Here is a 57,671-nt window from a genome sequence, read left to right as displayed (position 1 = left end):
GCTTATTCAATTAAACCAGTAAATTGGGTAGACCAGATGGTATCTACAAATATAATGATTAAGTTATATATCAGCTGTGCTGTAAATTTTATTTTGAATTTTCTTCTACCAATTCATTTTGCTGACGGATTTCTTCATATTCCGCTTCTTGGGCGTGAACTGAACCTTCAGGAGCCTCTGATGTTTCTCCCTCTTCCCAAGGGGCAATATCTGGCACTTCTTCAATATGAATAGTACTTAATGAATAATCAGGTTGATAATATAAATCGTATTTTGCCGCTTTAATTGTTGAAAGCATAATTAATGACATTATCACTAATAGTGGTGCACCCGCAAAAATAGAGGCTGTTTGTAAGGTACTTAAATCGCCGATAAGCATTAAGGTTGCTGGCATAAAGCACAACGTGAATGCCCAAAATAGTCTATTCCAACGTTTTGGCTCATCATCAACTTCGTGTTGTACAACAGATGCTAAAATGTAAGAAATACTATCAAAAGTGGTGGCAGTAAAGATAATGGCTAAAATAGTAAATACGGCAATGGCGACTTTAGCTATTGGTAAGGTATGTAAAATAGCAAAGATAGTTGCTGTTGCTCCTTGAGTATTTAGCACATTAATAACATCTAATTCTCCAGAAAGATGCATATATAAACCATAGTTACCTAAAACCATAAAGAATACAGAACAACCAAGGGAACCGAAAAAGATTGAACCAATTGCCATTTGACGGATAGTACGACCTCTTGAAATTTTGGCAATAAATAGCCCAATAGTTGGTGCAAATACTAACCACCACGCCCAGTAGAACACTGTCCAATCACCAGGGAAGTTGGTATCTTTAAAACCTAATTCTGTAAATTCTCCAAAAGCTTCTGTCCAAGTCATCATTGAAATAATATTGGTTAATGAGCGACCTAATGCCTCTAAACCAGTGTCAAACATAAAGACTGTTGGTCCTACGCAGAATACAAAAATTAAGAAACCAATGGCTAAATAGAAATTGATATTAGAAAGGAATTGAATTCCACCTTTTAATCCTTGATAGGCACTGTAGGCAAAAATGAGGGTGGTGACTAATAATACGACCAGTTGCATTGTTGTATTATTTGGTGTGTTAAAGAGTTCGTGTAAACCTTGAGTTATCATAGGAGATGCAAGACCTAGTGACGTTGCTCCACCACCAATCATACCAAAAATAAAGAATACATCGACTAAACGTCCCCAATTACTTTTAGCAAATTTTTCTCCTAATAATGGCATTAAACTTTGGCTTACTTTTAAAATAGGGGAATTTCGTACGTGAGCAAAATAAGCAATAGAAACAGCTGGAACTAAATAAATTGCCCAAGCCACAGGTCCCCAGTGGAATAATCCATAAGTACTTGCCCATTTAATCGCATCAGGGGTTGCCGCTTCAATACCAAATGGAGGTCCTTGATAATAGTATGTCCATTCTAGAATACCCCAATAAAGGATACCAGCACCAATACCTCCACAGAACATCATTGCAGCCCAAGAACTCGTTTTAAACTCAATGTCATCTTCTGGTTTACCTAACTTAATGTTACCAATATCTGAGAAAGAAATATAAATAACAAAAATAACAGCAAGTACACCAAACATTAAGTAAGCACCACCGAGTTTATCTGTTACAAAACCTTTGATTTCATCAACCCAATAAGCACCTTGCTCAGGGAAGAAAATTAACGGAAGAGTAACAGAAAATAAGATGACTAATACGCCAAAGAACGTAAATTTATCAATTCGAGTATCAAATTGTTCTACTTTAGGCTCTGAGGTTGTGTCTGAATTAAAACTACCAATAGATTGGTTAGTTTTTTGTGAATTTTTGTTGAGTGAGTCGTTCATAATTATTTATCTCCATTGTTAGATAAAATACATTCAATATTTTCTAATGGTCGTCCTAATTTTGTACCAAATTCTGTTTGTACAATTGGGCGGTTTATTAAGACTGGATTTTCTACCATTGCTTGAATAAGTTGTTGTTCTGACAGTTTTTTATCTGCAAGATTAAGTGTTTTATAAGGTTCTTCATTAGTGCGTAGTAAATCACGAGCAGACATTCCCATTTCAGTTAAAAGTTGTGAAAGTGTATCTGTGTTTGGAGGAGTATCTAAATAGAGAATGACCTCAGTATTAAAACCTCTTTCTTCAAGTATCGCTAATGCACCACGAGACTTACTGCATTTGGGGTTGTGATAAATAGTTGCTTTTTTCATTATTTTTTCCTAATTTAAAATATGTAAAAAATGAAAATAATCTCACCGCTTTAAAATATAGTTTAATATCTAAGCGGTTAGATATCATCAAAAATTTGCAAATTTATTTACTTTTTGGTGGTAAACTCCCTGCTTTAAAATAAGGCACTTCTGCACGTGGTAATGGTTCAATGCCACGAATATGATCGGCAATTTTTTCTGCCATCATAATGGTTGGCGCATTTAGGTTACCTGTGGTAATAATCGGCATAATTGAGGCATCAATTACACGCAAACTTTCTACGCCGTGTACGCATCCAAAATTATCAACAACGGCATCTTCGCCTGAACCCATTTTATTACTACAAGATGGATGGAAGGCGGTTTCTGCGTGTTCACGGATAAAGTCATCTAATTGTTCATCACTTTGGCATTCAATTCCTGGTGATAACTCTTTGCCTACATAAGGTTTTAGTGCATCTTGGGTAAAGATATCACGAGTGATACGAATGGCGGATCTAAACTCTTCCCAGTCTTGCTCTGTTGCCATATAGTTGAACAGAATACTTGGATATTCGTGTGGATCTTTTGATTTAATTCTAATTCTTCCACGACTAGGAGAACGCATTGAGCCCACGTGAGCTTGGAAACCGTGACTTTCAATCGCATTAGAACCGTCATAGTTTACGGCGATCGGTAAGAAGTGATATTGTAAATTTGGCCATTCAAAGCGTTCATCAGAACGGATAAATCCGCCTGCTTCAAACTGGTTACTTGCCCCTAAGCCGGTGCCTTTAAACATCCATTCAGCACCTATCATTGCTTGGTTGTGTAATTTTAAACTTGGTGCAATACTTACAGGTTTGATACATTCAAACTGAACATAAAGCTCTAAGTGGTCTTGTAAGTTTTCGCCCACCCCTTTTAATTCGTGAACAACAGGAATATCTAACTCTTTTAATAACTCGGCATTACCAATACCTGAACGTTGTAAAATAGTCGGTGAGGCAATTGCACCAGAGCAAAGTAATACTTCTTTTTTCGCAGACGCTTTAATTGATTGATCGGCTTTTAAATAGCAGACACCAACCGCTTTTTTACCTTCAAATAAAATACGATCGGTGGTTGCTTTTGTGACAATTACTAAATTTTCTCTTGCTCTGACTTCATCAGATAAATAACCACGAGCAGTACTACAACGGCGACCATTTGGGCTGACGGTACGATCCATAGGACCAAAACCTTCTTGTTGATAGCCATTTAAGTCTTCCGTTTTTGGATAGCCTGCTTGCACACCCGCTTCCACCATTGCGTGGAATAACTCATTATTGCCAGTCTTTGGTGTTGTTACGTGTAAAGGACCTGAATCGCCGTGATAGTCATTACCGCCAATATCACGAGTTTCTGCTTTTTTGAAATAAGGTAAACAATCCTGATATGTCCAGTTAGCTAATAACGGATCTTGCTCAGCCCAATTATCGTAATCCATTGCATTACCACGAATATAGCACATACCATTGATCAACGATGAGCCACCCAGCCCTTTACCACGTCCGCATTGCATACGACGGTTATTCATAAATGGTTCAGGATCGGTTTCATAACCCCAGTTATACTGTTTAGTTTGAATAGGAAACGCTAAGGCTGCTGGCATTTGTGTACGCCAGTCTAAGCGATAATCTGGACCTCCCGCTTCTAATAATAAAACATTAGTTTCTTTATCTTCGGTTAAGCGAGCCGCTAATACACCACCTGCTGAACCTGCACCGATAATAATATAATCAAATTCTCTCATTGTGTTCTCCTTTTTCTTTAAGATTAGAATACAGATTCAAATCTGCCTAATTCAACTTGGATTGATTTTGTCTGGGTATAATGTTTTAAGGTTTCGATCCCATTTTCACGCCCAATACCCGATTGTTTATAACCCCCGACAGGCATTTTAGCGTCAGATTCGCCCCAAGTGTTGATCCAACAAATACCTGCTTCAAGCTGATGAATAATGCGGTGTGCTTTGTTTAAGTCTTTGGTTACCACACCAGCTGCTAAACCATATTCCGTATTATTTGCTCGTTCAATGACTTCTTGTTCTGTTTCATAGCTTAAAATACTCATCACAGGACCAAAAATTTCTTCTTTGGTAATGGTCATTTCATCGGTACAATTAGTAAATACAGTTGGTTGTACATAGTAGCCTTGTGGCAAACTCATCTCACGTTCGCCACCAATTAAGCATTTTGCCCCTTCTTTTTTACCAAGCTCAATATAATTTAATACTCGGTTCATATGCGGTTCGCTAACCAATGGACCAAAGTTTGTTTCAGGATTTTGAGGATCGCCTATTTTAAAACGTTGTACACGCTCTAATACTTTTTGCTCAAATTCAGCTTTAAGTTTCGCTGGAACAAAAACACGAGTACCATTCGTGCAAACCTGACCTGAGCTATAAAAGTTCGCCATCACGGCAATATCGGCTGCTAAATCTAAATCGGCATCATCACAAATGACCACAGGCGATTTTCCGCCTAATTCCATCGTCACTTCTTTTAAGTTAGAGGTAATCGCACTGGCACACACTTTCTTACCCGTAGCAGATCCACCAGTGAAAGAGACTTTGTCAATATGTGGATGTTGGGTTAAGAAATCGCCAATATCAGCTCCCGTTCCGTTTACCACATTAAAGACACCATCTGGCACACCGGCTTCGGTTAAAATTTCTGCTAATTTTAAGGTGGTTAAAGGGGTTACCTCACTTGGTTTAAAGACAACAGCATTCCCTGCGGCTAAGGCTGGGGCTAACTTCCACATTGCGATTTGGATCGGATAATTCCACGCACCAATGCTTGCAATTACGCCCAATGGCTCACGGCGAGTGTAAATAAAACTGTCTTCACGAAGCGGAATTTGCGTTCCTTCAATAGATGTGGCTAAGCCTGCATAATATTCAATCACATCAGCCCCAGTTACAATATCGACATACATTGTTTCACTGACAGGCTTACCTGTGTCTAAGGTTTCTAAAAGTGCTAACTCATCATTACGTTCACGTAAAATAGCTACCGCTTTATTTAAAATTCTTGCACGCTCTACGGCGGTTAATGCTGCCCATTTTTTTTGAGCTTTAACGGCACAATCTACCGCAAAATCAATATCCTCTTTTGAAGCAACTTGAATTTCTGCTAGGGTTTCGCCTGTGGCTGGATTGATTGTGGTAAAGGTTCGCCCACTTGTAGCCTTGTGGTATTTACCATTGATATAAAGTTGTTGAGTGGGAAATTTCATTGTTCCTCCAATAATTTGTTTAGAAATTGTTTTGCGATAAATCGAGCCTGATAATGATCAAACTCCTCGCTACGTAAACTACCATGTAGCCATAAGCCATCAATTAAGGCGGCTAATCCTCGTGCAGCATTTTTTGCTTGTTGATTTGGTAATAATTTTTTGAAATGAAATAATAAATTTGAATGTAAGCGACTGTCATTGATTTTTTGTAAACGATTCAGATCATCTTGGTGCATACTCATCGACCAAAATGAAAGCCATACTTTCATTCTGGCAGAGTCAGTATCGGGGTCAAAATTACAATCAATAATAATTTCAATGGCTTGATAGGGTGTTAAATTAGTTTCGGACTTACTTTTTTCAGTGATGGTGACACGTAATTCTCTCATTAAATCACGCATTGTTTCATACAATAATCCCATTTTTCCGCCAAAATAATGGCTAATTATTCCAGAAGATAAACCTGCGTGTTGTGCGATTTGAACAATAGTTGTATCTGCCACTCCATATCTTTCAACACAAACTAATGTTGCTTCAATAAGTTGTTGTCGCCTAATTGCTAACATACCAACTTTAGGCATAAAAAGATCCTTTAATTGACGGTAATTAAGATTATGTTATTTTAATTTATTTTGATTGAACGTTCAATTAAAATAAAGAGCAGTTAAAAAACAAGCGGTAACTTGTATGAAAAAATTTGCAAATTTTTCTTACAATGTAACCGCTTATTTTTGACTATTTATTTCATATTTTCTAGCTTATCAATTAGTTCATTTGCAGGAATACGTTGAATTTTTCGCATTTGGTAAACAAATAATCCTGCAACAATCAATAATGAAACACAGAACATCATCCAAAAACCTTTTGCTCCAAGAGGTTCAACAATCCAATTAGTACGAGAAAGAATATACCCAAATGGCATTCCAATTCCCCAATAACAAAATATGGTTATGTAAGTGATAGAGCGAGTATGTTTATAGCCTCTTAAAATACCATTACATACAGCCTGTACAGCATCAGGAAGTTGGTAAATTGCAGCAAAAATAAGTAAGTAAGATGCCATTGCAACCGACACTTCATTTTGGGTAAAGAGATAAGGGATCCAGTGACTGAATAAAATAATAATAACTGCCGTAATACTTGCTAAGATAAGTGCTGTACCGATGGCGTAGTAGCTTAAATATTTTGCTTCTTCCACATCTTTTCTACCTAAAGCTTGCCCAACCATAATACTGACTCCGATACCAAATGAAAATGGGATCATAAAGAACAGAGAGCTTGTTTGTAAGGCAACCTGATGGCTGGCAACCACTTGAGCACCAAGGGGAGAAAGCAATAATGCAGAGGCAGAAAATAGCATTACTTCCGTAAATGTTGCAAAGGCGATAGGTAAGCCTAAACGTATGATTTTACATAAAATAGCTCTATTTGGGCGTTCAAACCATTTATCAAATAAGTGAATATCTTTTTGACTTGGTGTGGTGTAGCAATAGTGTAATAGGAGTAAAAACATAACCCAGTTTACAATGGTCGTCGCCACGCCACAGCCAACCGCACCCATTTCTGGAAAACCAAATTTTCCAAAAATAAGAATGTAATTTAATATGATATTTACTAATAATCCAATAAAGGTAATAAACATTGCAGGTTTAGTTGTGGAAAGTCCATCGTTTAAACAACGTAAATTCACCATTAGCAATGCAGGAATAACGCCAATTGCCATAATAGTAAGGTAGTGTTGTGATTTTATAGAAAAGTCAGGTGGTGTTTCCATAAAATCTAAAATCCAGTGACTATGGGTAAAAATAATAATAAGAGGAATACTTAATGTAAAAACAATCCAATAACCTTGGCGAATTTGTTGTGCAATAAGTTCACTTTGTCCTGAGCCGTTCAGATATGAAACAATTGGTGTAATTGCATAAATTACGCCAATTACAAAAAGAAAAAGAGGGAAGTAGATGGAGTTACTCACCGCCAGTGCGGAAACATCATTATCACTCACTAATCCTGCCATAATAATATCAGACAATCCCATTCCAGACATTGAAAGCTGGGCTATAAAAATGGGGGTGGATAGTTTAAATAGTTTTTGGATATTTTCTAAATAATGTTGGCGGTTGAATTTCATCTCTATGTTCCTTAAATTTGACGACGCATTATACTCCTAAGCGGTCAGTTTAACTAAACATTTTGCAAAATTTTTACTTGTGAAAAAAGAAATAATCCGTATAATATCTCCTTCAGTCACACTTTTATTTTTTTATCCTTGCTTTCGAAAGCGTTGTGACTGAGCTATCTCGAAGGCTGATTAACCCGTAAGGATCAATATGCGTCACTACGAAATCGTTTTTATGGTTCATCCGGACCAAAGCGAACAAGTACCAGGTATGATCGAACGTTATACTACTTCTGTTAAAGAAGCAAATGGTCAAGTTCATCGCTTAGAAGATTGGGGTCGCCGTCAATTAGCGTACCCAATTAATAAACTACACAAAGCACACTATGTGTTAATGAATGTAGAAGCGCCTCAAGCAGTAATCGACGAGCTAGAAACAAACTTCCGTTTTAATGATGCCGTTATTCGTAACGTTATCATTCGTACTAAGCACGCCGTAACAGAAGCATCTCCAATGGCTAAAGCAAAAGATGAGCGTAAAGCTTCTGATGCTAAACCAGAAGGTGCGGGCGAGTAAGTTGTTTATTGAGAATTGTTTAACACTTACTGGCAATATTGTTACAGGAGTTAAACAAAACTTAAGTCCAGCTAAAATACCGACTTATAGTTTTTATTTAGAACATCGTTCTAATCGAACAGAAGTTAATTTACAACGCCAAGTGTGGTGTAAAATAAAGGTAGTATTGGCAGGAGAACAATTTAGTACACAAACAAAACATATTACGGTCGGTTGTAAAGTGAGAATTAAAGGTTTTATTCATACTCACAAAGACTATAACGGTTTAAACCAGTTAGTTTTACATACCGAGCAAATTGAATTTATAGATTAGGAGAAGCCACTATGGCACGTTATTTCCGTCGTCGTAAGTTCTGCCGTTTTACAGCGGAAAATGTTGTTGAAATCGATTACAAAGATATCGCTACATTAAAGAACTACATTTCAGAAAGCAGCAAAATTGTACCAAGCCGCATCACTGGTACTCGTGCGAAGTATCAACGTCAATTAGCACGTGCAATCAAACGCGCTCGTTACCTTGCGTTGTTACCATACACTGACAATCATCAGTAAGAAGAGGAATCAGTAAATGCAAGTTATTTTATTAGACAAAATTGCTCACCTAGGTAGTGTGGGCGATCAAGTAGATGTTAAATCAGGTTTTGCTCGTAACTACTTAATCCCACAGGGTAAAGCAGTTATGGCAACGAAAGCAAACATTGAACACTTTGAAGCACGTCGTGCAGAATTAGAAGCAAAAGCAGCAGCAGTATTAGCAGCAGCACAAGCTCGAGCAGATCAAATGAATGCACTAGAAGCAATTACCGTTGCATCTAATGCTGGTGAAGATGGTCGTTTATTCGGTTCAATTGGTGCGCGTGATATTGCTGATGCAGTATCTAAAGCTGGTGTTGAATTAGCGAAAAGTGAAGTTCGTTTAGGCGAAGGTCCACTTCGTGCATTGGGCGAATATACTGTTAAAGTTCAACTTCACGCAGAAGTTGCATCTGAAGTGACTATCGTTGTTGTTGCAGAGTAATCTTTAACAATAAACAAAATGCTTTAAGAACTGTCTAAGTTTAGAATAGATGGTTTTAAGGTTTCTGATAAAGGTCTAGATAAACATCTAGACCTTTTTATTTAATAAGTATCAAAAAATATACTTATTTATCTTTATCTTATAGGTTAAACGGCTAAATCCGCTTCATCACCTCGACGTTGTAACCACTGCTTACGATCTTCTGAGCGTTTTTTGGCTAATAGCATATCCATTATCTCAAAAGTATTTGGTTCATCTTCAATTTCACTTACTATGTCAAGTGCTTGTGCTGTTTCATCAAAAGTAAGCTGTACTAAACGGCGTGTACTTGGATCCATTGTGGTTTCACGTAATTGACTTGGATTCATCTCACCTAATCCTTTAAAGCGTTGTACATTAGGTTTGCCTCGTTTGTTCGCCAGACGTGTTAAAATTGCTTCTTTTTCCACTTCATCTAAAGCATAATGTACTTCGTTTTTGCCGATATCAATACGATAAAGAGGGGGCATTGCCACATAAACGTGTCCTTGTTTAACCAATTTTGGAAAATGGCGTAAAAATAAGGCACAAAGTAGAGTAGCGATATGTAAACCATCAGAATCTGCATCAGCAAGAATACACACTTTGCCATAACGTAGTTGAGTTAAATCATCATTATCAGGATCTATGCCTAATGCTACTGCAATGTCGTGTACTTCATTGGATGCCAATACCTGCTCTGGTGATACTTCCCAAGTATTTAATATTTTACCTCGTAGCGGTAAAATGGCTTGAAATTCTTTATCACGGGCTTGTTTTGCTGAACCTCCTGCAGAATCTCCTTCTACAAGGAAAAGTTCGGTGCGAGTTAAATCTTGAGCGGTACAATCAGCGAGTTTACCCGGTAGAGCAGGACCACTGACCAATTTTTTACGTACTACTTTTTTTGAGGCACGTAAACGGCGTTGTGCTGAACTAATGGCTAATTCTGCAATTTGTTGCGCTGCTTGTACATTTTGATTAAGCCATAAACTAAAGGCATCTTTTACAATATTTGAAACATAACTCGCCGCTTGACGAGAAGATAAACGCTCTTTGGTTTGCCCTGCAAATTGAGGATCTTGCATTTTGAGAGAAAGTACATAACTACAACGATTCCAAACATCATCCGCTGTTAATTTTACTCCTCGTGGTAAAAGATTACGGAAGTCACAGAATTCTGCCATTGCATTTAATAATCCTTGACGCAACCCATTAACGTGTGTACCACCTTGCAATGTTGGAATTAAGTTTACATAACTTTCTGCAATCAATTCACCATTTTCAGGCAACCAACTTAATGCCCAACTTAATGCATCCGTTTCTTCTATAATATCTCCCGTAAAAGGTATTTTTGGCAATGTTTCATATTCATTGAGGGCATCGGTTAAATAATCGGATAAGCCATCTTCATAATACCAAGTTTCTTGGGTATCATTAGTATGATCCGTAAAATTAACGGTTAGCTTAGGGCAAAGTACTGCTTTCGCACGTAATAGATGACGTAATCGGCTAACAGAGAATTTGGCAGAATCAAAATATTTTGGATTTGGATAAAAACGAACGGCTGTTCCAGTATCACGTTTTAAACATTTTTTAATAACCTGTAATTCTTCAATTTTTGCACCGTTTGAAAATGCAATAGTATGCACTTTACCATCACGCTTGATTGTTACTTCAACACGTTCTGAAAGGGCATTTACCACTGAAATTCCTACACCGTGTAAACCACCTGAAAAAGTGTAATTTTTATTGGAGAACTTACCGCCTGCGTGAAGTTTGGTTAGAATTAATTCCACACCTGAAATTTTTTCAGAGGAATGAATATCCACAGGCATACCACGTCCGTCATCAATGACTTCTAGAGAATTATCTTTATGTAGAATAACATCAATCTGGGTTGCAAATCCTGCTAATGCTTCATCGACACTATTATCAATTACTTCTTGTCCTAAATGGTTGGGACGAGTAGTATCAGTGTACATTCCTGGACGAAGCTGAACAGGTTCAAGATCTTTAAGAACGGTTATCTCATCTGCATCGTAACGTTTTTCTGCCATAAAAAATTTTCTCTGATTTTTGTATTATTGAAAGTAGAACGAGATTTTAACGAATTGCGACAAAAGTCACAATCATTAGTTGCTAATGATTAATTATTAAATTTTATTTTTTGTAATAAACTTATTTTTTGTGACTATAGCGGGTAGATAAATGTAAGAATTTGCAAAAAATAATGAATATCTTACCGCTATCTTATTATTTATTGATACAAAGAACCCCAAAATAATATTTAAATTTTGGGGTTGTGATAATACTATTAAATTTCAATAAATAATTATTTTTTAATTAGCCACCGAAATCATCAAGTAGGATGTTTTCATCTTCAACACCTAGATCTTTTAGCATACCAATTACAGCTGCATTCATCATTGGAGGTCCACACATATAGTATTTACAATCTTCTGGTGCTTCGTGATCTTTTAAGTAGTTTTCATAAAGCACATTGTGAATAAAGCCCGTGTAACCAGTCCAATTATAATCAGGTTGTGGATCTGAAAGTGCTACGTGCCATTCAAAGTTTTCATTCTCTTTTGCAAGCGTATCAAAATCATTTACATAGAACATTTCACGTTTTGATCTTGCACCATACCAGAATGACATTTTACGTTTTGATTTCAAACGTTTTAGTTGGTCAAAGATATGTGAACGCATTGGTGCCATACCCGCACCACCACCGATAAATACCATTTCAGCATCGGTGTCTTTCGCAAAGAATTCACCAAATGGACCTGAAATTGTGACTTTATCACCTGCTTTAAGTGACCAAATGTATGATGACATTTGACCCGGTGGAACATCTGGGTTACGAGGAGGAGGCGTTGCAATACGTACGTTTAGCATAATAATGCCTCTCTCTTCTGGGTATGAAGCCATTGAGTAAGCACGTACGATAGGCTCATCAACCTTAGATACATAACGCCATAAATCAAATTTGTCCCAATCTTCGTGGTACTCTTTTGGAATATCAAAATCTTTATAAGCCACAGTATGTGGTTCAGCTTCGATTTGAATGTAACCACCCGCGCGGAATGGCACATCTTCACCATCAGGAATTGCCAACTTAAGCTCTTTGATAAAGGTTGCCTCATTATCGTTAGAAATAACGGTACATTCCCATTTTTTTACACCAAAGATCTCTTCTGGTAACTCAACATCCATATTGCTTTTTACACTAACTTGACAAGATAAGCGATAACCCTCTTGTGCTTCACGTTTAGTAATATGCGAAAGCTCAGTTGGTAGGATTTCACCTCCACCACTTTTTACTTTAACCACACATTGACCACAAGAGCCACCGCCCCCACAAGCTGAAGAAACAAAAATACCTTTGCTACCTAGTGCATTTAGTAGTTTTCCTCCAGCAGGTAATGTAATTGCTTTTTCAGGATCATCATTGATTGAAATGGTAATATCGCCTGAATCTACTAATTTTGATTTAGCCACTAAAATAAGTGCGGCTAATGCAAATACGATTGCAGTAAATACGATAATACCGAAAATAAAATTACTCATTCGATATGCTCCTTATAGTTGAATACCTGAAAATGACATAAATCCTAATGCCATTAAACCAGCGGTAATAAAGGTAATTCCTAAACCACGAAGTCCTGCTGGAATATCCGCATATTTTAACTTCTCTGTGATCCCTGCAAGAGCAACGATGGCTAACATCCAACCTGTACCAGCGCCAATACCGTAAACCACTGATTCTGCAAAATTATATTCACGTTGTACCATAAATGATACACCACCAAAAATTGCACAGTTTACAGTGATTAGTGGTAAGAAAATACCTAATGCATTATAAAGTGCTGGTACAAACTTATCTAAAAACATTTCTAGAATTTGTACTAATGCAGCGATAACACCGATAAAGGTAATAAAGTTAAGGAAGGTTAAATCAACCCCTTCAACAAGTGCATTTTCTTTTAGTACGTGAACATAAACTAATTGGTTTACAGGTACGGAAATACCTAAAACCACAATTACTGCGATTCCTAAACCAAAAGCCGTTGATACTTTTTTAGATACCGCAAGAAATGTACACATACCAAGGAAGAAAGACAGTGCCATATTTTCAATAAATACAGATTTTACAAATAGACTAATATAATGTTCCATTATTATTTCTCCACTTGTTCAGGTTTGAGAGTACTAAGCCCCCAAATTAAAAAACCGATGATAAAGAACGCACTTGGAGCAAGTAAGAACAAGCCATTTGTTTGATACCAACCACCATCTTGAATGGTTTGGAAAACAGTCATTCCAAATAATTTTCCTGAACCAATTAGCTCACGAATAAAGGCAACAGTCACAAGAATTGCACCATAACCTAAACCATTTCCGATACCATCCACAAAACTTTCTAATGGGGCAGATTTCATTGCAAAGGCTTCTGCACGTCCCATTACGATACAGTTTGTAATAATCAAACCAACGAATACCGAAAGCTGTTTAGACAAACCATAAGCATAAGCACGTAATATTTGGTCAACCAAAATTACTAATGATGCAATAATTGCCATTTGCACAATAATACGCACACTATTAGGAATATAGTTACGGATAATTGAAATAAACAAGTTTGAGAATGCTGTTACAAAAATTACCGCAAATGTCATTACCACTGCAGTTTCTAATTTTGTCGTTACTGCTAACGCAGAACAGATACCCAAAATTTGCAATGCAATTGGGTTATTATCCATTACGGGTGATAACAATAACTTTTTCATATTTGATTTATCTGCCATTAGTTAGCTCCTGCTTTGAGTTTTGCTAAATATGGACCGAAGCCATTTTTACTAAACCAGTATTTAAATGTACCATCAACTCCACGAGACGTTAAGGTTGCACCTGATAATGCATCAATTCCGTGCTCTTTGTCTGATGAACCACCTTTTGCGATAGTGATAGCAGACTCACCTTGTTCATTCAGTAATTTTTTACCTTTAAACTGAGCTTGCCATTTTGGATTTTCAATCTCACCACCTAATCCTGGTGTTTCACCTTGCTCATAGTATGTAATACCATTGATAGTATTTCCATCTGGTTGAATAGAAATAAAACCATACATCACAGACCATAAGCCTGTTCCATAAATAGGAACAATAACTTGGCTTAATTGATTATCTTCACCTTTTACAAGATATACTTCTGCATATTTTGCACGAGTGCGAATGCTGGCTTTATCATCATTAGGTAAAATTTTAACATTTTGAGCAGGATCTTTTGCTGCCACTTTTGCATCAAAGTTTTTAATACCTTCAACATAGTCCCCTGTTGCCAAATCTACAATTCGAGGTTCAATGTTTTTAGTATAAATTTGCTTCACTTCTTTTTTAGTTACATCACCCTTTAATAAACCTGCCACATTTAAAATGTTTTTTTGTTTATCCAATGCTTTTTGTTCTTCTTGTGCTGATTTTAATAATACTGCCGATCCAGCTACAATAATTGAACAAACTAAACTTAACAGAACAACAATTGAAATTGTTCCGCCAATGCTATCTTTATTCTTAAACATTACGAGCTCTCCGACGTTTGATATTAGCTTGAACAACAACATAGTCAAATAATGGTGCAAACAAGTTAGCGAATAAAATGGCTAACATCATACCTTCTGGGTATGCTGGGTTTGCTACACGAATAATGACACACATTGTACCGATTAATGCTCCATACCACCATTTGCCTTTATTGGTAAATGATGCAGACACAGGGTCAGTTGCCATAAAGAACATACCAAGTGCAAAACCACCTAATACTAAATGCCAATACCAAGGCATTGCAAACATTGAGTTAGTTTCTGAGCCAATAAAATTGAATAATGTCGATGTTGCAATCATACCGATCATTACACCTGCAATAATTCGCCAAGAAGCAATACGTGTAAAGACAATGATTGCGGCACCAATTATAAGCATTAAGGTTGAGACTTCACCCATAGAACCTGGAATGTTGCCTAAGAATGCATCCATCCAAGTAATGGATTGACCTGTTACTGAATGCGTTAATGCACCTTGACCACCAGCTGCCCATTGGGAAAGAGCAGTTGCACCAGAAAAACCATCTGCAGCAGTCCAAACCATATCCCCTGAAATTTGAGCAGGATAAGCAAAGAATAAAAATGCACGACCCGCTAATGCAGGGTTCATAAAGTTTTTACCCACACCACCAAATATTTCTTTAGCTACAACTACCCCAAAACTTGCCGCTAATGCTGCTTGCCATAATGGTAATGTTGGTGGAACAATCAATGCGAGTAGAATAGAAGTAACGAAGAAACCTTCATTAATTTCGTGACCACGCACCATTGCAAATACGACTTCCCAGAAACCACCCACTAAGAAAATGGTTAAATAAATAGGAAGAAAATAGGTTGCGCCTAAGAGCATTTTACTAAATATACCAGCATCATTGCTTAAGGTTGCCCCTAACATATCTGATAAACCGTAGTGCCAGTTATTTACAAGACTATCTGCTAATGATCCTAAATGATGTGTAGCTGCAATGGCTTGTTCACCCACATTGAACATTCCATAAAACATTGCTGGAAACAAAGCTAACCAAACAATAATCATCATTCGTTTTGAATCTATAGCATCACGAACGTGAGAGTCTTTTTTGGTTACTGTTCCTTGCGTATAAAAAATGGTATAAGCTGCTTCAAATAAAGTATAGAATTTTTCATACTTTCCACCTTTATGAAAGGCAGGTTCCATTTTTTCAAAAAGATTGTTTAATCCCATCTTAACCTTCCTTCTCAATTTTTTCTAACGCTTGACGCAAGAGAGGACCGTACTCATTTTTACCCGGACAAACAAAGGTACAAAGTGCTAAATCTTCTTCATCCAACTCTAAGCAGCCTAAATTCTGTGCAGAATCAGTATCGCCAGCAGCCAAATCACGTAATAATAATGTTGGAATGATATCTAATGGCATCACACGTTCATATGCACCAATTGGCACCATTGCACGATCACCACCGTGTACAGCAGTTGTAAAATTAAATAAATTTTTACTAAAGTAACCTAAAGTGGTGCGTGTAATTGAGAATTTGTCTTTCCCTGGCATAATCCAACCAAATAATTCTTTTTGACGTCCTTCAGCTAGCACTGAAACTTGTAACGCATAACGCCCTAAATAATCAACAGGACCTTCTGCTTTTGCTCCGCTTAATACAGAACCTGAAATCACACGATTATCCCCTTCTTTTAACTCATTTTGAGTCAATTGAGAAAGGTTTGCGCCTACACAAGTTTTCACTAAACGAGGTTCTTTTACTTGAGGTCCAGCTAAAGAAATTATACGTTCAGCACATAATTCACCGCTTGTGAATAAACGACCGATAGAAATTACATCCTGATAATTAATATACCAAACTGATTTAGAAATACTGACAGGATCAATAAAGTGAATATGTGTACCACTTAACCCTGCTGGGTGTGGACCTTCAAATTCGTGAATTTTTAAATTGGGTAAATCGACGGTTGGAATATTACTTCCACCTGCTTTACAAAGATGGATAGGGCTCTCATCTAAATGACCTAATACAGTTAAACCATTGATAAAATCTTGCCAATGTGCTTTTAAGATCACTTCAGGATTTGCGGCTAATGGATTAGTATCCATTGCATTCACAAAAATTGAGGAAGGTTTACTGTCAATTGCAGGAATTTTACTAAATGGACGACTACGAAATGCTGTCCACATACCTGAATTTACTAAATTTTGTTTCACTTGATCTGCGTTCAACGTATCAAGTTCTGATACATCATAACGAGAAAAAGTAATCTGCTCCGAACCCTCAACGCTAATTACAACTGATTGAAGAACACGTTTTTCACCACGATTAATCGCTGTGATTGTACCGCTTGCTGGAGCTGTAAAAACAACGCCTAAATTCTTCTTATCTTCAAAAAGAACTTGACCTTTTTTTACAACATCGCCCACTCGAACTTTCATCGAAGGACGCATTCCCACATACTCTTCACCCAGTATCGCAACTTCATTCACGGTATTACCGTCTTGGATTACCTGTGCTGGTTTTCCATTAATAGGAAGATCCAAGCCTTGTTTAATTGTAATCATCATTATTTGCACTACTTTTTGTTGGGTTAATACAATGATTGCAAAATTGCAATCCCACTATTGAGCCAAAGTTAAAAATAAGAATAAACATTTCCCCACTTACTCTTAAATCACCCTGTTAATTTCTCAAACTCTGATTTTTTATCTTACTATTTATATTCCTGATAAAATCATAAAATAAAAATAAACACGCTATTCTACCTAAAAAAGCCCTTAGAGTTCCACTTAAAAAGTCACTTTTTTCTCTTTTTTAATGAAAAATTTTAACAATGCGTAACAATATATCAACAAAAATACTTAAAATTTGATACTGGTCAAATTTAATATTCACAGGTAGAATGATATATCTTTTAAAATAATGATGGAATTTAAATGAATATTAATATCTCGGAAGCCGCACAAAATCATTTTAAAAAATTATTAGCACAGCAAGAAGAGGGAACAAACATTCGTATTTTTGTTGTCAACCCAGGGACACCACGTGCAGAATGCGGGGTTTCTTATTGTCCAGCTGATGCTGTTGAAAAATCTGATACAGAAGTAAAATTTGCACCTTTTTCTGCTTTTATTGATGAAATCAGTATTAATTTTCTAGACGATGCAGAAATTGATTATGTGACTGATGAACTTGGTGCTCAGCTTACAATGAAAGCCCCTAATGCCAAAATGCCCAAAGTATCAGATGATGCACCACTTATCGAACGTATTGATTATGTTCTTCAAACTCAAATTAATCCACAACTTGCCAATCACGGTGGAATGGCAACGTTAGTCAAGCTGACAGATGATGGAATTGTTATATTACAATTTGGCGGTGGTTGTAACGGTTGTTCAATGATTGATGTGACCTTAAAAGAAGGCATTGAAAAACAGCTAATTAGTCTCTTTGGTGATGAAATCAAAGGTGTACAAGATGCGACTGAACATCAAGCGGGTGAGCATTCTTATTACTAATTTTTCAGAATAAACAAGCGGTCACATTTGAATAAAAATTTGCAAATTTTTGATTAAATGTCACCGCTTAATCGATCTCAATACTAAACACAATACTAAATATATGCTAAACAACAACTATCGTGGACGTTTTTCTGTTGCACCAATGCTTGATTGGACAACTTCCCATTGTCGCTATTTTCATCGACAATTTACTCAACACGCTTTACTTTATAGCGAGATGATCACAGCTCCCGCTATTTTAAACGCAAAATACGATTTACTGGCGTTTGATCCTGCAGAAAACCCTGTTGCATTACAACTTGGGGGAAGTGCTCCACAACAACTCGCACAATGTGCTAAATTAGTTGAGCAGCGTGGTTATACTGAAATTAACCTTAATGTTGGCTGCCCTTCAGATCGTGTTCAAAATGGAATGTTTGGCGCTTGTTTAATGGCAAACGCTAAATTGGTAGCACAATGTATTGAAGCAATGAAAAATGAAGTTGCTATCCCTGTTACCGTTAAACACCGTATTGGTATTGATGAATTAGATAGTTATGAATTTTTGTGTGATTTTATTGAAAAAGTAGAGTCTGTTTGTGATGATTTTATTGTTCACGCACGTAAGGCTTGGCTTTCTGGGTTAAGCCCAAAACAAAACCGTGAAGTGCCTCCTTTAGATTATGAGCGAGTCTATCAACTCAAAAAAGCATTTCCTCATTTGAATATTAGTATCAATGGAGGAATTAAAACCATTGAAGAAATTAAACACCATTTACAATTTGTCGATGGTGTAATGGTAGGGAGAGAAGCGTTTCAAAATCCCACTTTGTTAGGTTATATTGATCAAGCTATTTTTGATGAAACCGCCTCAATTGTCACACCAATGGAAGCGGTAGAAAAAATGTTTCCTTATATCGAACAACAACTGTCTAAAGGGGTTTTCTTAAATCATATGATTCGACCAATGCTAAATGCCTTTCAAAGTTGTCGAGGAGCAAAACAGTGGCGACGTCACCTCAGTGAAAATGCTCATAAACAGGGAGCGGGAATAGAAGTGGTTGAAACTGCATTAAATTTTGTGAAATAAAAGTAAATAATTGCTTATTGGTGAAGATCTTACTATTATAATTTTATACTATATGTTTGATAGTTCTCTATGTTGTGAAATATCAAACGTATAGATATTGTTATCTTCTTTTAAATTACCTATACTTTTTACTCGTCAATTTATCCAAATAACAAATCCATTTTTTCAATTAATTTTTTACTTGGTTTATCAAAAAATACCCCATTTTGTGATGAACCCTCCATTGCGCGTAAGAATAAATATCCAACACCACCAAAATCTTTCTCATAATCATAATTTTCTATACGAGATCTTAAATAGCGATGTACGGCCAAAGTGTAAAGTAAATATTGCAAATCATAACGATATTGCCCCATTACTTTCTCTAAATTTTGAATAGAATAATCTTCAGCAAAATTGCCTAAAAAATTAGATTTATAATCCAAAATATAAAATTTTCCATCCACTTTAACAATACAATCAATAAATCCTCGTACAAAACCATTGAGTTTGGGTAGAGATAATGAGGGTAACTCTTTTAATTTTGCGTGTTTTTTTATCAATTCATTTAGTTTTGGTAAGGCATTACTATTTTTTAAGTTTAAGTAAAATTGTAATTCATTTAAGCGTTGTGAATTTGGAATATCTTTTAGGCAAAACTCGTTTTCAATAATTGGCGTCGTTAAAACTTGTTCAAACCATTGTGTTGTTGGTTCAATCCAATTTTCCTCTAAATGTAATTGCTCACAGAGTATCGCCACTTTTTCATTGTTAATCGGTTGAGTAAAATCACAATGCTCAAAAAAACTGTGTAAAATTGTTCCTACTTTGGTGCTATGTGGAAAAGTAAAAGGTGAATAAAGGCTTTGTATCTCTTCATTCGGTGTTATTGCAGCATTTTGATAATCATAATCTTGCACTAATTCAGAATGCTTTTCTTCTTGCCATTGATGATAGGAGTGCAATGCACTAAAACTCGTGAGTTGACCATCACGTTTAATTTTTTGAGTAAAGGTTTTGGCACACAAATTTTGATAGTTTTCTTCACTTGGCGACCAATCACAAGCGGTAGGATTTTTATCTAAATTTACAATTTTTCCAGTAAGTTGTTTTTTCTCTAATAACGTTTTTGTGGGTAATAATTCTAAATTGCTCGTTGTCTCACCAATTTCGCCATTACTTAATAAATATGCCATTGCATTCCAACTATTTGTAGCTTTAAATTGTTGCGGCAAAATAAAGTTTATTTGAAAAACAGCACGCGTAATAGCGACATAAATTAAACGTAAATCTTCTGCAAATTCTTCTTTGGCAATAGCATTTTTGATTTCATCAGAATAATCACCAAACACCCATTGTTGTTGATTATTTTGATCCCGATATACCTGCCCAAGTTTGAAATTAGTTGTTTTACCCACAAAAGGCAGCCAAACAATGGGATATTCCAACCCTTTTGAACCGTGAAAAGTAATAATTTTAATCAATTTTTGCTCTGTTTCTAAACGCAGCACTTGTTCTTCTTGATTATCCTCTGCATTGTCTAATTGCATTTCATACCAACGCACTAAAGCAGTTTCATTTTCTAAACTTGGCATTGCATTTTGTAACAATTCCGCCAAATGTAATAAATTGGTAATTTTGCGATCACCATTGTCTGAGTTTCTTAATTTGGCAATTAAATTTTCACTAATAAAAATATGGTGTAACATAGGTAACACACCTTGCTTTAACCATATTTCATTGTAGTGAGCAAATTTTTCTAACCATCTATCCCATTTTATTTCATTATTTTTAAGTTCAAAAATTTCACTGGCATTCAGTTGCCATAATGAGGTACCCAATGAGGTCAAAATGGCTTTTTGATTATTAAAATGTAAACAAGCATTTAGTAGCCATAATACTTGCTGTGCTTCTTCAGAATTATAAACACTGTGTTTTTCTGATAAAAATACAGATTGAATATTACGCTCTTTTAATGCTTCTTGAATAAGTTTTGCTTCTTTACCATTTCTCACTAAAATAGCAATATCTTGTGGTTTAAGCGGTAACTTATTTTGTTCTTTTTGCAAAAAAAGTTCACCTTGTTGTGCCAGTTTTAATTGTTGCTGAATTTCACTTGCACAATGTTCAGCACTGGCTTGAGCATACAAAGTATCAAATCTCTCTTTTCCTTTTCTTTGACTTTCTACAAATTTATTATCGAGTAAAAAATAATGAATACTATCTTGTCCAATAACCTGCTGTTTTTTATCATCAAATTCAACAGATTGAAATAAAATATCTTGATAGATAAAAGGGGAGAGTTCATTTTTCAAATCAAACAGCTGATTAGTTTCACAGACAATAGTCGGTTGTGATCGCCAATTTTTATTTAATGTTGCTTGCTCTTGTGCTTGTTTCGATGCTTTAAGATAAGTAAAAATATCTGCTCCACGAAATTTATAAATAGATTGTTTGGGATCACCAATCATTATAAAACCTTGATTTTCACTTTTTTGATCTATAAAAATGGCATTAAATACTTGATATTGGGCAAGGTTGGTATCTTGGAATTCATCAATCATCGCAAAAGGATAACGCTGACGAATTTGAGTGGCTAATTTTTGTCCTTTTTCACTTTGCAAAGCAAGATTTAATTCATTCGTAAAATCGCTGAAATTTCGTTCTTTATGGGTACGTTTATACTCTGCTAATTTTTGACGTAAGGCGAGTAAAAATTTTAATTCTAAAATAATTTTCTGTTGTTGAATTAATCGTTCAAATTCTTGTTGATAAGCGGTTAGATATTTATCATTTTTTACAAAAATTTCACTATAAAGTGGATCTTTTCCTTTTGCTGTTTTTTCATTGATATAATTTTGACAAAAACGATTAAAACATTCAGGAATGTTTATTTGACTGGTATTCGCCCACTGTTCCAGCTCTGTTATCCAAGAATTAACATAACGTACTTGATAAGAGCGTCCATTTAATGATTTTTTTGTACCTTTATCCAAATCATTATAAATTAACTGAGTAACTTCCTGTTTATTCTCACGCCAATACTGTTTCACTTCATTTAAAAAAGAGTGATGTTTTAATAATGTATTCCCAAAATCAGTCGTTAAACTCGCTTGTTGTGACTCGCTCAATTCAGGTAAATCTTTGTATAATTGCGAGCGAATTTTTTTTAAAATATCTTGTGGCGAATATAAATTTTTTAGAATAAAATCAGCCTCAAGTTCCGAACAAGAATAAAACAGCTCACGCCATACCTCTTCACTTAAACCTGTTAATAATTCTGTTTCATCGGGCTGTAATTCAATATCAAATCGCATTCCAGAATCAAAGGCAAAACTGGATAACATTTTTTGACAAAAACTATCAATGGTAAAAATGCTCGCTACATCAATCTCTTGTTCTGCAATACGTAAACGTAACAATGCTACAGCTAACTGGTGTTCAATATTTTGGTAAATTTCCCATAAAAAATCATCGCTTGTTAGTGCTTCACACTTTCCTTTTTCGCTATATTCCTGAAAATACTTTGACACTTCCGCCACTTTGACACGAATACGATCTCGCAATTCTTGAGTCGCTGCACGAGTAAAAGTTACCACCAAAATTTGCTCAACATTCAAAGGCGAACAGCCCACACCGAGCAATAATCGGAGGTAAAGATTTACCATTGTATAGGTTTTACCCGTACCAGCAGATGCCTCAATTAAGGCAACTTTATTTAAAGGAAGTGAGATAGGATCAAGCGTTTTCATAAGTAACCATTTTTATTCAATAAGCGGTATCATTTTATAGAAAATTTGCGGATTTTTATATAAAAATGGTTGTTAAATATGAAGTTTATTCTATTTATCATTATAGGAAATTATCTAAAATATTTTAGATTATCATCATACCCCACTCTTTTTGTTTTTCCCTAACATCATGAACTATTTCTAATAAATTTTTTAATAATTCTTCTAGCTCTTGTATTCCCTCTTTTTCAACCAAATATTTTACTTGGCTTGCTATTTCTCCTAAATGGAATAAATTACCTTTAGCCATTTCTGGGTATTTTTTTACTTCATCTATTAAGGTTTCATCAACTATAATAAAATTTTCGAGAGCTAAAAATAATTTAAATGATATTTTCAGACTACAATTACTTAATCCGTCAGTATCTATATTTATCATAAAATCTTTAATTAACTTCTGAATCTCTTGACTAGAAATATAGTACAAATTTATCAAAAAAACTTTTGCTAATTGTATTTGTGATTTCGCCTCAAGTTTATCTAGTTCATTGAGAAGTGTTGTAATCAGTTCTATATTATTGTATGAAATTTTTTTATTATTTAAATGCTTAAATGGGCTCCAAAAATGATTATTTTCTGTAATTTGATAGTGCCAATCATTTCCTTTGTTACAAATAAGTTTATCTATCATCATCTCTACAATATCAATTAAATCATTCGGACTCATATTTTCTTGACTATCTATAAATTGGTTGATTTGTCTATAAATATCTAAATCTATTTTTCTACTTACAATTAAATGCTTTATTTCTTTTAGCATAGTACTTGCTTGTTTTTCAGTTAGTGAGCATTTACTACAAATAAACAATACATTTTTTAATTCATTAGAAAAATGAGGATATATACTTTCATTTTCAAAATACAATTTAACAATGTTTGGGAAAGCATTTATGGTAAGATCATTTAAAACTTTTGTTTCAAGTTTTAGTTCAAAATCGTCGAATTCATCTATCAATTCAATTAAAGCCCTATTTTCTATATATTTAATTACAACAAAAATTTCTAATTTATCTAATGTAAAATATGAATTCTGTATTTGTCTTATAAAGCTAATTTTAATTAATTTTTTATTTATTGCTCTGAATTCATAACTTCGCTCTATCATTACATAATTATTTAATACAAAATGAATAAGATTTTTATGTTTAGAATAATTTCTTGTTACATTAGTCTCAAAAGTCATACTACTATTAGTTTTCATAGCTTTTTTTTGTTTAATTTTTTTATCTAATTCATTATCAATTGTAAAAGCGAAACTATATAAGTAGTCATAACTTACGAAATGCTTTATTTCATATAAAGTCTTTTGAACAGTTTTAGGAAGCTCATAAAATTTTTCATCAAGATCATACGATTTAATATTATATTGCCAAGCATCACTCGCAGTTTTATATTCTTTATTTTCTCCAATATTATCAAGATACCCTTTTAATTGATTTAATAGTATATTTTGATTAAACATAGCTAAAAACAACTGTATATAATTTTTCTGTTTAATACACAGTTTAATAATATGTTCATTTAATCGATACGCTTTTAAAAACGCATATGTTTGATAATAAAAAAAAGCTTTTTTCATTAACCCATTAATATCATTTTTATTTGTTTCAAAATCATCTAACTTAAAATTAAACAATGATTCTTCTGTATCATTTATATTTTTAAGTATTGAATACTCTTCAAAATATCCTATTTCTTTATTTGAATAAATTTCATCATCTGTCTTGATATAACCATCTATATTAGCTTTAGAAAATATAGATATTATAGAATTGATTTTTTCTTTAAGTTCTATTGAATAACCATCATTATAATTATTTAATATTTCTCGAAATTTATTATTTATTTTTCTTATATTTTTATTTATATCGTAAGTTAATAAAGAATTATAAAATTCTATAAATATTAACTTAGTCATTTTTCTAGTTGTTTCATTAAAAAACTGCTGATAGACAAATCCACAATTAGTTATTGTTGACTCTACTTGGCTTAATAAAATTGCATTTAATTCATCTAATGGTTTTAATTTATTGTAAATATAATCCACGATCTCTAAATCTGACATATTATCAATATGGTAATATTGTTCATAATGTAGATCATATAAAAATGTAGCTAATTTATTTGAATATGAATCCAATCCGAAACGTTTATCTTCTTTCTCTATAAGTATTGTTTTTATACCAAAGTTTTTTAAATACTGTCTTTGATTTTTATCTTCTTTAAAAACAACTAAAAACATTGGCGGGATTGATTTAGAATTATTTTGTATCCATTTTGAGATTTGTTTTAAATTTATATCATTATAAGAATATCCAATAAATAAGATTGTATTTGTAGATAAAATACTTTTGATAAAATTTTCAATTAATGGGAAGTTTTTTTGATAGTTAATATAATCATCTTCTTTAAAAACAATATTATTATCTCTAAAATCTCCGTGCATTTTTATAATATGATTTTCTAATTCAGATTGAACCAAATGTTCATCTTTTGATATAACATCATAAATATACCCATTATCTCTTGCTGTTTTTTCTAATAGAGAGTCCCAATTTGTCGTTATAATATTTGCAGGTTTTAGTTCAAAAATTAATTTTTGAATTATTGTAGGCTCTATATGTTCTGGAAAAAATTCTTTTATCCTTTGATAATAAGATGTTTCTCCACATGAGAGATAATATAGTTGTGCTATTTTCAAATAATCTGTTTCATTATCATTTATTGATAACTCTGATTTTATCATTTGAACCAAGTCTTGCCATAATGGTAAACCTGAGCTTTTTGATACACCAGCCCCCACAAATATAGTTAGTTTGTTATTACCATTAGATCTCTTTAATATATTTAATTCATGACTAAACATATAAATTCCTCTTATTGCTCACTCTTATCTTGCATTTTTTTATTTTTCTCAACACGAGAAACCATAGTAACAGCACAGATAATCAATAATGCACCAATCCATAATTCTCCCGGTGGAAGATAACCAAACACTAACCAACCAGCTAATACATTAAATGGTAGTTTTAAATGATCAAAAGGTTGTACAAAAGAGGCATCAGCAAGATTATAGGATTTCGCAATAGCAAATTGAGCCATTGCAGTTACAGCACCTAATAAAATCAAAATTCCCCAAGTTGATAAATCACTCGGCATTAAAATATGAGAATAACCAAATAGGTAATTTACTGGTAGTAATAACACCAATAAATAAGCCACTATAGTAATAGGGTTATCATCTTTTGAGGTATATTTAGTAATAAGTGAAGCAAATGACCAAAAAACTGCCGCAGCAACAGGTAAGAACGCATAAATATTAAAGTCATCAGACCAAGGGGAAAGAATAATAAAGCCACCTAATAAACCAATTAAGGTTGCAATATAGCGGATTTTACTCACATTTTCTTTTAGGAATAAACCAGAACCAATAGTAGTAAAAAGAGGTGAAAGCATTACTAACGCAATAGCTTGCCAAATTGGTACATAAGCCAGTCCATAAGTCCAAAGTTGCACCCCAAATACAGAAAATGCCACTCGTACAAAATGCAATAGTCGATGTTTGGAGTTTATCGCTTTTTTACTCCCTCTTATACCTAGAAAAGGAATAATAAAAATAAAGGCTAACGCATATTGGAAAAAAGCGATAGCAGAGGGATCAATGGTTGCACTTAAATATTGCACACTGGTATTGGTAATCGCAAACAGAATGCCTGCTAAAACCATAAATAGCCCGCCGAGTAGAGGATTATTGCTTTTCATAATTATTCCTTATATAAAAATGTAAATTTTAATTTAGTTGGTTTATGGGCGAGGGATAGCAGATACCATTCTTCTTCGCTTTTACCCATTGCTTTATAAAAACAATGGATAAAAGTTAAGAAAAATAAAAATGCCCTGAAATCTTAAGATTTCAGGGCATCAGAAAGCATACAGAAAAACACTTGAGAATACTCAAGTGAATTAATTTCTATTTGTTTTTCTTCTTCCATCCAGACTTTAACTGTCGGTATAAGAATTTCACTTATTCCTGCATTCGCTTTCGCTTCCGCTCGTGGACTATAACCACCGATCGGGAATTTCACCCTGCCCTGAAGATTAAATATGCACTAATTTTGGAAGTATTTTGTTAAAAAGTCAATAATTATGTTGTTAATATATCAAGATAGAATGTGTTATTTATATTTGTTATTATGACAGTAATACACAGCTCAATAATTAATACACAAGGATGAAATAATGAAAGCATTACAAAATTTAATTGAATTACTAACACTAAAGCAGCTTGATACTCATCAATTTCAAGGTGAAGTAGAAGATTTAGGATTACCAAAAGTGTTTGGTGGGCAAATAATGGCTCAAGGATTATCTGCAGCGATGCAACAAGTCGAATTAGAGAGAGTGTTGCACTCTTTTCATTGTTATTTCATCAATGCAGGAGATATCCATTCACCAATTATTTATGAAACAGAAATATTGCGAGAAGGGAAGAGCTTTACTTCTGTGAGTGTATTAGCGAAACAGCAGAATACTTTGCTTTGTCGAATGACGGCTTCATTTCAGCTTAAAGAACAAGGTTTTGATCATCAAAGTGTAATGCCAGAAGTAACTGAACCGACGAGTTATTATTCAGAGAACGAATTAATTAAATCAATGGCATCACTTTTACCCTCTCACTTAAAAGAAAAATTTCAAGCAGAGCGTCCTTTTGAAGTTAGGATTAAATATGCAAATGATCCTTTTAATGGCGTAAAACTTCCACCTAAGCAATTTGTTTGGTGTCCTGTCCGCACTACGGACAGCCTTATCTTTAACGACAGTTGAGTAATTTTTGATCTAAATCTGCCTGTTTTTTTATAAATTAAGCAGGCAATTTTTTTATTTCTAGCAAATTTTTTTAGATTTTAATCACTGATTTTTAAAAGTTACTTTAAAAACCTAAATTTTAACCACCGTTAGCTTCTGTTCTCTGCGGACAGTTAAAAGTTGCAAATTTTTATTTAAATCATACCGCTTATTTATGCCTGTATTTGTTATTTTGATACCAAACGTCATTCGGTGTTTTTCCCTTTAAATTTTGATGTGTTCTGTGGTTGTTATACCAAAATTTAAACTGAGTTAAAAAGCTGTTTAACGTAAAATAATTTTCAATATAATGCGTTTTAATCATCGGTTTAAGTGTTCCAAATAATCTCTCTATTCTGCCATTACACCACGGTGAAGCAACTGGGGTAGTTTGTTTTTTGATATTTACGAGTTTTAAAAATTTTTTAAACACAAAACTATTAAAAATAATTTCATTATCTGTGCGTAACTTTTTTGGTTTGCCATATTTTGCAATAGTTAAGCATAGATAACCGAGTAACATCCAACTGGATTTGTTTTTGATGGGTTGCAAATAAAGTAATTTACGAGATCCGTGATCGAGAATGCCGAGTAACATTTGAGAAGAATAAAAACTTAAATCCATTGCCCAAGTATGGTTAATTGCCACTTCTAGAGGTAATTGTTTTTTTATTTTATAACGTTGTTGTTGAATTTTATATTGATGTTTTTGAATTGTGTTGGCAACAAAAGTTTTACCGACAGTTTCAGAGTTATGTAAGCGGTTAAAAGTATTTGCTATTTTTCTACAACCTGCTTGTTTTCCCATTGTCGCTTTAAGATAAATGATTTTATCAATAACCCATTGAGGTTTAGGATGATTTTTATGGGTATTGGGTTTAGTGGGGTTGGGTTTTGTGTAATAAGATTTTTGTGGTTTTGCGTGGTGGTATTGAATGAATAGTAGCAGGATAAAAAGGGAGATGAGTAACATGTTTTTAATACTTATTTTTTTATTGGAGTTTTAATAAAAATAGAATAACAAGTTTTTAGTACAAATTAATTAAGAGAATATTTTTATTTGTCTATTTTTATGGTGTAATAGTAAACGCCTTGATACACATAGAAAGGAACACATTATGAACAAGCATTGTTACAGAGTGATTTTTAGTAAAACGTTAAATCAGTTAGTGATGATGTTTGAGCTTAGCCAGTCGGAGGGCAGGCATTTTGGAGGTAGTTCAAAATTTGCAAATTTTTTTATTAGTTTTGCAAGAGCTTTAGGGTAAGCTATCATCTAACATTATTATAAGTAGAAAATAATTAATCTATTTAATTTTTATGAACGTATATATTATTAAGGAAAAAGAATGACACAATTACAAACCCCTTACTATTTAATTGATAAATCAAAATTACTACGCAATATGGAAAAAATTGCCTATGTGCAACAAAAATCAGGGGCAAAAGCCTTATTAGCATTGAAATGTTTTGCAACGTGGTCAGTGTTTGATTTTATGTCGCAATATATGGCAGGGACAACTTCGTCATCACTTTATGAAGTGAAATTAGGTAAAGAGAAATTTGGCGGTGAAACCCACGCTTATAGTGTTGCTTATTCACCAGATGAAATTGATGAAGTTGTTGAGAATGCTGATAAGATTATTTTTAATTCAATTAATCAATTAAAACGTTATAAAGATCACGCTAAAAATATTCAACGAGGTTTACGGGTAAATCCTCGTGTTAGTACTTCAAGTTTTTTACTGGCGGATCCCGCTCGTCCTTATAGTCGTTTGGGGGAGTGGGATTTGCAAAAAATCAAAGAAATCTTACCGCTTATTAATGGTTTTATGTTTCATAATAACTGTGAAAATCCAAGTTTTGAAAAATTTGATGAAATGTTAACTCATATTGAAAACCATTTTGGTGAATTATTACATCAAGTGGATTGGGTCAGTTTAGGTGGTGGTATTCATTTTACAGGAAAAGATTATCCCATCGACCAATTTGCAGATCGTTTAAAGCAATTTTCTGAAAAATTTGAGGTTCAGGTTTATTTAGAACCGGGTGAAGCCTCTATTACTTTGAGCTGTAGCTTTGAAACCACCATTTTAGATGTGGGTAATAATGAAAAAGATTATGTGATTGTGGATAGTTCTATTGAGGCACATTTATTAGATTTATTGATTTATCGCTCAGAAGCACGTTTAACCGAAGATGAGTTTTATGGTCAAGGGGATTATCAATATCTTGTTTGTGGAAAATCCTGTTTAGCAGGAGATATTTTTGGTGAATATAAATTTGAAAAACCATTACAAATTGGTGATCGTATTTCATTTTGTGATACAGCAGGGTATTCAATGGTTAAGAAAAATTGGTTTAATGGTGTGAATATGCCCTCTATTGCCATTAAAGAACTTGATGGAACGGTTAAATTAGTTAAACAGTTTGGGTATCAGGATTATGTGGAGAGTTTATCTTGATTTTGAATAAATATTTAATTATTTTTAGTACTCCGACCACATTGTAAAAATAATAAAAAAAGAGATTACCATACTTTAGTGATATAGAATATTTTAGTTTTTAATAACTTACAGAAAATTCTTATGAAAATAAAGAAATCTATACTATCACTATTATGTTTATCTAGTTCTCTCTCTTTTGCTCAAGATGTTGTCGTATTTGGAGACAGTTTGAGTGATACAGGGCAAAAGAATTGGAATAATAAAGCCTCTTATCTAAAAGGGGAGGGTAACTATCATTTACTTTACAATGAATACTTTACACAAGCACTCGGTGGAAAACTAGTCGCTTCAACAAAAGGTGGGTCAAATTATGCTTATAGTAGTGGCGTGATTGTTGGTAAAAATAGTTTTAGTATTGTTATCCAACCTAATTTAGCGATAGCAAATCAAATTAATGATTATCTAAAAACCCCTATAAAAAAAGACTCACTTCATATCCTTTGGGCTGGTGGTAATGATATGGCCATGGTTTTAGCCACCGCAGCAACAAAAAAGACAGAGGAAGAAAAGAAGACCTACTTATTTCAAAGTATCCAAGAAATGTCACAAACAATGGCAGAGCAATGGGGGAAACTAAAACAGGCAGGTGTTAAAAAAATTATCATACCTACAGTACCGAATGTCATTTATTCACCTTTGTTTTTCAATCAAATTGGAAAAATGGCAGGTAATCAAATATCAAAAAAATCCCAAGGAGCGATATCAACCAATGATTTTATGACTATTTTTAACAATGTAGTAGAAAAATTATCTGTTCAACCTACTCAAAACCTTGAAGATTTAGAAACATATCGTCAGCAAGTGTTTAAAACTGTCGCAAGTAATTTTGGTATCCGTTCTAAAGATATTGAACAAGCATTAAATCAGGCATATAAAGAGACTGTTACAGCCGCAAAATTAACGACTACAATACTCAATCAACAAATCACAGCAGCACTCAATCAAGTGGGTGGTAATATCGTACGAGTTGATGCCGATGCTTTGATGAATGATATACTAAGTCGTCCAAATGAATATGGTATAAATAATACCATTGCTGTTGCTTGTAAAGGAAGCACTGCCGATCGTTTTCAACCTGTTTGTAACCCTACAGATAAAAATGTGGCGGACAAGCGTCTCTTTGCTGATGACTTTCACCCTGGTCCAAAAACCCATAAAGCAATGGCAGACTATATTCTAAATGTGTTACAAACACCTAAAGATATGGCTGTTTTAACCCCAATGCTACAACAACAAAATGAGTTAGCCTTTGACTTTACTCGTACTCAAAGTAATCTTAATCGCCAACATAGACAAACCGCAAATACAGTAAGTCCTGTCGTCGCCTATCAAAATCAAAAAGGTGGTAATAGCCTACATCTTGGTGCAAAAATACAATTTGACCCAAACTGGCAATTGAGTGTTTTAGCACATACTCAAAAACAAAACCTGCAAAGTGGTTTAGTTAATATTGATACTCGAAATCGTGTATTGAGTACCGCCCTTCGCTATGATGCTGATCGCTGGTATTTAGGTTCAAGCTTGCAACTTAATCTTACAAAATTAAATACTCAACGTACCGCGTATATTGGAGAATCTGTGCATAAACAATCTGCCAGTACCAATGCTAATAGTTTAGGGGTCTCTCTTTTTGGTGGTTATGAGTGGAAAATTAAAGCAGTAAACTTCTCTTTGATTGCCGATATTCATAAAACAAAAACAGAAATTAAAGCACTTAGTGAGCGTAATAAAGGTATTACTCAAATGCAATTTACACCAAATGTTGATCATAGTTTAAAAACAGGTGTTGGCTTTGATTTACGTTATCAAGCCACCAATTGGCAACCTTATCTTACAACACGTTGGATAAGAGAATGGCATAGTGACACAACAACAATTAATGCAACTTTAAATGGTAGCACATTTAAAACCCTTATCCCTTTAGATACAAGCTGGATAAATATGGTGGCTGGATTACGCTTTAAACCAACCAATAACAATTGGTATGCCAATGTTGGAGTTAGTCGTGATATTGGACGTAAAGACAACTTCTCTAAAACATCATTTCAGGCAGAAATTGGCTTAGAGTTTTAATATACTTTATGCTCTAAAATCATACCACTACTTACTTTCTATTTTTAATCAAAAACCAACCCATTATGTCGTTTATTAAAAATAACGTTGGGTTGGTTTTAAAGGTTTTTCTAATTTTTCATAAATCACGAGAGCTGATTTCAATACTCTATTCTAAGGTCTGTTCACCACCACCATTTACAAAAATGGTTTGTCCACTAACCCACTCTGAAATAGGGGAAACAAAATATAATATTGCTCCTGCAATATCATTTGCTGTTCCTAGCCTTTTTATAGGTGTATGTTTAAGCATTGTTTTTTCAATTTCAGGGGTTAATACACTTTCTAAAGCTGCTGTTCTAGTGGCTCCTGGTCCTACAGCATTAATTCGAACAGGTCCAAAGTCATGTGCCAAATTTGCTACTGTATGATTTACCGCAGCTTTAGAACCCGCATATCCACTCATATTAGGACTTTTATTAATGCTAGCCATCGATGTTGTAAATACTATCGAGCCGTAGCCCGCTTTTTTCATATATGGCACTGTTAACTGACAAAGTCTCCAGCCACTAAAAACATTCAGTTCAAAATCTCTTTTTATATCATCAACAGAAATCTTAAATGGATTTTCACGTCCACCACCGCCACCACCAGCATTATTAATAAGAATGTGAATACTACCAAACTCTTTTACAGTGGTTTCAACTAAATTAACTAAGTCTTTATCTTCTAAAACATTACAGTGAATCGCAATTGCCTTTACCCCTTCTTTTTCTACTTCTTTTGCTGTCTTTTGAGCTTCTTCTAAATTAAAGTCACCAATTACGATATTTGCACCGTGTTTTGCTAACATTAAGGCAGTTGCCTTACCAATTCCATTTGCTCCACCAGTAACGATTGCTATTTTCCCTTTTAAATCAAATAATTTATTTATATTCATATAGTTGTCCTTATATTGTATTAAGTATGTTCATTACTGCTCACGATTAGAAAGACGTTGTTTTAAATATAGTTTTTCCTTCTTTAATAGTTTCTACAACTTTAATTTCTTTAATTTTTTTAGGCTCTTCCTTAATAGGATTTTTGTCCAAAATAACTAAATCAGCAAGTTTACCCACTTTTAGTGATCCTTTGATTTTTTCATCAAAATGTTCATAAGCCGCATTAATTGTGATCGCTTTTAAAGCTTGGTAAGGCGTTGCTCTTTCAGATTCACCAACAATCACACCTGAGCGTGTTTCTCTATTTACTGCAGACCAAATTCCCATTAATGGATTTAAAGGGGTAACCGTTGCATCAGAGTGGTTGGTATATTTTAATCCTAATTTATCAGCAGTTACTATCGGGCTTAAAAATGCTGCTCTCTCTTTTCCTAAGTTTTCCAAATGGACATCACCCCAAAAGAAAGCATGATTTGTAAAGAATGATGGTGCTATTTTATATTTTACAAAAGTTTTAAGTTGATCTGGTCTAACAAATTGAGAGTGAATAACTATGGTTCTACGATCTTTATCTAATGGCAGTTTCAATTGTTTACAAGCATTCTCGTGGGCTTTAATAATCATATCTATTGAAGCGTCCCCATTACTATGAACAAATAGCTGATTATCTTTTTCATAAGCGGTCACAAATATTTTATTTAATTTTTCTTGAGTGACACTAGGTAAACCTTTGCAGTCTTTTTCACAACCATCAACCTTTGTTAAGTATGGTTTTGTAAAAAACGCCGTTTTACCTTGTGGAGAGCCATCACCAATCACTTTTGTACCTTGCAACTTAAAATGATTATTATAAGTTTTAAATATCATTGATTTGTCATTGAGATTTTTGTCTAAATCAGGGGCACCTGCTAAAACATTGATATCAATTTTTAATGCATTATTTTTAGCTTTTTCTTGATAAAATTTAATTTTATTTCTATCAGCCATACCGTCTTGTGCAGTAGTAAAACCATTTTTAGCATAAAAATCTTGCGTAGATATAAAATAATCTGATGCTTTACCACTTAAAATTTGCAACATATTCCCAACAAAAGGATACATAGCGGTCTCTTGCATTAATCCATTTGGTTCATTACTATCTGGATATCGCCCGATATTTCCTCCTGCAGGATCTTTTGTATTAGCATCAATTTTCATTAGTTTTAATGCCTTACTATTCGCAACCCCCATATGACCACTCGTATGATCTAAATAAACAGGATTATTCGGTAATACACTATCTATTTCTTTACGAGTTGGATGACGCTTTTCGCTTAACTGACTATCGTCATACCCAGTAGCAAAAATCCATTCGCCATCAGGGATTTTATTATCTTCCTTATACTTTTTGATTTTTTCCAATATCTGTGTAATGGTTGTTGTCTCACCAACAGGTGGTGGACTTAAATTTACTTGCCCCATTGCATTTGAAAGATTTGCAAAATGACTATGTGGGTCAATAAACCCTGGTAACAACGTTTTTCCTTCTAGATCTACTTTAATTATATTTTTAAATTTCTTCTCAGCTTCTTTTAATTTACCAACAAAAGCAATTTTACTACCATTAACAACAAGTGCTTCTGCATACTGAGGTTTTTGCGTTTCCATTGTAATGATATCACCATTGAAATAGACTTTTCCAGAAGTTTCATCAGCGGATGCTGTTAGACAACTTAAAAGTGACGTAGACACTGCAAATAATTTTGCTAATATGTTAATTTTTTTCATACTTTATTTTACCTTTAAGATATTGATAATTATTTTTTAAATAAGAATAAGCATTGTAAAGTAAAAATTGTATATATTCAAAAACACCATAAAAAATAATTGTAAATTGTTTAATTAATATACCCGCTATTATTTTATTTAAGGTTTTTACATAACTCATTGATATATAAGTATATTGTAGAGGCAAGACATACCTTGTCTCTTGTATCTACGTGAGAGATTAAATTTGTTAACTTTTATTCAAATCAGTTAATCTTTATTGCTATTCCTAATATGAGTAACCGTTTTGCCCCCAATCGCATAATTATCCGTTGCAACTTCGTCAATAATCACCACACAACTTTCAGCACCTCGCCCATTAAATACTTTAGCAAAAACTTCTGTAAAACCTTTAGCTAACGCTTCTTTTTGCTGTTTGGTTGCACCACCCTCTTCACTGGTCATTGTGACCTTTATCACTGGCATTGCTCTTCTCCTCGTTTAATTCCATAAATCTAATTGTTTCGTTTCTTTTTGTTCAGGAACCTGAACATTAATACCAATAAGGCGAATTTTTTGTTTCCCTCGCCTTTTCCAAATTTGATGTAATAATTCAAAAAAATAGTCTTTTGTTACTCCTTCAGTGGTTTTCTCTAAGGTTGTTTGCGTAAAATCATCAAATTTTAATTTTATTCCTAATTTTTTAAAATCGGTTAAAGGCTTATTTCCAAAATTACGTTCAATTCTAAATTGCAGTTTTTCAAATAATTCATTTAACATTATTTCAGCCGATTGAATATCATCAATATCTGTAATCAATGTATTTTCAACGCCAATCGATTTACGAACACGGTTCACTTCAATTTTTCGATTATCAATAGCGTGACTAAAATCCCATAAACGATGCCCAAACTTACCAAAATTTTGCAAAATTGTTTGTTGATCTGACCGCTTAATATCCGCACAAGTTTTAAAACCTAAATCTAATAATTTCTGATAGGTCACTTTCCCTACCCCTGGTATTTTTTTCAAATCTAATTGATGAATAAAATCGGTAACCTCTTCAGGCGGAATAACAAACTGCCCATTGGGTTTATTTAAATCTGAGGCAATTTTTGCTAAAAATTTTAATGGTGCGACACCTGCCGAAGCGGTTAAATGTAACTCTTCCCAAATACTGTTACGAATTGCTTCTGCGATCCAAGTTGCAGAATTAAAATATTGATCACAATCCGTCACATCAAGAAAGGCTTCATCAAGGGAAAGGGGTTCAATAATGGAGGTATAACGTTGGAAAATATGATGAATTTGTTGTGATACAGATTTATATAATTCCATATTTCCTGAAATTAAAATTAAGTTTGGACATTTTTTAAGAGCCTGTTGGCTTGACATTGCACTGTGCAAACCAAATTTTCTCGCTTCATAATTACAGGTTGCCAACACCCCTCGTTTATCTGGACTTCCCCCCACCGCCACAGGGTTACCCACCAATGATGGATTTTCTCGCATTTCAACAGACGCATAAAAACAATCCATATCAATATGAATGATTTTTCTTATCGATGATTGAGATTTGTCAGCCATTTTAATTATTTAGTTTTGAATTAAATTCGCCTCTTTCATTAATTTTTCTTGCTCTGCGATCAGCTTCTCTTGTTCAACAACTAGTTTTTCTCTTTGTTGTTCTGTGTGTCTTTGAGCTTTATATTCCGCTTTACGTCTTTCATCTTCGGCTTCCCATTCTTCATAAGCCCGCACGACTTTTGCAACAACAGGGTGACGCACTACATCGTGACTATCAAAGAAATTAAAACTTAAATCAGGCACATTACTTAATACTTCTTGAGCGTGCTTTAAGCCAGATTTTTGAGAGCGAGGTAAATCGATTTGCGTTACATCACCAGTAATCACTGCTTTTGAGTTAAAACCAATTCGAGTTAAGAACATTTTCATTTGTTCAATAGTGGTGTTTTGGCTTTCATCAAGAATAATAAAGGCATCATTTAAGGTACGCCCTCGCATATAAGCCAGAGGGGCAATTTCAATGATATTTCGCTCCATAAATTTTTGGGCTTTTTCAAAACCTAACATTTCAAATAATGCATCATAAAGAGGACGTAAATAAGGCTCAATTTTTTGCCCCAAGTCACCAGGTAAAAAACCTAATTTTTCTCCAGCTTCCACAGCGGGACGAGTTAATAAAATACGACGAACTTCTTGGCGTTCTAAAGATTCCACCGCTGCTGCTACAGCTAAAAAAGTTTTTCCTGTTCCCGCAGGACCAATTCCAAAGCTAATATCGTGGGTTAAGATATTATGTAAATAGCGTTGTTGATGTTCTCCACGAGGCTTAATTACACCACGCTTGGTTTTTATCGCAATATTGCCAATACTACTTTTTTTATCGTGTTTTTTATCAGGAGAATTTTGCAGCAGCATTCGACTTTCTTGGATCATCAAATGCACATCTTCTAGATCCAATAATTTGACTTTACCCTTAATTGGTGCCGTTTCGTTATAAAGCTTTTGCAATAATTTTGCGGTATTTTGTAACACAAAATCTGCTACAGGATCTTCATCGTCAGGTTCAATCACAAATTCAAAGCCATTACGACGAATAATCACATTAAAACTGTCTTCAATTAAATTTAAATGATCATCAAACGCACCACAAAGGGATTGCAAACGAGTATTATCTTGAGGTTCTAGGGTTAATATTGTTTTATCCAATGTTTTTCCTTATAAATTCTCTTGTATAATTTAATAAATAGTTTGGGTAAGTTTAACATAAATTTAAGAATAAAAATGAGCAACATTATATCGTTAACTGAATACTGGTATCAGAGTGAATATATTTTAATTCTTCAGAATCGTGAGAGACATAGATAGCAGGTAAATTACGTTGCTTTAAATAATCCATTAAGTAATCTAGAATAATTTTTTTACGTTGTTCATCAATGGCAGAAAAGGCTTCATCAAATAGAAAAAGGCTTGGTGTACTCATTATAGATTGAATAACCAATGCTCGTTGGGTTTCTCCTGAAGAGAGTTGATCGGGTAATTTCAGTTTACAGTGATGGAGGTCAAAAATGCCAAATAATTCATCTAAATTAGGTAAGGCATAATCAGAACAACTTCGTCTTTTTTGAGCAAAAGCGATATTTTTTTCTATATTTATAAAAGGCAATAAACAACTCTCTTGTCCTACATAGGCAATAGGGCGTTTTTCAGCAGGGATGAAAATATCATTTTGTTGGAATACTTGATTATTGACAATAAATGTATTGTTAGGCGAGTAGTCTAGTCCTGCCATTAAACGTAATAAACTGGTTTTTCCACAACCTGATTTTCCTTTAATAATAGTAATTTTATTCCCTGATAATTCTGCATTAAAAGAGAGTGAAAAATCCGTTCGTTTAATGTTGAAATCGCATTTTATGGTCATTACAGTTTTACCACGCTGTTAAATGAGTGATTAATTTTAAAGATAAATAATAATAAAACAAAAGAGATCACCAGTAAAATTCCTGCTAGCCAATGGGCTTGAATATAGTTTAGGGATTCTACGTGATCGTAAATGGCGATAGAAACAACTTGTGTTTTATTGGGAATATTCCCCCCTAACATCAACACCACACCAAATTCCCCTAATGTATGGGCAAAACCCAACACTGAAGCTGTCATAAAGCCTCGCTTTGCCATTGGTAATACAATATGGATAAAGCGATCTAAAGGTTTAGTATTGAGTACTTTTGCGGTTTCAATAATATTGGGATTAATACTCGCAAAGGCATTGGTTAACGGTTGAGTGACATAAGGGAAGGAATATACAATGGAACCAATCACCAAACCTGAGAAAGAGAATAAAATAGTTTCACCAGTCAGTTGGAAAACTAAAGAACCGATAAAACTATTTGGGTTAAGTAAAATTAATAAATAAAAGCCTAACACTGTTGGCGGTAAGACAAGGGGTAACGCAATCAAGGCTTCAATAATAAATTTAAAGCGATTGCGTGATGTGGCTAACCAAAAGGCAATAGGCGTACCGATAATAAGTAAACACAGAGTCGTCGTGATACTGAGTTTAAATGACAGTAATAATGCTTGAAATGAAATGTCATCAATCATTGAGGGAATATCCATCGGCTAAAATTAAATTTTGCACTTCTTTAGAGTGAAAATAGCGTAAAAATTGTTGCACTTCTTCATTATCGTGAATAATCGCAACATCCTGTTTAATTAAAGAATGATACTGCTGTGGTACTAACCAAACGCTATTTTCATTAATTTTTTTATTTTGTTTAATTTGAGAATAGGCAACAAAACCCGTATCACTTGCCCCTGATTTTACAAAATGATAAGTCTGAGCAATGTTTTCACCAAAAATATATAAAGACTGTTTTTTTTGCCATAAAGATAAGGCTTTTAGTGTTTCACTCGCTGCAATTCCATAAGGTGCATATTTAGGATTGGCTAATGCAAGGCGATTACTTTTTTGCTTTACTGCCTCTTCAAGCGTTATTTTTGAACCATTATATAGAGGTTTCCAATACACTAAACGACCGATTGCATAAGTAAAGGTAAGTATTGCTTGTTGCTGTTTTAATAATTCACTTGGACGTTTTTGATCAGCAGAAAAAAACAGATCGATTGGTGCACCATATTGAATTTGAGCGTAGTGTTTTCCGCTTGATCCTGAAAGAATATTGATTTTTGTAGCGGTTACATTTGTGTAACTTTTTGCAATCTTTTTCATTGTAGGTACAAAATTACTGGCTACGGCAATATTGATATCCGCAAAGCAGTTTGTTGTAAAAAATAGTAATAAAGGGACTATTTTTTTAAAATTCATTATTTGAATACCATAACATCATTATTTAATAGTTAGTTTATAATATTGTTGAATATAAAATGCAACAATTAAATTGTATTTTGTATGACTGAAATCATTATTTTGTGGTTTTAAGATCAAATGGAATAAATAAAAAAGGTTGATTTTATAAGATCAACCTTTTACTTTATATATCAATATTTACTTATTTTATAAATTATTTGTTAGGTTCACCAATAGGTAAAAGGGTACGCCCAAAACTTTCATTGATCACTTCCGCAGAAGCAAGATAGAATGCTGCAAGAGCAGTCAAATAACCAAAATAACCACCGATATGAGTAATGGTATGATTTGTTGTAAAATCACCGATTGCAAGTAGGTAAAAGGTAAGGGTAAGTAAACCAAAAATGGTTTGTAAAGCTCGTGGTTTAGTGAGTGTCGCGACAAACATCATTAAGGTAAAAGTTCCCCAAGCAACGAGATACCAAGCGATAAATGAGGTTTCCACGCCTGTAGTAAAAAAGAGTTTAAAAAGAGCAAAGCTCCACCAAAATGCCCCGTAACTGGTAAAAGCAGTAAATCCAAAAGTGTTACCTTTTGCAAACTCAAACATACCCGCTATCATTTGAGCTGTGCCACCAAAAGCTAATCCCATAGCTAAAACTAAGCCAACATTTGAGCCTGAAAAATGACCAGTATTAATTAAGCTGAGTAACCAAGTGGTTAACGCAAAACCACAAAGACCAAGTGGAGCAGGATTAGTGGTAATTTGTTGATTCATAAAATTCCTTGAAGATATAAAAGAGGCGAATCTTAACAAATATCTATGTTTTTTCAATAAAAATAATTAAATAAAAAATAAAGGATCAGGCCGCCGCAAACTTTTAGCTATTGATTTTTAGAAATTAAGAATAAAATTTAAACATAGTGGCTATATTAATGGTTAAATTTGTAAATTAAATATCTAGTATGGAGATGTCGAATGTGATGTTTCAGAATATGGGTTGATACATAAATTAATATTTGTTAATTAGCCACTATAGTATCTTTTTATAACCCTGCTTTTGTATTATAGAAAATAACCCATTGATTTTATTGCAATAATTAAAGTGTGATCTTGTGTTAGTCTTTGGATAAGATCATACTTTGATGGAACAAGGTAGTACTTAAAACCTAATAAAAATCAAGAGGTAAAAGTTTGCGGTTACTCTGTATGCTGTTTATAAAATAACAATTCTTCTTTATTATTTTTTTAAAATTAGTAAAATGAAAACAATTACTATTTTTTATGGAGTATTTATGAAAATAAAACAAAAAAAGAAAGCTCGAGGTAAAAAGTTTTTACTGATTTTAGTCTTGATAGTCACTTTAATTATTTTTGGTGGTGTTGTTGGAATGCAACAATTTATCAAAATGAAAAAAGCAGAATTTGCTCAAAATATGCCTGAGACAGTAAATTTAGTGACAGCAATGAAACTTGAACCGCAACAATGGATACCAACGATCAAAACAACAGGTAAAATTCGCCCAAATCAAGGGGCAATGTTGAGTGCTCAAATGTCTGGCACGGTAAAAGATGTGTTGGTTAAATCTGGTCAGCAAGTTAAAAAAGGGCAGTTATTGGTTGAGATTGATAGTACAGTAGAAAAAGCAAATTTACGTGCGGCAGAAACCCAATTGCCACAGGCAAAGAAAAATTATCAGCGTTATCAAACCTTGATTAAATCAGGCAGTGCGTCAAAAGCAGAGTATGATAATATTCAAGCGACTTATAATCAGTTGGTAGCAAATATTGAGGCATTGAAAGCGAGCATCAAGCGTCGTCAAATTTATGCCCCTTTTGATGGTATTGCTGGAATTGTGAAAGTCAATCAAGGGCAATATATTTCAATGGGGACACCAATTGTGCGTGTTGAAGATCGTAGTGCGATGAAAGTCCAATTTACTTTGCCACAAACAGAACTACAAAAAATAAAATTAAAACAAGATGTTGTAGTAACCACAGATGTATTAGCTAATCAACCTTTTCCAGCTAAAATTACTGCAATTGATCCAGCAGTCAATACTGCAACAGGGTTGGTTGAACTAGAGGCAACCATTACAGCAGGACAACAGAAATTACTTTCTGGAATGTTTGTAAACTTAAATATTCAATTACCAAGTGAGAAAGAGCAAATAGTTGTGCCTCAAATTGCGGTGACTTATACAATGTATGGTGAAACGGTTTATGTGTTGCAACCCTTATCTGATAAGGATAAAGAAATGGTAGAAAGAATGAAAGAGCGTAACCCAACATTAGATGCAAATAAAATGTATCGAGCGAAGCAAATTGATGTAAAAACTCTCGATCGGAACGGTAATTTTGCACAGTTAGACAGTCATAAAGGAGTAAAAATAGGCGATCGAATTGTAACAGGTGGTTTTCAGCGTTTAAGTAATAATGCGTTGGTAACAGTTGCAGATCAACAAGGTGTAGGTGAAACGGCACCTGATACTATTAGTAATTTATAATTTGGAGCAAAAATGAAATTTACTGATATTTTTATTAAACGACCTGTTTTAGCCATTTGTATTAGCTTATTAATTACTATTTTAGGGTTGCAGTCCATTCAAAAATTACAGGTACGAGAGTATCCTGAAATGACGAATACTATTGTTAATGTACAAGTGGTTTATGCAGGTGCTGATGCAAGTTTAATGCAGGCATTTGTTACTTCAAAATTGGAAGAAGCGGTAGCTCAAGCTGATAATATTGATTATGTTACTTCAAGTAGTACACCTAATGTGGCAATGATTACTGCAAAAATGAAGTTAAATACCGATCCAAATGTTGCTCTTTCTGATATTTCTTCAAAAGTGAATGCCATTCGCTCAGAATTACCAAGTGGTATTGACGACCCTTCTATTAGTGTGTCTGCGGGTAATAGCTCTTTGATGTACATTCGTTTTAAATCAAAAGAATTAAATGCAACCCAAGTAACAGATTATCTTCAACGAGTAGTTAAACCCCAATTTTTTACTGTAAATGGCGTGTCAAAAGTCACTATTTTTGGTGCCACTCCCTTTGGCTTACGTATTTGGTTAGATCCTCAAAAATTAGCGGCTCATAATCTTTCCAGTGCAGCAGTAATGAGGGCATTGAGTGCCAATAATGTACAAACCGCTGCTGGAGCGATTAATGGCTATTACACCGTTTATAACAATAAAGTGGAATCCACTACCCCAACGGTAGAAGAATTAAGTCATCTAACCGTAGTAACAACCCCTACTGGAAATCAAATTAAATTAGGGGATTTAGCAAAAATTGAATTGGATAAATCGTCAGACAGAGCGAGAGCAACGGTTGATGGTGCTGAAACTGTTGTTATTGCAGTTGAAGCCGCTGCAACTGCCAACTCATTAACAGTGGCTAAAAATATTTATCCAATGTTTGAAAGAGTAAAACAAAACTTACCAGATTCAATCCAAGCAAATATTCTTTATGATGGTACTATTGCTATTAATCATTCCATTGATGAAGTGATTAAAACCATTGGTGAAGCAGTAGTAATAGTATTAATTGTGATTGTTTTATTCTTAGGTTCATTACGGGCAATGATCGTACCTATTATCACTATTCCCATTTCCTTAATCGGTGTGTTATTTGTATTACAAATGATGGGTTTTTCAATTAATCTCCTTACTTTATTAGCTCTTATTTTGGCGATTGGGCTTGTGGTAGATGATGCTATTGTAGTGCTAGAAAATGTCGAACGCCATATTAAAGAAGGTAAAACGCCTTTTGATGCAGCGATTATTGGTACGCGTGAAATTGCCATACCGGTTATTGCAATGACCATTACATTAGGGGCAGTATATTCACCAATGGCATTAATGGAAGGAGTAACAGGAACATTATTTAAAGAATTTGCTTTGACCCTTGCAGGTGCAGTATTTATTTCAGGAATTGCAGCGTTAACGCTTTCTCCAATGATGTCTGCGAATATTTTACAACAAAAAGACCAACCTAATCGTTTTGAATTATTAATTGAAAAATCTTTAGAAAAAATGACCGCTTGTTATGTGGGGTTATTAAGTTTAGTAATGTCAATGCGTGGTTTTGTCGTCTTTTTTGCAACATTAATTTTTGTAAGCTTACCATTTTTATTTAGCTCACTCTCAACAGAAGTTGCACCTACCGAAGATAGAGGATTTGTGGTATCTATTTCTTCTGGTCCTTCTAATACTAATTTAGATTATACCCAACAAGCACTCAGACCTTTTGAAACTAAGGTAAAAGCCATTCCTGAAATTGATTCAATGATGAGTATTGCAGGTTTCTCTGGTGCAGGAAATAGTTCATTGGCAATTATAATGTTAAAAGATTGGGCAGAGCGTTCTAGATCAATGTTTGAGGTCAAAAATGATATTGCAAAATTGGGAAAAGTAGTGCCAGAAATGAATGTAAATGCGATTACTTTCCCTGAAATTTCAACAGGGGAGAGTGGATTACCTTTTTCTTTGGTTATTACTTCTGCAGAGAGTTATCAAAAACTAGCTCAAGTAGCATTGAAAGTATTAGAAAAAGCACAAGCATCAGGACAATTCTTTTTTGCAATGTTAGATTTAAAATTTAATACTGCCACAATGAAAATGACTTTTGATCGTGAAAAAATGGGGGCTTATGGGATTACAATGTCACAAGTGAGTACAACGTTAGGAAGCTTCTTATCTGGAGCAACTATTACTCGTGTTGATATTGATTCACGTGCTTACCCAATTATCTCACAAGTGCCAAGAGCAGATCGTCTTAATCCACAAGACCTTATGAATTACTATGTTACGGCAAGTAATGGTGAAGCAGTGCCCTTAGGTTCCTTTATTAAAATGGAATTAACCACAGCACCAGCCTCATTAAACAAAATGAATCAGCTAAATTCAGCAACCATTGGCGGAGTCGTATCAGGCTCTATTGGAGATGCGGTAAACTGGGCAAAAGCAGAATTAGATCAAACTTTGCCTCAAGGCTATCAATATGATTTCCTTTCTGAAGCACGTCAATACGTTCAAGAAGGCAATGCAATGTTAATGACCTTTGGTTTAGCCATTATTATCATTTTTATTGTACTTGCTATTCAATTTGAATCTTGGCGAGATCCAATGGTAATAATGGTTTCTGTACCATTGGCTATTAGTGGTGCATTATTAGTAATGAATATTTTAGGTATAGCAAAAATACAAGGGGCAACATTAAATATTTATTCACAAGTTGGATTAGTTACCTTAGTTGGTTTAATTACTAAACACGGTATTTTAATGTGTGAAGTAGCAAAGGAACAGCAACTTCATCATAATAAATCTCGCTTTAATGCAATTATTTATGCTGCTACAATTCGTTTACGCCCTATTCTGATGACGACAGCAGCAATGATTGCAGGTTTAATTCCACTACTTTTTGCATCAGGTGCAGGAGCGAATGCTCGTTTTAGTATTGGAGTTGTGATTATAGCAGGGTTAGGTGTTGGGACATTGTTTACCCTATTCATTCTACCTGTAATTTACAGTTTTATTGCTAGTGAGCATAAACCACTTCCTGAATTTGATGAACAGAAGTATGAATCATAAGTTATTGTTTTAGTTAAAAAACAGCACAGACCCCAAAAGTTAAACATAATTTTTGGGGTTTTATTATGAAAAAATGAATAACGTCTTTTTATAAAATTACGCCTTAATACAAACATAAAATCTTATATTACATTAACAAATTTAATCTTAAATACGTTATACTTCTCCTTATTTTTCATATTCTAAATTGACCAATGAACTTAATTCAAATTGCATTACCTGTGCCGTTAAATCGTTATTTTGATTACCTTTTGCCCGCCGAAATAAAAGCAGTAAAAGGGGCGAGGGTTGTTGTGCCTTTTGGAAATCAAAAAAAAATAGGGATTGTGGTCGGTTTTCCTGAAACCACAGATATTCCAAAAGATAAACTTAAACCCATCTTATCTGTGTTAGATGAACAATCTTTGTTTGATGATGAAATTTGGCAACTATTAAAATGGTCAGCAGATTATTATCATAGTCCTTTAGGTGAAGTGTTGCAAAGTGCATTGCCAGTTAAATTACGACAAGGAGAAAGCTGTGAACGAGCGGTATTAGAACAATTTTCTGTCACAGAAATTGGTCATAAAGCACTGCTAAATGGCACCTTAAACCGTGCCAAAAAGCAACAGCAACTTTTAACTGAATTAACCCAATTTGCAAATTTCTTTGAGAAACCGACCGCTTGTAGTTCGTCTGTTTGGAAAGCCTTGTTGGAAAAAGGCTTTGTTAAGAAAGAAAAACTCTCTTTTGAAAGTAAAACGTGGTTGGAAAAATTAGGTGATAATGAGCAATGTAATAGCAGTAATAAATTAAGGTTGAATAAACAGCAAGCCCTAATAGTAGGACGTTTACAGTATCAAAAAGGCTTTGGGGCTTTTTTATTAAACGGCGTCACAGGTTCAGGAAAAACCGAAGTCTATTTACAAGTTATTGAAACAGTATTAGAAAAAGGAAAACAAGTTTTAGTTTTAGTCCCTGAAATTGGTTTAACCCCTCAAACAATTGCTCGATTTAAAGCTCGTTTCAATGTAGAAATTGATACCGTGCATTCTAATTTGAATGATACTGAACGCTTAAATGTGTGGCTCAGAGCGAAAAATGGTGAAAATGCAATTGTGATTGGCACTCGTTCAGCACTCTTTAGCCAATTTAAAAATTTGGGTTTAATTATTATTGATGAAGAACACGATAGTTCATTTAAGCAGCAAGATGGTTGGCGTTATAATGCACGAGATTTAGCAGTGCTACGTGCAAAAAACAATGATATTCCGATTATTTTAGGTTCAGCCACACCAAGTTTAGAAAGTGTGCAAAATGTACAAAATGGTAAATTTACTGAGTTAGTATTAAAAAATCGAGCAGGTGATGCTCAACTGGCTCAACAGTGTGTGATTGATTTGAAAACACAACAAATTTACTCAGGGCTTTCACAACAATTATTATCAATGATGAAAACTCATTTAGAGCAGGGCAATCAAGTGATGTTGTTTTTAAACCGTCGAGGGTTTGCGCCTGTATTACTTTGCCACGAATGTGGTTGGATTTGTGAATGTCGTTCTTGTGAAAAGCCTTATACTTACCATCAGAAACAGAGTGTATTGCGTTGTCATCATTGTGCTTCTCAAAAAATTATTCCTAAACAATGTGGATATTGTGGTTCAACGCATTTAGTGACAACGGGTATTGGAACAGAACAGTTAGAAAAAGAATTAACCCAAAGATTTGAACATTATAATATTACAAGAATAGATCGTGATAGCACAACACGAAAAGGTTCATTAGATAAGCATTTATCAGATATTCAGCAGGGCAAAAGCCAAATTTTGATTGGTACACAAATGTTAGCCAAAGGACACCATTTTCCAAATGTAACCTTAGTTGCGATTGTAAATGTGGATAGTGCATTATTTTCCACGGATTTTAGAGCCGAGGAACGTTTAGCACAGCTTTATATTCAAGTGGCAGGCAGAGCTGGACGAGCTGAAAAGAAAGGTACTGTGGTGTTACAAACTCATTATCCTGAACACCCATTACTAAAGTCACTGCTTATAAAAGGTTATGACGAATTTACGAAAACAGCGTTAGAAATGCGACAACTAATGAGTTTACCGCCATTTTCAGCTCAAGTATTATTTAAAGCTACAGGGCGAGATAATGAAAAAATTGCAAATTTTTTAACTGATCTTACCGCTTATTTTCAGCAACAAATTGCTGCGCATCAATGGCAAGGCTTTCAACTCCTTCCTCCAATGGCAGCGCCTATGGCAAAAAAAGCAGGGCAGTACCGTTGGCAGTTGCTAATTCAACATCATTCAAAAGCAATGTTACAACAGCTACTTAATCAGTTTGATTTAGATAAAAATCAGCTTGAAATACCATCTAATATTCGATTGGTTTTAGATGTTGATCCGTTAGATTTTAATTAGAGAGTTAGTATAGTAGGGTCTGATTATAAGCCCATAAAATAAGTTTAAAAGTAAAATATGGATAGGACCAATATAAGGCTGTGCCTAATTGACCCTATGTTGTAAAAATAAGAAAGGAATAAAAAATGAACCATACTGGACACAATAAATTAGTGAGTTTTATTTGGTCAATTGCCGATGACTGTTTAAGAGATATTTATGTACGAGGTAAATATCGTGATGTTATTTTACCGATGTTGGTATTAAGACGACTTGATGCTTTACTTGAAGCAACCAAAGAAGACGTGCTTGAAGAAGTAAGATTTCAACAAGAAGAAATTGGGATTACAGATATTACCGATATGGATTTATCCCTTAGAGATGCAAGCGGTTATGTTTTTTATAATACTAGCAAATGGACACTTCAAAAAATTCAAGATACTGCCACAAACTCATCAAGTATATTAGAAGGGAACTTTAATGAATATCTGAATGGATTTAGTAAAAATGGGCATAAAGGACAAAAATAATGCTAAAAAGTCACTTAGAACCTTATACAATAAGGCTTTGAGTGACTTTTTTGAATGAATTTAAAAAATGTGAAAAATGTAGTAGTACAAATCTAAAGAAAAATGGGAAATTTAAAGGTAAACAAAAGTATAAATGTAACTCTTGTAACTGCCAATTCATCTATAAAAACAAGCCTAAAATAGACCAAATTTGGAATGATTAGGCATAAAGGACAAAAATAATGCTACTTTTTAGAATGTACATCCAATTAAAATGTGACGGGTTGTTTTTATCATCTAAGGATTGAACTCCATCATCAAGAATCGTCATATTCATTTCTTTATATCCTTTGAGTGTTTTTAGTACAATACTATAACTTATAAAGGCGTTCAACTATTTTGATTATACGAAATTATAGTATTGTTACTGTACAGGGCAAGGGTGAGTTCTTGCCCTGCTGTTTAACTATCTATACACTATAAAGAGCATTACTCAATAGAAAAGATTGTGGTGATTATTATATTAAATCTAATTTGCTCTTATTTAATCCATAATTGATGAATATATTGGTAAATACTCATTTTAAAATAATCCCTTTTTCAAGATGATAAATATGATCAAAACGAGAGAGTTGGCTTACTCGATGTGTGATCATAAGTACCGTTTTGTTTTTACATTCATTGAGGATAAGTTCTAAAATTTGTTGTTCTGTTTCACGATCTAGTCCTTCCGTTGGCTCATCAAGTAATACAATTTGAGCAGGGTGGAGCAGTGTTCTGGCTAATCCCAAACGACGTTGTTCTCCTCCAGATAGAGGACGCCCCCCCTCACCAAGCCATAAATTTAATCCTTCAGATTGTTCAAGTAGGTGAGTTAACCCAACTTTGGTTAATGAGTGGATAAGTTCTAATTCGGTGGCGTTAGGTTTTGCAATTAATAAATTATCTCGTAATGAAGCACTAAAAATATGCACTTTTTGGTTTAAGGTGATCATATTTTGACGCAGTGCATTTTCACAGTAATTTTCAATTTTGCAATTATTTAACCAGATCTGACCGCTTGTTGGTGCATAGTTTCGGTTTAACAATTGAAAAATGGTGGTTTTCCCACTGCCTGTTTTTCCTAAAATGGCAACTTTTTCACCTTGTTTAATTTCAAAGCAAAGGTTATTTAAAACTAGTTGATCCGTATAGCTAAAAGAGATATTTTCAAATTGAATAAGCGGTGACTTAGTCTCAATTTTTTGCAAAAATTCTTTTGTTCCAAACACAATAGGTGGTTGAGTCGTAATATTGGTTAAGCGTTCTGCTGCTGTAATCACTTGTCCTAAATGTAAAAAAGCCACACCGATAGGGGTTAAAATTTCAAGAGAGGCAAGGGTACAGAAGATAATGAGGGCAATAAGGGCTTCACTGTTTTCAATATTTGGAAGCTGAATTGCGGTAGCACAAAGATATAATGTGACAGTAACAAGTAAACCATTGCAAGCAATCAGCAGGGAATTGGATAAATCACTGAGTTGGTGTTCCTTGCTTTGATTTTGTAACCATTGTTGTTCAGTTTGTTGTAATTTTTCAGTGGCTTGTTGTTGAACACCAAATAGTAAAAATTCTGAGTGGAGCTGTATCCATTCAATAAATTGTGAACGGTATTGACTTCTCGTTTGAATAATATCTTTCCCTGTTTTTCTTCCTAAATGATAAAAAATAGTAGGAAAAATCAATAAAAGAGCCGTTAAACTACCGCAAACCACGAAACTAATTAATGGCGAAACAAACCACAGCCCAAATCCCATAAAGAGAATAACCGCAATGGCACTGAGAAAAGGAGAAATTAGGTTAAGGTATAGGGTGTCGAGAGTATCAACATCCGCAACCATAAAATTAAGTAGCTCACTGTTTCTATATTGATTTAATTGTGCTGGACTAAGCGGTATGATTTTTTTAAAAATTGCAACTCGTAATGTCGCTAATACTCTAAAGGTTGCATCGTGAGTAACGAGGCGTTCAAAATAGCGAGTAACGGTTCGCCCAATGGCTAAGCCTCTTACTCCAGATGAAGGGTAGAAAAAGTTAAAAGTAAGCACGGATCCAAAAAGAGAAGAAGCTGCTAAAAACCAACCAGATAAACTGAGTAAACCAATACTGGCACTTAAACTCGTAATAGCAAGAATGATCCCTAATGCTAGGTGACCATAGTGATGTTTTAAAAGAGAAAGAAAAGGGAAAAGTGAACGCATTATGGTATTTCCTTATCTATAATTTGAGAGTCAATCAATTGACTAAAATAGCCTTGATTTTTTATATGATTAAATGATCCTTGTTGCACAATTTCACCATTTTTCATTACTAAGATATTGTGGCTCTGTTTGAGATCTTCTACTCTATGAGTAATCATTAAAGTTGCTTGTTTTTCACTTAATGTCTTCAGTGCTTGTAATACCTGTTGCTCTGATTTCCCATCAAGGCTAGCTGTGGGTTCATCAAGTAATAGTAATGTAGCAGGGCGAAGAATAGCTCTTGCAATAGCAATACGTTGTGCTTGCCCGCCAGAAAGTCCAATACTGTGATCTTGGATTTGATAATCCAACCCTAAGGTATTAACAAATTCATCAGCATTAGAGAGCCTGAGGGCGTTATTAAGTTCTTCTTCAGTTGTATTAGGGCTACCAAGTAAAATATTTTCTTTTAAAGATCCTTTGATAAGTTGAGGGTTTTGCCCTACCCAAGCTAATTTTTTACGCCATTGGGTGATATCTAATTCTTTTAATTCAATTCCATTTATTTTTACTGAACCTTGATAGGGTAAAAAACCTAAAAACATATTAATTAAAGAGGTTTTTCCTGCACCACTTTGTCCAACAATCGCAATATGTTGTTGTGGCATTATGTCAAAGTTCAATGGTTTACTTAACGGGGTTCCTTGTGGTGAAAGAACAATACAATCTTTAACACTGATTTGTAATTCATCTTTTTCTAATAATTGTGAACCATATTGTTGCGTTGATACTTCAGTATTTAGAAACGTTTCAATACTATCTGCTGCACCAATAGCGGTAGATTTGTCGTGATAATAAGTCCCGAGTTCACGTAGCGGTTGATAAAATTCTGGGGCGAGCATTAAGCAGAAGAAACCAATAAATAAACTCACTTCTGTATTATAGCCACCAAAATCGATCTGATCTAAATAGGTAAAACCAAAATAGACCGCAGTAACAGCAATAGAGATTGCAGTAAAAAATTCTAAAACCGCAGAAGAAAGAAATGCCATTTTTAATACATCCATTGTGCTGACACGAAAATCTTCGGTACTTTGATAAATTTGGTTAGTTTGTTGTTCTGCTTGTCCAAATAGACGAATCGTCTCTAATCCCTTTAATTTATCAAGAAATTGACCGCTTAATAGAGATAAAATGCTAATGTGACGTTGATTGACTTCTGCGGCTTTCATTCCTGCAAGGATCATAAATAATGGAAGTAAAGGGAGAGTTACAAATAGGATAATTCCAGCCGCCCAATTCAGAGAAAATACCACACCAAGAATAGCAATAGGAATTAGCATTGCTATTTTTTGCTGTGGTAAATAGCGAGCATAAAAATTATGTAGGTTTTCAACCTGTTCAAGCATTAATATAGCCCAACTTCCTGCAGGTTTTTGTGAAATAGTCATTGGACCAACAGCATTAAGTTTATCAATAATTTGTTTTCTTAAATGTTGTCGAAGTTGTAATCCTGCTTGAAAGCCAATTTTTTGGCGGATCCAAACCAAAATGGCACGTCCAATAAAACATAGAAGCAGAGTAATAAGTAATAAATAAAAAGACTCAGGTAATTGTTGTATTTTTATAATGTTGTGTAATATATGCGCAAGAATACCCATTTGTATAATAATAAGTAATCCACATATAAAACCGAATAAAATATTAAGATAAATCCATTTTTTAACTGTATTTTGTTGTTTATTAAGCCATTTTTGTAAATATTGTTGGCGTTGTTTATCCATATTAAAAACCTATTAAAAAATTGAAGGTAAAAAATTAATCAAATTCAAACTTATACATCAAATCAATGGTTTGGTTGATACTTGAAACCCATTGTAAATAGAGTTGTGGAGCAAGACGGTAACGTAATGTTAATTCTGTGAGAGAAGCAAAAATCCCAGTCCCATATTTTACCTTAAATTTCGGTGTTAAACTACCGCTTACTACGACTTTGGTGTTATCTCCAATACCCGCAGTGGTTACATTAAGATCGTGAATACCAAAAGTATTTCCTATATTTCCAATAAGTTTACTACTTTGAGAGAGTCCTAATCCAATAGCAGCTGCAGTAATAGAGTTTTGAGAACCATTTTCACCACTTTTTTCTAATCCTCGACCAGTAAGTATATAAGAAAGTGCTTGTGCGTTTGGCATAGGAGGTTCAGAAAATATGGAGACTTTAGGGCTATCAGCAACACCTGTTATATGTACACCTGCAGTAATGTTGGTATTTTCAATCGCTTCAGGATTACGAATTGCTTTAATATTCAATGTTGGTTGGGAAGGAATACCAGAGAAAATAATATTTCCTTTACGAATAATTAGATTTTGTCCAAAAGAAGTATAAGTGCCTTTCTTCAAATGAATTTGACCATATAGCCCTAATCCTTTACTTCCTTGTGAAACTTTAACTAAACCATATAATTGTGTTTTTAAACCGTAAGCACTCAGGTTTATTTTATCTTCTATAAGGCGAATATTCACATCCGCTTGAATCACCATACTCTTATTTTTATTCGTGTTTGCTAATTTTTTGAGAAAATCACCTTTTTTCTTTGCAGATCCATCCATAATCACTTCATCACTACTTACATTTACAGTATTCTCAGGTAATTCTTCAATTTCAATATCTGCCCAAGGAATATCAATATTTCCTCCTAATATTAATTTATTAGGTGTAGCAGTCACTTCAATATCAGGACTAATATCTAATTTAGCTATATTAGGAATTTTTAATCTGAAGTTATTACCTTTGGTTTGGATATGAGTATGCCAATTATTTAAGTCTTGCCAATTTGCATCACCCGTTAGTGTTAATTCACCATCAGGGGTTTGAATATGCCCTATCAAAGTAGAATTAGTGCCATTAAATTTAATATTTAACGCTCCTCCGGTTACATCAAATGGCATAGTATAAGCTTGAGCTTTGAGTTGAGTTAAGTTTAAATCGCCGTTTAATAATGGTGCTAAAGCTGTTCCACCAAGACGCAGATTGGCATTAATATCTCCATCTATTTTTTCATTTTTTGCAATAAGTGGCTTGAGTAGTTTCATATTAATATTTTCAATATTAATATAACCAGATAATGCTCTTTTATGTGCAATATCAGAAACGGTTAATTGACTGACTAACTGACCATTATTTTTGATTTTAACCAATGAATTTAAATTTAAAGTATTATTAATTAATTTCACGGTCAGTTTTACAGGTTCTAAGGTGAGAGGAAATGTACGATAATCAATTTTTTGTTTTAATTGTATTGTATTAGCATTTGCCTCTAGATCTAGTTGAGGTGCTTTATTTTCAAACCATTGAGCATCACCTTTGAGGTTTACTAATCCATCTAATTGTGTTTTTTTATCTAGAAATTGTTTTAAGAACGAGAGATCTAATTGTTGTATTTCAAAAGGAACTTTTCCCGTTTTTCCAGCCTTAAAGGAAGTAGGAAAACAAGCGGAGGCGTTTGTATTTTTCCAACAATGAGCAGAAATATTCGCCTCAATTTTTTTATTATTATAGCTAATTTGAATATTTTTATCATTTTTCCATTCTCCGATAGGAGATTGGAGCGTTGCCTTGCTTAGTTGTCCTGACCATTTTTCTAACAAGCGGTTAAATGTCCCAGAAATTTGTAAATTTGCCGCAAAAGGTTCACCTGAAGAGTGGAGAGTTAAATGATGATTTTTTTCATCGCCAGTTACGGTTAAATCGGCTTTTTGTACTTTAATATCCCCATAAGCAAGTTGTGAGAGGTTAATTTTTACATCACCTTTAATTTGTTTATCTGTTGAAATAGTGCCTTTAGCCGTTAAGTGCTGTAGGTTTAAATCTTGATAGTGGACATTATTTGCAATTAAGTCCATATCTAAATTAGGTTTAATAATATCACCTGTTAAATTGACTTTACCATTAATACTCGCACTTAAATGAGGAATCAGTCTTTTTAAATTAGGGGCGGTTATATCAGCATTAAACTGGGAGGTTTTTCCTAATATTCCGTGCATTGAAATATGATTTTTACCGTAGATCAGTTTGGTGTTTTTAATATCAAGCAGTGTTTTATTATTAGCCGTTAATTCACCTTTTAATAATAATGTTTGATTAAAAAGTTTACCTTTTAAATCTAATCGACTAATATCGACTGACCACAATTCACCTTTCTCTCCTTTTCCAACATAACCTGTAGAGGTTAAGTTGCCTGAAAGTGTGGCTGCCCATTGAGGCAATAGCGAATGGGTTTTAATCTGGGTTAAGTGAGCATTAGATTGCCATTTTAATCCTTCTTGCCAATCAATTTTACCGGAGAGTAGAGCCTTTCCATCAAGAGCATCAAGCTTAAGCTTTTCAACATTAAAAGAAGTGAGTTCTCCTTTTCCTATTACATCTAATTGACTTTTCGGTAAATCCATTCCAGATGCGTTCATTTTGGCATTTAATTGATAATTCAATAAATCACCAGAGAGGGAAAGAGCAATATCTTTTAAGGTTAATACTTTTTGATTTTTTTCAGGTATAAAAGGATAGTGAACCTTGTCACTTGTTAATGTTACCCTAAAAGGTGTTTTTGCTTCAGCAAGTTTTAGGTTTCCAATCAAATGTGCATTAGCCACCCCTTGAGTTGTCAGCTCTAATTGTGTTAATCCTAATAACTCTCCTGAAAGTTTTAACTCTGCGTTTGATTTCGGAATTTTAAGTTTTTTGAGTAAGGGTAATTGAGCGTTGAACTTACCGTTAATCGGTAAATTATTCACTAAATTTAACATTGCTGAACCACTGATATTTCCCTTATCACTAAGAATGACAAGTTTTGCTAATTGCATTTTTTGATCTTTCAATTCACCTTTTTCTATCAAAAGAGAAGAAATAGTGAGTAAAGGTTCAGTAGTAACTTGGTTATCTTTTTTTACCTTCTGTTTAATCACGATATTTTGTGCATTAAATCGAGGAAGGGCGAGATTAAAAGGAAGCGCTAAGTCTTCTGGAGAGGTTAATAATGGTTGATTTAATCTATCTTTAATGGCATTCCAATCGATTTTATCAGATTGAGCGGTCACATTATTTGAAGAATTTGCATTTTTTTGTTCGGAAGTGACTGCTTGTGGCAAGATAATGTCTAAATGATCAAGATCTGTAGGGGCAAGTTGTAGATTTTTCCCTTCTCCGTGAATACCTGAAGATAAGTGTTTCAAAGAGATAGCAGTACCATCAATATTTAATAATAAATTTTCCACCGCTAATTGATTGGCGGAGATCACTAAAGGTAATTCAAATGGTTTTTTCTCTTTTTTTGACGGCTGTTGCTGTGTTGTTAATTGAGAGGTATCAATATCAATTAATGGATTTTTTACTGTGATATTTTCCACACATAGTTTACGTTCTAAAAGACAACCTATTTTAATTTTAAGCTGGGTTTCTTCAAGCTTAGCATTTACTCCTTGCATAGAAAAATGAGCATTTTTAAGTTTAAGCCCTTCTTGTAAATTTCCAGAAACACTTCCGATAGAAAGTTCATCAAGGTATTTATCAACAAGTTGAATAATAGAGCGTTGCCCATAACCTGTACTTAAAACAAGAGTAAGGCTAATGAGCAAGACGGCAAATAAGCCAGCAATGTAGTAAAGCCAACGCCATTTACTTTTATTTTTTGATTTTACTACAGAAGTAGTTTGTTCTGATTTTGTTATTTTGTTCATTTTATGATTATTCTATTTAATTTTATATTATTTGGCTTTCTTTTTTAATTAAAGTTCCGAACCTAATCCAATGTAAAAATGTATCCCTTTTTTATCATCTGGTGATTTTAAGGGGGTTGCCACATCAAATTTAATGGCACCAATAGGGGATGCCCAACGAATACCTACACCTGCACCAGAACGGAGGTTTTTTTTATTAAAATTATCTGCAGCAAAGCCTGTGTCATAAAAAACAGCTCCCCACCAATTTGGATAAACCTGATATTGATATTCTGCTGTTGCGGTTACTAAATGTGATCCACCAATTAATTTATTTTCTTTATCTCTAGGAGAAATACTTTTATAACTAAACCCTCTAACACTATTGTCTCCTCCCGCAAAAAAACGTAAAGCAGAAGGAATGCGATTAAAGTTTTTCGTTTTTAAATATCCTAATTCAGCACGCAAATAAATACGGTGATTATCATAATAAGTTCTAACCCAAGCACTAGAGGCTTTAATACTGTAAAAATTGACATCAGATTTCCATATTTTATTTCCATAATTGATGGTGATTTTCTGAGAGTCTCCCCATTTCGGAAAGCGTTTCCCATCAGAACGAATACGTTTAAATGAAGAGGTTGGATAAACTAAAAAAGTTTTGTAGTTATCATTCCCTTGCTCAAATTTATCATAACGCAGTTTTAACCCTGCAGAATAAGACCAACTGTGAGGTTTATTCCAAAAGCGTTGAAAACCTAGCGTTGCAGCAGTATATCGAGTATCATTTTGGTCTTCGTGTTCCAAACTGGTTGCAAGCTGAGAATAATAATTTAATGGATTAGATTTAATGGGCATATTATAAGCTGCAGCAAAAGTTTGTTTAGGTTTTGAAATATACATACTGCTTTCAATACTACGACCTGCGTCATTAATCCAAGGTTTTTTCCAGTTCAATTGTAAATGAGGTCCTACATCTGTTTCATAACCAATACCTATTTCAATTTGATTTTTTTTCTTGGGCTGCAATAAAATATCTAAATTAACTAATTTTGATGTCTTATCCATTTTAGGGTCAACCAAGACAGTAGAAAACCATTTACTGGAAGATAAATCATTAGCCAGATCTGA

General features: G+C 34.0%; 43 protein-coding genes, 2 pseudogenes and 1 riboswitch (1 of these 46 cut by a window edge). Of the genes and pseudogenes, 15 read left to right on the top strand and 30 right to left on the bottom strand.

Translation table 11 applies throughout. The annotated features are described in order from the left end of the window. Nucleotides 1–88: 88 nt before the first annotated feature. The 6 genes from KGI96_RS05690 to KGI96_RS05665 form a co-directional block, all read right to left on the bottom strand. Nucleotides 89–1,870, bottom strand: coding sequence for a BCCT family transporter (locus KGI96_RS05690; protein ID WP_213156383.1), 1,782 nt, complete (start codon nucleotides 1,868–1,870; stop codon nucleotides 89–91). Nucleotides 1,871–1,872: 2 nt separating this feature from the next. Then, on the bottom strand, nucleotides 1,873–2,241 hold the full coding sequence (gene arsC, locus KGI96_RS05685) for an arsenate reductase (glutaredoxin) (protein WP_090921122.1): 369 nt from the start codon (nucleotides 2,239–2,241) through the stop codon (nucleotides 1,873–1,875). Between the two features lie 103 nt (nucleotides 2,242–2,344). Continuing rightward, the gene (betA, locus tag KGI96_RS05680; protein WP_211597095.1) at nucleotides 2,345–4,015 is read right to left on the bottom strand and encodes a choline dehydrogenase; all 1,671 of its coding nucleotides are present in this window, start codon (nucleotides 4,013–4,015) and stop codon (nucleotides 2,345–2,347) included. A gap of 23 nt (nucleotides 4,016–4,038) precedes the next feature. After that, nucleotides 4,039–5,502 (bottom strand): betaine-aldehyde dehydrogenase, encoded by a 1,464-nt coding sequence (betB, locus tag KGI96_RS05675; protein ID WP_211597096.1) that lies wholly within the window; start codon nucleotides 5,500–5,502, stop codon nucleotides 4,039–4,041. Next, nucleotides 5,499–6,083, bottom strand: coding sequence for a transcriptional regulator BetI (gene betI / locus KGI96_RS05670; protein WP_211597097.1), 585 nt, complete (start codon nucleotides 6,081–6,083; stop codon nucleotides 5,499–5,501). Before betI ends, betB begins: the two co-directional genes overlap by 4 nt. 158 nt (nucleotides 6,084–6,241) lie before the next feature. Beyond that, nucleotides 6,242–7,633 carry an MATE family efflux transporter gene (locus KGI96_RS05665; protein ID WP_211597098.1) on the bottom strand — a complete coding sequence of 464 codons (1,392 nt, stop codon included), beginning with the start codon at nucleotides 7,631–7,633 and terminating at the stop codon, nucleotides 6,242–6,244. 199 nt (nucleotides 7,634–7,832) lie between these two features. On the opposite strand from KGI96_RS05665, the gene rpsF reads away from it, so the two are divergent. The 4 genes and pseudogenes from rpsF to rplI all read left to right on the top strand — a co-directional run bounded on the left by rpsF (nucleotide 7,833) and on the right by rplI (nucleotide 9,216). Then, nucleotides 7,833–8,198: a 30S ribosomal protein S6 gene (rpsF, locus tag KGI96_RS05660; RefSeq protein ID WP_211597099.1), complete on the top strand. Its 366-nt coding sequence runs from the start codon at nucleotides 7,833–7,835 to the stop codon at nucleotides 8,196–8,198. After that, nucleotides 8,170–8,548 (top strand): annotated as a pseudogene (gene priB, locus KGI96_RS05655) (primosomal replication protein N). The gene rpsF and the pseudogene priB overlap by 29 nt, the downstream one beginning before the upstream one ends. Beyond that, on the top strand, nucleotides 8,523–8,750 hold the full coding sequence (gene rpsR, locus KGI96_RS05650; RefSeq protein WP_211597101.1) for a 30S ribosomal protein S18: 228 nt from the start codon (nucleotides 8,523–8,525) through the stop codon (nucleotides 8,748–8,750). Before priB ends, rpsR begins: the two are co-directional and overlap by 26 nt. 16 nt (nucleotides 8,751–8,766) lie before the next feature. Then, complete coding sequence (gene rplI, locus KGI96_RS05645) at nucleotides 8,767–9,216, top strand: 50S ribosomal protein L9 (RefSeq protein ID WP_211597102.1); 450 nt, start codon at nucleotides 8,767–8,769, stop codon at nucleotides 9,214–9,216. Between the two features lie 146 nt (nucleotides 9,217–9,362). Here rplI and parE read toward each other — a convergent pair whose 3' ends face one another. The 7 genes from parE to KGI96_RS05610 form a co-directional block, all read right to left on the bottom strand. Beyond that, on the bottom strand, nucleotides 9,363–11,294 hold the full coding sequence (gene parE / locus KGI96_RS05640) for a DNA topoisomerase IV subunit B (protein ID WP_211597103.1): 1,932 nt from the start codon (nucleotides 11,292–11,294) through the stop codon (nucleotides 9,363–9,365). Nucleotides 11,295–11,580: 286 nt separating this feature from the next. Next, nucleotides 11,581–12,807, bottom strand: coding sequence for an NADH:ubiquinone reductase (Na(+)-transporting) subunit F (gene nqrF / locus KGI96_RS05635; RefSeq protein ID WP_211597104.1), 1,227 nt, complete (start codon nucleotides 12,805–12,807; stop codon nucleotides 11,581–11,583). A gap of 12 nt (nucleotides 12,808–12,819) precedes the next feature. Next, complete coding sequence (gene nqrE / locus KGI96_RS05630; protein ID WP_090919218.1) at nucleotides 12,820–13,416, bottom strand: NADH:ubiquinone reductase (Na(+)-transporting) subunit E; 597 nt, start codon at nucleotides 13,414–13,416, stop codon at nucleotides 12,820–12,822. 2 nt (nucleotides 13,417–13,418) lie between these two features. Continuing rightward, nucleotides 13,419–14,045 carry an NADH:ubiquinone reductase (Na(+)-transporting) subunit D gene (locus KGI96_RS05625; RefSeq protein ID WP_211597105.1) on the bottom strand — a complete coding sequence of 209 codons (627 nt, stop codon included), beginning with the start codon at nucleotides 14,043–14,045 and terminating at the stop codon, nucleotides 13,419–13,421. Then, a complete protein-coding gene (locus KGI96_RS05620; RefSeq protein ID WP_090919212.1) occupies nucleotides 14,045–14,818 on the bottom strand; it encodes a Na(+)-translocating NADH-quinone reductase subunit C in 774 nt (257 codons plus the stop codon). The genes KGI96_RS05625 and KGI96_RS05620 overlap by 1 nt, the downstream gene beginning before the upstream one ends. Beyond that, on the bottom strand, nucleotides 14,811–16,043 hold the full coding sequence (locus KGI96_RS05615) for an NADH:ubiquinone reductase (Na(+)-transporting) subunit B (protein ID WP_211597106.1): 1,233 nt from the start codon (nucleotides 16,041–16,043) through the stop codon (nucleotides 14,811–14,813). Before KGI96_RS05615 ends, KGI96_RS05620 begins: the two co-directional genes overlap by 8 nt. 1 nt (nucleotide 16,044) lies before the next feature. Beyond that, nucleotides 16,045–17,385, bottom strand: coding sequence for a Na(+)-translocating NADH-quinone reductase subunit A (locus KGI96_RS05610; RefSeq protein WP_211597158.1), 1,341 nt, complete (start codon nucleotides 17,383–17,385; stop codon nucleotides 16,045–16,047). Nucleotides 17,386–17,757: 372 nt separating this feature from the next. Here KGI96_RS05610 and nfuA point away from each other — a divergent pair, with 372 nt between their 5' ends. Next, the gene (nfuA, locus tag KGI96_RS05605; RefSeq protein ID WP_211597107.1) at nucleotides 17,758–18,339 is read left to right on the top strand and encodes a Fe-S biogenesis protein NfuA; all 582 of its coding nucleotides are present in this window, start codon (nucleotides 17,758–17,760) and stop codon (nucleotides 18,337–18,339) included. A 103-nt stretch (nucleotides 18,340–18,442) separates the two neighbouring features. Further along, nucleotides 18,443–19,411: a tRNA dihydrouridine(20/20a) synthase DusA gene (gene dusA / locus KGI96_RS05600; protein WP_211597108.1), complete on the top strand. Its 969-nt coding sequence runs from the start codon at nucleotides 18,443–18,445 to the stop codon at nucleotides 19,409–19,411. Between the two features lie 140 nt (nucleotides 19,412–19,551). On the opposite strand, the gene recB is transcribed toward dusA, so the two are convergent. From recB to KGI96_RS05585, 3 genes are all read right to left on the bottom strand, one after another. Further along, entirely contained in the window at nucleotides 19,552–23,142 is a 3,591-nt protein-coding gene (gene recB / locus KGI96_RS05595; protein WP_211597109.1) for an exodeoxyribonuclease V subunit beta, read from the bottom strand. Between the two features lie 124 nt (nucleotides 23,143–23,266). Beyond that, nucleotides 23,267–26,047 (bottom strand): SIR2 family protein, encoded by a 2,781-nt coding sequence (locus KGI96_RS05590; RefSeq protein WP_213156381.1) that lies wholly within the window; start codon nucleotides 26,045–26,047, stop codon nucleotides 23,267–23,269. Nucleotides 26,048–26,058: 11 nt separating this feature from the next. Beyond that, nucleotides 26,059–26,943: a DMT family transporter gene (locus KGI96_RS05585; protein WP_211597111.1), complete on the bottom strand. Its 885-nt coding sequence runs from the start codon at nucleotides 26,941–26,943 to the stop codon at nucleotides 26,059–26,061. A 214-nt stretch (nucleotides 26,944–27,157) separates the two neighbouring features. Next, nucleotides 27,158–27,284: riboswitch (FMN riboswitch) on the bottom strand. A gap of 136 nt (nucleotides 27,285–27,420) precedes the next feature. On the opposite strand from KGI96_RS05585, the gene KGI96_RS05580 reads away from it, so the two are divergent. Further along, nucleotides 27,421–28,005 carry an acyl-CoA thioesterase domain-containing protein gene (locus KGI96_RS05580; protein ID WP_211597112.1) on the top strand — a complete coding sequence of 195 codons (585 nt, stop codon included), beginning with the start codon at nucleotides 27,421–27,423 and terminating at the stop codon, nucleotides 28,003–28,005. A 190-nt stretch (nucleotides 28,006–28,195) separates the two neighbouring features. On the opposite strand, the gene KGI96_RS05575 is transcribed toward KGI96_RS05580, so the two are convergent. Further along, the gene (locus KGI96_RS05575; protein WP_211597113.1) at nucleotides 28,196–28,999 is read right to left on the bottom strand and encodes an integrase core domain-containing protein; all 804 of its coding nucleotides are present in this window, start codon (nucleotides 28,997–28,999) and stop codon (nucleotides 28,196–28,198) included. Nucleotides 29,000–29,144: 145 nt separating this feature from the next. Between KGI96_RS05575 and KGI96_RS11250 the strand changes: the two genes are divergently transcribed. From KGI96_RS11250 to KGI96_RS05560, 3 genes are all read left to right on the top strand, one after another. Continuing rightward, nucleotides 29,145–29,294 carry an ESPR-type extended signal peptide-containing protein gene (locus tag KGI96_RS11250; protein ID WP_211597114.1) on the top strand — a complete coding sequence of 50 codons (150 nt, stop codon included), beginning with the start codon at nucleotides 29,145–29,147 and terminating at the stop codon, nucleotides 29,292–29,294. A gap of 81 nt (nucleotides 29,295–29,375) precedes the next feature. After that, nucleotides 29,376–30,491, top strand: a complete 1,116-nt coding sequence (gene nspC / locus KGI96_RS05565) for a carboxynorspermidine decarboxylase (RefSeq protein WP_211597115.1) — start codon at nucleotides 29,376–29,378, stop codon at nucleotides 30,489–30,491. A 123-nt stretch (nucleotides 30,492–30,614) separates the two neighbouring features. Further along, on the top strand, nucleotides 30,615–32,606 hold the full coding sequence (locus KGI96_RS05560) for an autotransporter domain-containing protein (protein ID WP_211597116.1): 1,992 nt from the start codon (nucleotides 30,615–30,617) through the stop codon (nucleotides 32,604–32,606). Nucleotides 32,607–32,754: 148 nt separating this feature from the next. Here the strand turns inward: KGI96_RS05560 and KGI96_RS05555 are convergent, their stop codons facing one another. From KGI96_RS05555 to KGI96_RS05515, 9 genes are all read right to left on the bottom strand, one after another. Beyond that, nucleotides 32,755–33,525: a glucose 1-dehydrogenase gene (locus KGI96_RS05555; RefSeq protein ID WP_211597117.1), complete on the bottom strand. Its 771-nt coding sequence runs from the start codon at nucleotides 33,523–33,525 to the stop codon at nucleotides 32,755–32,757. A gap of 46 nt (nucleotides 33,526–33,571) precedes the next feature. Then, on the bottom strand, nucleotides 33,572–35,293 hold the full coding sequence (locus KGI96_RS05550) for an amidohydrolase (RefSeq protein ID WP_211597118.1): 1,722 nt from the start codon (nucleotides 35,291–35,293) through the stop codon (nucleotides 33,572–33,574). 249 nt (nucleotides 35,294–35,542) lie between these two features. Further along, nucleotides 35,543–35,758: a tautomerase family protein gene (locus KGI96_RS05545; protein ID WP_211597119.1), complete on the bottom strand. Its 216-nt coding sequence runs from the start codon at nucleotides 35,756–35,758 to the stop codon at nucleotides 35,543–35,545. 15 nt (nucleotides 35,759–35,773) lie between these two features. Beyond that, on the bottom strand, nucleotides 35,774–36,859 hold the full coding sequence (dinB, locus tag KGI96_RS05540) for a DNA polymerase IV (RefSeq protein WP_211597120.1): 1,086 nt from the start codon (nucleotides 36,857–36,859) through the stop codon (nucleotides 35,774–35,776). A gap of 9 nt (nucleotides 36,860–36,868) precedes the next feature. Further along, nucleotides 36,869–38,005, bottom strand: coding sequence for a PhoH family protein (locus tag KGI96_RS05535; protein WP_211597121.1), 1,137 nt, complete (start codon nucleotides 38,003–38,005; stop codon nucleotides 36,869–36,871). Between the two features lie 85 nt (nucleotides 38,006–38,090). Next, entirely contained in the window at nucleotides 38,091–38,720 is a 630-nt protein-coding gene (locus KGI96_RS05530; RefSeq protein WP_211597122.1) for an ATP-binding cassette domain-containing protein, read from the bottom strand. Beyond that, nucleotides 38,720–39,403, bottom strand: coding sequence for a molybdate ABC transporter permease subunit (gene modB, locus KGI96_RS05525; protein WP_211597123.1), 684 nt, complete (start codon nucleotides 39,401–39,403; stop codon nucleotides 38,720–38,722). The genes KGI96_RS05530 and modB overlap by 1 nt, the downstream gene beginning before the upstream one ends. Further along, nucleotides 39,396–40,127: a molybdate ABC transporter substrate-binding protein gene (modA, locus tag KGI96_RS05520; protein ID WP_211597124.1), complete on the bottom strand. Its 732-nt coding sequence runs from the start codon at nucleotides 40,125–40,127 to the stop codon at nucleotides 39,396–39,398. The genes modB and modA overlap by 8 nt, the downstream gene beginning before the upstream one ends. A gap of 196 nt (nucleotides 40,128–40,323) precedes the next feature. Beyond that, nucleotides 40,324–40,887: an acetate uptake transporter gene (locus tag KGI96_RS05515; RefSeq protein WP_211597125.1), complete on the bottom strand. Its 564-nt coding sequence runs from the start codon at nucleotides 40,885–40,887 to the stop codon at nucleotides 40,324–40,326. A gap of 518 nt (nucleotides 40,888–41,405) precedes the next feature. On the opposite strand from KGI96_RS05515, the gene KGI96_RS05510 reads away from it, so the two are divergent. From KGI96_RS05510 to KGI96_RS11320, 5 genes and pseudogenes are all read left to right on the top strand, one after another. Next, nucleotides 41,406–42,617, top strand: a complete 1,212-nt coding sequence (locus KGI96_RS05510) for an efflux RND transporter periplasmic adaptor subunit (RefSeq protein WP_211597126.1) — start codon at nucleotides 41,406–41,408, stop codon at nucleotides 42,615–42,617. 12 nt (nucleotides 42,618–42,629) lie between these two features. Then, nucleotides 42,630–45,710, top strand: a complete 3,081-nt coding sequence (locus KGI96_RS05505) for an efflux RND transporter permease subunit (protein ID WP_211597127.1) — start codon at nucleotides 42,630–42,632, stop codon at nucleotides 45,708–45,710. A 194-nt stretch (nucleotides 45,711–45,904) separates the two neighbouring features. Further along, a complete protein-coding gene (priA, locus tag KGI96_RS05500) occupies nucleotides 45,905–48,118 on the top strand; it encodes a primosomal protein N' (protein WP_211597128.1) in 2,214 nt (737 codons plus the stop codon). A 125-nt stretch (nucleotides 48,119–48,243) separates the two neighbouring features. Further along, nucleotides 48,244–48,615: pseudogene (locus tag KGI96_RS05495) on the top strand (type I restriction-modification system subunit M N-terminal domain-containing protein); the annotation flags it as partial. Nucleotides 48,616–48,668: 53 nt separating this feature from the next. Further along, nucleotides 48,669–48,830, top strand: coding sequence for an IS1/IS1595 family N-terminal zinc-binding domain-containing protein (locus KGI96_RS11320; RefSeq protein WP_420797736.1), 162 nt, complete (start codon nucleotides 48,669–48,671; stop codon nucleotides 48,828–48,830). Between the two features lie 354 nt (nucleotides 48,831–49,184). Here the strand turns inward: KGI96_RS11320 and cydC are convergent, their stop codons facing one another. The 4 genes in view from cydC to tamA are tightly spaced (at most 48 nt apart) and all read right to left on the bottom strand, a layout consistent with a single transcriptional unit that may run on beyond the window. Further along, complete coding sequence (gene cydC, locus KGI96_RS05490) at nucleotides 49,185–50,846, bottom strand: heme ABC transporter ATP-binding protein/permease CydC (protein WP_211597130.1); 1,662 nt, start codon at nucleotides 50,844–50,846, stop codon at nucleotides 49,185–49,187. Then, on the bottom strand, nucleotides 50,846–52,609 hold the full coding sequence (cydD, locus tag KGI96_RS05485) for a heme ABC transporter permease/ATP-binding protein CydD (RefSeq protein WP_211597131.1): 1,764 nt from the start codon (nucleotides 52,607–52,609) through the stop codon (nucleotides 50,846–50,848). The genes cydC and cydD overlap by 1 nt, the downstream gene beginning before the upstream one ends. A 34-nt stretch (nucleotides 52,610–52,643) precedes the next feature. Continuing rightward, nucleotides 52,644–56,561 carry an autotransporter assembly complex protein TamB gene (tamB, locus tag KGI96_RS05480; protein WP_211597132.1) on the bottom strand — a complete coding sequence of 1,306 codons (3,918 nt, stop codon included), beginning with the start codon at nucleotides 56,559–56,561 and terminating at the stop codon, nucleotides 52,644–52,646. Nucleotides 56,562–56,609: 48 nt separating this feature from the next. After that, nucleotides 56,610–57,671, bottom strand: partial view of an autotransporter assembly complex protein TamA gene (tamA, locus tag KGI96_RS05475; protein ID WP_211597133.1) — the 3' portion only. It continues 666 nt past the right edge of the window; the window shows 1,062 of its 1,728 coding nt (coding positions 667–1,728); its start codon lies off the right edge, out of view — the gene reads right to left on this strand; it ends in the stop codon at nucleotides 56,610–56,612.

The sequence above is a fragment of the Phocoenobacter atlanticus subsp. cyclopteri genome, assembly GCF_018343795.1.
GTDB classification, from domain to species: domain Bacteria; phylum Pseudomonadota; class Gammaproteobacteria; order Enterobacterales; family Pasteurellaceae; genus Phocoenobacter; species Phocoenobacter atlanticus.
The sequence above is the reverse complement of the archived record's forward strand: the minus strand, read 5'-3'. Positions and strand labels throughout refer to the sequence as shown.

Bases quoted from the DNA above. Each gene is read 5' to 3' on its own strand.
- KGI96_RS05690 (WP_213156383.1), bottom strand. From the start codon at position 1,870: ATGAACGACTCACTCAACAAAAATTCACAAAAAACTAACCAATCTATT.
- arsC (WP_090921122.1), bottom strand. From the start codon at position 2,241: ATGAAAAAAGCAACTATTTATCACAACCCCAAATGCAGTAAGTCTCGT.
- betA (WP_211597095.1), bottom strand. From the start codon at position 4,015: ATGAGAGAATTTGATTATATTATTATCGGTGCAGGTTCAGCAGGTGGT.
- betB (WP_211597096.1), bottom strand. From the start codon at position 5,502: ATGAAATTTCCCACTCAACAACTTTATATCAATGGTAAATACCACAAG.
- betI (WP_211597097.1), bottom strand. From the start codon at position 6,083: ATGCCTAAAGTTGGTATGTTAGCAATTAGGCGACAACAACTTATTGAA.
- KGI96_RS05665 (WP_211597098.1), bottom strand. From the start codon at position 7,633: ATGAAATTCAACCGCCAACATTATTTAGAAAATATCCAAAAACTATTT.
- rpsF (WP_211597099.1), top strand. From the start codon at position 7,833: ATGCGTCACTACGAAATCGTTTTTATGGTTCATCCGGACCAAAGCGAA.
- rpsR (WP_211597101.1), top strand. From the start codon at position 8,523: ATGGCACGTTATTTCCGTCGTCGTAAGTTCTGCCGTTTTACAGCGGAA.
- rplI (WP_211597102.1), top strand. From the start codon at position 8,767: ATGCAAGTTATTTTATTAGACAAAATTGCTCACCTAGGTAGTGTGGGC.
- parE (WP_211597103.1), bottom strand. From the start codon at position 11,294: ATGGCAGAAAAACGTTACGATGCAGATGAGATAACCGTTCTTAAAGAT.
- nqrF (WP_211597104.1), bottom strand. From the start codon at position 12,807: ATGAGTAATTTTATTTTCGGTATTATCGTATTTACTGCAATCGTATTT.
- nqrE (WP_090919218.1), bottom strand. From the start codon at position 13,416: ATGGAACATTATATTAGTCTATTTGTAAAATCTGTATTTATTGAAAAT.
- KGI96_RS05625 (WP_211597105.1), bottom strand. From the start codon at position 14,045: ATGGCAGATAAATCAAATATGAAAAAGTTATTGTTATCACCCGTAATG.
- KGI96_RS05620 (WP_090919212.1), bottom strand. From the start codon at position 14,818: ATGTTTAAGAATAAAGATAGCATTGGCGGAACAATTTCAATTGTTGTT.
- KGI96_RS05615 (WP_211597106.1), bottom strand. From the start codon at position 16,043: ATGGGATTAAACAATCTTTTTGAAAAAATGGAACCTGCCTTTCATAAA.
- KGI96_RS05610 (WP_211597158.1), bottom strand. From the start codon at position 17,385: ATGATTACAATTAAACAAGGCTTGGATCTTCCTATTAATGGAAAACCA.
- nfuA (WP_211597107.1), top strand. From the start codon at position 17,758: ATGAATATTAATATCTCGGAAGCCGCACAAAATCATTTTAAAAAATTA.
- dusA (WP_211597108.1), top strand. From the start codon at position 18,443: ATGCTAAACAACAACTATCGTGGACGTTTTTCTGTTGCACCAATGCTT.
- recB (WP_211597109.1), bottom strand. From the start codon at position 23,142: ATGAAAACGCTTGATCCTATCTCACTTCCTTTAAATAAAGTTGCCTTA.
- KGI96_RS05590 (WP_213156381.1), bottom strand. From the start codon at position 26,047: ATGTTTAGTCATGAATTAAATATATTAAAGAGATCTAATGGTAATAAC.
- KGI96_RS05585 (WP_211597111.1), bottom strand. From the start codon at position 26,943: ATGAAAAGCAATAATCCTCTACTCGGCGGGCTATTTATGGTTTTAGCA.
- KGI96_RS05580 (WP_211597112.1), top strand. From the start codon at position 27,421: ATGAAAGCATTACAAAATTTAATTGAATTACTAACACTAAAGCAGCTT.
- KGI96_RS05575 (WP_211597113.1), bottom strand. From the start codon at position 28,999: ATGTTACTCATCTCCCTTTTTATCCTGCTACTATTCATTCAATACCAC.
- KGI96_RS11250 (WP_211597114.1), top strand. From the start codon at position 29,145: ATGAACAAGCATTGTTACAGAGTGATTTTTAGTAAAACGTTAAATCAG.
- nspC (WP_211597115.1), top strand. From the start codon at position 29,376: ATGACACAATTACAAACCCCTTACTATTTAATTGATAAATCAAAATTA.
- KGI96_RS05560 (WP_211597116.1), top strand. From the start codon at position 30,615: ATGAAAATAAAGAAATCTATACTATCACTATTATGTTTATCTAGTTCT.
- KGI96_RS05555 (WP_211597117.1), bottom strand. From the start codon at position 33,525: ATGAATATAAATAAATTATTTGATTTAAAAGGGAAAATAGCAATCGTT.
- KGI96_RS05550 (WP_211597118.1), bottom strand. From the start codon at position 35,293: ATGAAAAAAATTAACATATTAGCAAAATTATTTGCAGTGTCTACGTCA.
- KGI96_RS05545 (WP_211597119.1), bottom strand. From the start codon at position 35,758: ATGCCAGTGATAAAGGTCACAATGACCAGTGAAGAGGGTGGTGCAACC.
- dinB (WP_211597120.1), bottom strand. From the start codon at position 36,859: ATGGCTGACAAATCTCAATCATCGATAAGAAAAATCATTCATATTGAT.
- KGI96_RS05530 (WP_211597122.1), bottom strand. From the start codon at position 38,720: ATGACCATAAAATGCGATTTCAACATTAAACGAACGGATTTTTCACTC.
- modB (WP_211597123.1), bottom strand. From the start codon at position 39,403: ATGATTGATGACATTTCATTTCAAGCATTATTACTGTCATTTAAACTC.
- modA (WP_211597124.1), bottom strand. From the start codon at position 40,127: ATGAATTTTAAAAAAATAGTCCCTTTATTACTATTTTTTACAACAAAC.
- KGI96_RS05515 (WP_211597125.1), bottom strand. From the start codon at position 40,887: ATGAATCAACAAATTACCACTAATCCTGCTCCACTTGGTCTTTGTGGT.
- KGI96_RS05510 (WP_211597126.1), top strand. From the start codon at position 41,406: ATGAAAATAAAACAAAAAAAGAAAGCTCGAGGTAAAAAGTTTTTACTG.
- KGI96_RS05505 (WP_211597127.1), top strand. From the start codon at position 42,630: ATGAAATTTACTGATATTTTTATTAAACGACCTGTTTTAGCCATTTGT.
- priA (WP_211597128.1), top strand. From the start codon at position 45,905: ATGAACTTAATTCAAATTGCATTACCTGTGCCGTTAAATCGTTATTTT.
- cydC (WP_211597130.1), bottom strand. From the start codon at position 50,846: ATGCGTTCACTTTTCCCTTTTCTTTCTCTTTTAAAACATCACTATGGT.
- cydD (WP_211597131.1), bottom strand. From the start codon at position 52,609: ATGGATAAACAACGCCAACAATATTTACAAAAATGGCTTAATAAACAA.
- tamB (WP_211597132.1), bottom strand. From the start codon at position 56,561: ATGAACAAAATAACAAAATCAGAACAAACTACTTCTGTAGTAAAATCA.